The organism is Fibrobacter sp. UWCM, from assembly GCF_900129735.1.
GTDB lineage: Bacteria > Fibrobacterota > Fibrobacteria > Fibrobacterales > Fibrobacteraceae > Fibrobacter.
In genome coordinates, this window is sequence record NZ_FQWR01000002.1 from 230,687 (window position 1) to 288,357 (window position 57,671).

Sequence of the window (57,671 nt, forward strand, 5' to 3'; positions counted from 1 at the left end):
GCGGAGCAGCGGGTCCTTGAGTTCGTCGTTTGCGTAGAGTGCCCCGAACTTCGCGTCAAAGCGGCGTACCGGAGCCCACTTGATGAATCCTCCGTAGGCGAGGCGCTGGGCCTGGAGTTCGCCATCGTCAATGTAGTCGTTATAAAGGTAGGGGTGGCGTGCGCCTTCTACAAGGCTGCGCTGTGCTTCGCCGAAGAACCCGCCTAGCTGGAACAGGGGCTGGTCGGCATTGTTCTTCAAAAGCGAAAGTGTGTAGTCGATACCGAATATCGGCAAGCCAGCCATGTAGGTGTCGCCGCCCATGAGCTGGAAGTCACCGAGGGTCGCCCTGTTGTAGGCGTCGGTATAGGTGAGGGAGACTGGGTTCGGGGAGAACTTGTTCCACGAATCAATGGAGAGGTCTGTGTTGAATTCAATTGTTTTGCCATCAATAGACTGCATAAACATGTAGACACTGGCGCGTGAGGCGAGGCCCGGAACTTGGAAATTGTTGCTGAACTTATCGCCCGGTGCAATGGTGTCCGTGTCAATTTCGATTGTTTCGTCGCTGTCGTTCTTGCTCGTGTTCACGAAGTGGTATCCGGTTCCGAGCATTACGTTTCCGATAACGCTCCAGCGGGCAACCGTGGAGTCGCTCCTGGTTTCGGCTTCAAGCCTTTGCGCCACGATGTCGCCAATCTTGTCGGAAGCGCGGAGCGGCCTTTGCTCGATGCCCGGAATTTCGGGTGCGGGCGGGAGTGTGGATACTGTTGCTTCGGCCTGGTTGTCGAGATCGAGCGTATTGCCCTTGACGCGCTCGATGATTTCGGGCGCGAGAACTTCGGCAGAAGATACACCCTGCCCGTTCTTCGTGATTTCGGTGTTGTTGAACGTGATGAGGCTGTTCGCCATGTTGAGCAAGCCGACTTCGTTATCCTCGATCTTGGAGGAAGAAACGTGCGCTTCGGCGAGTTCGGAATTCATGATGGCGACCTTGTTCTTTTCGAAGGTGGCTCGGTCGATAATTGCGTTTGCGTAATTTGCAACCTGCAATGCGACAGGGTTGTTCCTGAATTCAACGTCGCTCACCGCGATGGATGCGTTGCGCGCATAGACACCGCGAACCGAAGTGTTCTCGATTTTTGCATCCTTTATGTCCATCGAGCCGTTTTCGACGGCAATGCCGACGGCCGCGTCGCTAATCTGCACGTTGCGGATTTCTGCACGCTGGTCGCCCGTGATGGTTACGCCAAGCCAGTCGCCTGCCTTGGGGCGGTCGTAGGCCGAACGGAACGTGACCGGGGAAACTGCGGAACCGGCGATGACCAGCTGGCCCTTGTTCACCTGCAGGCCGGTGCCGGGCTTGAAGTAGATGATTACGCCCGGTTCAACGACGAGGCTCATGTTGGGAGAAACGATAAGCATGTCGGTCGCGAGATAGGGCGACTTGTCAAGTTTCAGGAACCCATGAATGTCTCCGGCAATCTCGGTACCTTCAAGAAGTGTGGGCGGGGGAGTTGTCGTGTCGGCGACGAATCCGCCTGTTGCAGAATCTGCGGGTGCCACGGCGGCGACGGTGCTGTCCGGAGCCTTTTGCGCCGTATCGGCGGGCACGGTCGCTGCGGTTTGTTCTGCGGCTGCAGGGGCTGCGGCAACGGAATCGGGCTTGGCGGTGGTTTCGGGGGCTGCTTCTGCGGTTGTTGCAGGAGCGGTTTCTGCTGCGGGAGCAGCCGGCGCGTTAGTCGCCGGTGCGTTTGCCGCGGGAGCGGCCTCGGCGGCCGGTGCAGCTTCTGCGGGTGCCTGTTCTGCGGCTGCAGGGGCTGCAGCTTGTTCCGCCGTTGCAGGGGCCGCTGCTTGTACAGCAGGTGTGGCCTGCGCGGTAGCCTCGGGTGCTGCCGGTGCCTGTGCGAAGATTACTGCCGAACCGAGGGCGATGGTCGAAAGGAGAGTCTTGTATGCGTACTTCATTAGTTGGCCTTGTAAGTCTTGCCGGAGTTATACTTTTTGCCGTTCATCATTTCGACATAAATTTTGACAAAGGACGTTGTTCCGCGGGAAAGCGTTACCGGCACATCGTAGTCGAGTTCGGTAATCTGGTCTCCGGTCAGGTCCAGGAGTGTCTTGTTTTCGTGCGTAACCCTGATGTGCTTGATGTGTGCGGGGTCTTGCTGCAACACTCCAATCAACCTGAAGCGCATTGTTTTGCGGATTTCGTCGGATGTCCTCGGCGGCGGAGGAGGCAAAGGGATGTACTCGTAAGTGCCGCCAACCACTTCGATCGTAGCAGAGTGCGGTGGGAAGCATCCGAGTTTCCTGGAAATTTGCGTGGAGTTCCCTGCCTGGTCGGTCGCCTTGAGTGTGTACTTGTGAATGCCCGGGGTTAGCTTGATGGCGAGGTTCGAATTCTGCCTGTACGTTGTCTCGCCGTATGCGTTGCCGTCGATTTCCTTGGAAACGATGACGATGTCGTCTGTCGCTTCGGCAAGCGCGAACCTGGCATCGCAGCGGATGGGACTCGTGCTTGCGAAGGTGAGGGCCGGACGCTTCATGTTGACCTGCTTGCAGGTCTTGTTTACGTTCAGGAGGACTGTCGCTTTGTGGTTTCCGCTTGCGCCGCTATATTCAACCGTTACCTTCGTTTCGTTCCAGTTGCCGGCCATGTCGCTGATGTTTATCGTGTGTGCGAATTCGCCGTTTGCGCTCAGGGGCACGAGGTTCCTGGACTTGTATTTGCCCATCTTTACGTAGAGGGTTCCCTTGGGGTCAGTCTGGTCAAACGTGCCTTCGATGGTCACGGAACCGGGTTCGCAGACGGTTACCGGCGATGGGGTCTTTACGGAGAATTTCTTTACGCTGGAAGAATCGACTGCAGCGCTATCCGTTTTCGCTGTGTCGGCCTTGACCGTGTCGGCGGGATTCTTGTAGAATGTCGTGAGCGTCCCGCATTCAAAGGAAACTTCCTTCTTGCAAAGGGGCTGCTTGCCTTTCTTTCCCTTTTGCTGTTTGCAGGGGACTTCTAGACTGCCGGTGCAGGTCGCATTGAATTTCTTGGGGCCATTGGCGTCCGCTTTCCAATCCAGCGTGATATCGTACGTATTGTTATTGTTTTTGAAAGTCGCTCCCGATATGGACAGTTGCACTCCCTCAGGGCAGGTGGCCTTGGTGCTTACCTTGTTCACGGTGATGGTGTCTTCGAGCGGCTCGAACTTGCAGGAGATGGATTCGAAGGCCTTGCTTATCCGCTCCTGGAGGTCGGCGTCAAGCTTGCCGAGGGTTTCCTTGAGCTTTTCTTCGGTGATGGTTTCGTTGTCGAGCAGGGTGTCGAGTGCGTTTACCAATTCCTTGTTACCCGAGTTCTTTATGTCGAGAACCAGGCAGCTGCCCTTTTCGCCCCGGAATATTGCCGTTTGGCCTCCGTTGACCTCGCATTCCTGTCCAGTGGTGTTGTGGCGCAAGATTGCGTTGCCTCGCCCGAGCGAAAGGTATGTAGCCTTGTCCTTGATTGTCTTTCCGAAGGTACCGTCCGTACCGCGGATGGCAGCAGTCGCCGTTGCGGTCTTGAACTTGAAACTTCCGCCGGAGTGCTGCTTTTGCGCGTCAAACCTGACTTTACCGGTCTTGATGTCGGTGAGGGCGGTCTGGATGCCGTCTTCGGCCTGGAGCGTGGTGAATTCCACGAGTGAGTTTTCCTGGACCACGATGGAACTACCGTCAGAAAGCGTAATAGCCACGTGGGATTCTATCCCGGTGCGAATCTGGTCCTTTTCCCTGACCCTGTTTCCGACGTTTATTTCGTCCCAGACGCCTATCTTGGTCGATTTTTGGAGTTTGGCGTCGCCTAGTTTGTCAATAACCTTGCCGGAAGTTCCCTTGGCGGCGAAGGCGACCGACGAAACTGCCAGAAGCAGAACCATGGAAGCCTTGATTTTTCCAGAAAAAGACATATTGCCTCACTTGCAAGATGTAAACCTGATACAAATATATCTTAATAATGTTCTTTTGCGTACAATAATTGTATCTTTGGTATAAGAATTTTTGTGTTTTTTAAAGAGGTTGCTCATGAGCATGGAAACTGAAGAACCCACCGTCGAAATGGTCGATACCGAAACGGGCGAACAGGTCATCAAGGAACTGGACAAGGCTGTCCTTACCAAGGGTGCCTGGCAGACCATGATGTTCCTTTGTCAGGAAAAAAACGCTAAAACGGGCGAATTTGGCGAACCGAAGGTGTACCTGCGCCGTTACCAGAAGGCCGGCGGGGCGTTCAAGGCCCGTAGCAAGTTCAATATCAGTGGCAAGGCCCAGGCCGAAGCCATTATCGAGAATTTAAAGAAGTGGTACAACATTTAATGGCAGACCCTGCTAGTAGTAAAAAGAAAAAATACAAGATAGATTTCCTTTGTGAAGGAAACATCGAGTCTTTCCCGTGGAAGGATCGGCTCGAATCCGTTGCCCGTAAGCTCTTGCACGAGGAGGGCACGGAAAACAATGTTAACGTGGTCCTCTGTACAGACGAATTTGTCCGCGAGATGAACAAGAACTATCGCGGTCTGGACAAGGTAACAGACGTGCTTTCTTATGAATGGCACGAAGAGGACTTTCTGGGCGAAATCTACATCGCCCGCGACCAGGTGAAGCGCCAGGCTCCGGAGTACGGTAACACGTTCTATGCCGAACTCAAGCGCGTGCTCGTGCACGGGCTCCTGCATCTTTCGGGCTACGACCACATCAAGGCCGCCGACCGCAAGGTAATGCGCAAGCGCGAATGCGAATTCCTCGGGCTCGACCTGTACAAGGAAGGTGAGTAATGGATAATTCCGAAATACTTGCCATCGTATTCCTTTGCGTGTTCATCCTTACCTCGGCAATGTTCTCTGCGACCAAGTGCGCGTTCAGCCTGATTTTCGCGAAGCGTGACCCCAAGGAACGCAACGAGCGCGAAGAAAAGATTGCAGAAATCGTGAAATGGAACGGCTTCAACGAGTGCGTGTCCATAGGGCGCATTTTTGGCAACGTGAGCGCGGGCGTGCTCGGGTTCTTCGTGCTGGGCAATTCCAACATCGCGCTGGTCGAGACGTACCCCTATATCTCGGTGGCGGCGTACCTGATTATCGCCTGCGCCGTGCTGTACGTGCTTACGGTGTTTATCCCGTATTTGCTGGCGAGTCTCAAGCCCGATACGTTGTCTATAGTTCTTGTGCCTCTGTTTAGGCTGGTAAGGCTCCCGTTTGTGCCCGCGGCAAAGTTCTGCCACGTGGTTTTCGTGAAGTTGCTTGACCTCTTCGGGTACGATTCCAAGCTGAGCTTCTTGCCCGAAGAAATGCGCGATGCGGTCCAGGCGGACCTCTCCGACGTGACCGATGGTGAAGACGAAGGCCTCGAGAAAGAAGAACAGCAGATGATCCTCAACATCTTCGACTTCGTGGAAACTCCGGTACGCGAAATCATGACCCCGCGTGTGGACATGTGCGCTATCGACGTGGATACGCCGCTCGAGGATTTGGTGAAGGTGCTGAACAGCGAGCGCCATTCCCGCCTGCCCGTGTACAAGGACACGATGGATAACATCGTGGGTATCCTTTCGAACCGCGACTTCCTGGAGTGGTACACCGAGCATGGGGAAGAACCGTTCGACATCATGAAGATTGTAATGCCGCCGGTGTTCGTGCCCTACCACAAGAAGATAGACGACCTGCTTACCGAACTGCGCAAGACGGGTAACCAGCTGGCCATTGTTATCGACGAATACGGTGGAACGGCGGGCCTCGTGACGCTCGAGGATATCCTGGAAGAAATCGTCGGCGAAATCCGCGACGAGGATGACGTGGACGAAGAAGACGACGTGCAGAAGTTGAAGGATGGCCGCTACATTCTCGACCCGCTCATGAGGCTTTCGGAACTCGAGGACGAATTCGGCGTGGAACTTGTCCCGCCCGAAGGTTCGCATGTCGAGACTCTTTCGGGCCTAATCCAGGCGACTCTTGGCGTGATTCCCTCCCCGGGTGCAGAAGTCAAGCTCAAGGGCTATACCTTCCGCGTGCTCAAGATGGACGGTACCCGCATGGAGAAGGTCATGATGATTCTCCCTCCGGGTGAAGTTTCGCCGACCGGCAAATTCAAGGCCGTCGGGAAGTAATTCCCTGCATTCTGCCAACTAAGTTCTAGAGATACATAGCCTCAATCTGCTGGGAATAGACTTCCTCGGCAACCTTGCGGCGTATCTTTAGCGTGGGTGTAAGCAGCCCGGATTCTACGGTGAGTTCGTCACCGACGAGGGTCCACTTGCGGATTTGTTCCCAGTGGTTCAGCTTCTTGTTGACGCGGGTGATGTGCCTGTTGATGGCCTCGCGCACGCGTTCCGACTGCATTGCGCGTTCTACGCTGAATTCCTCTTTCTGGAATTTCAGGAGCCTGCGGGCGCCTTCGGGGTTGAGCCACACGATCGCGGAGGCGAACTTGCGGTTGTTCGCAATCACGAGCGCCTGCTCGATTACGGGGTGCCGGCTGATTTCGAGCTCGATGGGGCTCGGGCACACGTACTTTCCGGTGCTCGTTTTCAGGAGTTCCTTTATGCGGCCGGTGAAGTTAAGGAAGTCATCGCTGTCGAAGAATCCCTGGTCGCCTGTCTTGAAGAAACCGTCCTCGGTAAAGACTCTCTTGTTGGTTACGGGGTCGTTGTGGTAGCCGACAAACACGCTGTCGCCTTTCACCCAGATTTCGCTGTTGTCTCCAATCTTTACTTCGAGCAGCGAGAGGGGTTTCCCGATGGTGCCCGCCTTCGAGACCTTCGGGCAGTTCGCAGAAACGACCGGGCTACATTCCGTCATCCCGTAGCCTTCGTACACGGGGAGCCCGATGTTCAGGAGGAACCTGAGGATGGACTTGTTGAGTGCGCAGCTTCCGCTCACGATAAGCTTGAACTTTCCACCGAGGGCATCGCGCATCTTGCGGTACACGAGCCTGTCGTAAATGCGCTGCATTAAGGACCTGCCCTTCCCGGGTTCGCTGATTTTTGCGAGCTTGACCGCATTCTGGATAACGAGACGCTTGATTCCCTTCGCCTTGTCGCCAATCATGGTCATGCTTTCGTACAGGCGTTCCAGTATGCGCGGCACCACGATCATCACGGTGGGGTGGACCTCAGTAAGCATCGTGGCCACGTTTTTCGGTGTGTCGCCGAAGTAGATGCGCACTCCGTTCAGCATGTAGAAGTAGACCGCCATGCGTTCGAGAATGTGGGCGACCGGCAAAATCGTGAGGCAGACGTCTTCTTCGCTATTTAGCGGGAAGAGTTCCACCAGGTTCTGGATTTGTGCCAGCATGTTGCGCTGCGAGAGGTCAACACCTTTCGGGGAACCCAGGGAACCGCTCGTGTAGATGATGCTGAAGAGGTCGTCGGGGTGAATGGACTGAATCTGGTCATCGACCCAGCTGAAGTAGCGGTTGCTTTCGGCGAGTTCCTTGCCCTCGTCGATAAGGTTGTTCCAGTAGATGCCGTTTTCGGGCAGTTCCGATGCCGGATTGATGCAGATGATAAGCTTGAACCGGGGTAGGAACTTGTGTAGAGGCTCGTCCAGTTCGGCGATGGTGTTCACGAAGAGAATCTGTGCGCCCGAATCGTCGCACTGGAACGTGAAATTCTCGGAAGAAATGTTCGGGAATAGCGGGGCCACCTGCGCGTGGTTGATTTGCGTCGCGATATCCGCGATGAACCATTCCGGAGAGCTCGGGGCGATAATGCTCACGCTGTCGTGCGGTTTTAGCCCGCGGTTGTTGAGCGCTATGGAAAGGTAGATGGCGCTATCCCTCAAGAAATCGCGCGAGTAGTGGAGCCACTGGCCGTCGGTGCGCTTGTACCACCCGCCAAAGTCGTCGCGGGAACATGTTGCAAAGAACATTGAGACAAGCGATGTGTACTGTAGCGGCTCCATACCCAAAAAATACTATTCTATTTTTGGAACGTACATAAAAAATCGTTATTTTTTACTTTAATTTGTAACGGAAGGGTTGAATATGCTGAAAAAATTGCGGGATTACGAGCAAAGTTTGCAAAAAAGGCTTGAGGAAGGCTCCCCGGTGAGCGATGCCGAACTGCTTTCGGTGCGGACCCGCATCGCCTTTTTCCAGCATGAACGGCTCGCGCACGAGTTCGTGATGATCCTGTTTGCGCTTTTGAGTGTGGGCGGGGTGTTCTTCTTCGTGGCGTTCCCCGAAATCCCGATTTTCTGCCTGGACGTGCTGTTCTTTGCGCTCCTCGTGCCCTACATAAAGCACTATTACGGGCTCGAGAACGGCGTGCAGCGCCTGTACGACCTGTACGCAGAACTCGAAAACCTATAAAAAAAACGCGCCCTTTCAGGCGCGTTCTTCACTTATACTCGTGTATGTGCGAGCGGTCTCTTAGTCTTCCTCGCATCCGCTGGCGGAACACTTGTACGTTTCCCCATCGTCGGTGCAGTAGTACGTGGTGTACGAACCCGAAACAGATACCTTTTCGTAGAAATGGCAGTAGCTGTCGATGGTTGTGCCCATGCGGGGGCTCGTGATGGTGCTGTTGTCTGCGGCGGAACAGGCAGAGAGTGCGGCTATCGCCATGGAGCCGAGTAATGTTGCAATCGCTTTTTTCATGATTTATCCTCCTGCCTAGAAGTAGATGAATGCGCCGAAGTTAGCGATGAAGTCGTTGTTCGTGTCGCTAAACCCGGTGAACGGGTTGGAGTAGAAGTTGTCCTCGATGGAGGCTTCCACGGCGAAACTTGCATACTGGAAACGTGCACCGAGGCTAGCCGTCGCGACTCCGGTACGGGAAGACATCCTGGTGATGCTGCTCTTCACGATATCGAGTTCGTCGTTGTAGTCGGTAATGAACTCTTCCGATTCCATGGAGAACACGGCCCAGGTGTAGTTTGCTCCGCCAAAGACGCGCCAGCAGTTGCCGAGCTTGAGTTCGGCAAAGATGTTCGGTGTGGCGTAAACGCCCATCGTGAAGTAGCTGTCCTTGTTGTGGTTGCTTTCGTCCTTGAACTCGTCGTAGAATATAAAGGGCGCGCGGCTGTTCACGCCGAGCAACACGCGGGCGAATTCGTTACGGAGAATCGTGCCACCGATGTTGAAGGAGGGCTGGATGTAGATGTGTGCGTCCTTGCCCGTGGTTTCGGTCTTGGTGGAAGACGAACCGGACTTTGTTTCGCGGTAGTAGGAATTCTCGTGACGGGTGAAGTTCACGCCCGCATTCCAGAAGATGTTCTTTGCGGAGGGGTCGTTACTGATGGCGACCGTTGCACCGAGATCCCAGTAGTCGTATTCGGTTTCGGTGGTTGACTTGCTGTCGGCGTCCTTCTGTTCGGTATCGGTCGAGGTTTCGTTCTGGTAGGTGAGCCAGAATGCGGAAGCATTGAAGTCAAAGGCTCCGAGGGGGAGGGCTAAACGCAGGCGCAGAATGTCGTTCGCGCCAACGGTGTAGGTGTCCTCGTCTTCTTTCTCGTAGGGGTCCTTCGTCTCGGTGAAGGTAAGTTCCTTGGCGAGCGCGTAGCTAAGAGAAATACCCAGGCCCCTGCTGGCAAGACCGACGGTAGCCATGGCGAGGTTGTTGTAGTTCTCGAAGGAAATGAACTTCGTGTTGCCCGAACCGAATGCCACCGCGCTGAATTCGCTCGTGGGTTCCATGTACACGAGGTTGATGCCTGCCATCTTGTAGGGCTTGTCGAGGTTGTCGCGGATGGTGGGGCTTGCCGCGGGGTTACCCACGTTGTTGTAGGCGATGCCGTGCGGTTTTGCTGGCGCCTTGGCCGTGGTCGCTGTGTCCACTGCAGGTGCAGGCTTTGCTGCGGGGGCAGGAGCGGGAGCCGCCTTTGCGGTAGCTGCGGTTGTCTGGCTTGTCGAAACTTCGGCGGCAGGAGCGGAATTCTGTTCCGGTGCTGCCTGTGCCGTATCGCCTTCTTGGGCCATGGCGCTCGCGATGGCGAATGCCGCAGTCAAGGTAATCAGTTTGATATCCATTGTTTTTCCTTTTGTTATTGTTTTAAACTTCACTGCTGGAGGATTCTGCGAGATCTTCGCTGCTCGAAGAACTTTCTGCATCCTCGCTGCTGGACGATTCAAATGTATCGCTCGAGGAACTGTCTATCTCGAACGAAGAACTGGATTCCTCTTCGCTGGACGAGCTTTCGATAGCGTCGCTGCTGGAGGATTCCGCGAAGTCGCTCGAGGAACTTTCCGTAACATCGCTGCTGGAAGATTCTGCGATATCGCTCGAGGAACTTTCCGCAACTTCGGAGGAACTGGATTCCGGAGCGCTGCTCGAACTACTCACGGAACTTGAAGAGGCGATGCTGCTCGAGCTGCTGACCGAACTCGAGGATGCCGTGCTCGATGAACTTTCTTCCTCGTCGGAACTGGAAGAACTCGAGTAACTGCTGCTCGAAGACTTTGCCGAAGAACTCGAACTTTCTGCGCTGCTCGACGAACTCTTTTTCGAGGAACTGCTCCGGAGGCTCGTGTCCCCCTGCGGGGTCTTGCTGTTGTGCGGCCCCGTGATGGTGGAATCCGTGGAGCATGCGATTACGAAGGCGAAAACCAGGCTAATAACGAGAATGACTGCTTTTTTCATGGCTATCCTCCCGGCTAGAATGTTACGGTCCCGCTGAAGTCCATAAGCATGGAACCTCCGTCGAAACCTCTAAAGGGGTTGCGGTACAGCGCAGACTGGATGCTCGCCTCAAGTATCAGTTTCTTGTACTTGAAAAGCAGGCCCGTGCTCAAACCGAGCGTGTTTGTCTTTGTCGAAATCTGCGTAAGGTAGTTCTTTACCGTGAAGTCCTTGTCCTCGTCTTCGACTACGTATGCCTCCTGGTATTCTTCGCGGTTGAAGGAATTGCTCCAGGTGTAGTAGGAACCGCCCCAAATCATCCAGTTCTCGTTGAAGGCGTATTCTGCAAGGATGTGGGGAGTGAGGTAGAGGTTGCTCTGTATGTAGAAGTCCTTGCGGCGGTTATCATTGTCCTTGACGCGGTCGTAGATGTATGCGTTTACGGAAGTGTTGTTGCCTACGTGGACGCGTGCGTTTGCGGATCGCAGGACGATGTAGCCGAAGTTGTAGAAAAAGGATGCGTAGATGTAGTTCGAGGTTCCTTGGCGCGTCTCCTTGTAGTTGTCGTCGGGGTCGATGGAGCTTTTCAAGGAGGTTTTTACGGTTTCGATATTGCGGGCGGCGGTTCCTCCGGTGCTCCAGGAGAAGTCCTTGGCGGAAGGCTTGTTTGTGAAGGTGACTGACCCGGAAATATAGTGGTCGTGGCTATGGTAATCCTTCTTTATTTTGCCCTCGCTGTCGGTGTACTCGACCTTGGCGAGGGAATCGTTGTACTGGCTGTACCGCAGGGTGGCCAGGAAGTCGGTGGTCTGGAAGGGGAGAGAAAAGCGGAAGGTAAATTCGTTGCCGTGACCGCTGACGGAAGTCCTTTCGTCCTTGTGATAGGCGTCCTTTTCGTCAAAAAATTCCACTTTTTCGTCGAGATCGAGCGAAAAACTGAAACCGAATGACTTAGTGGCGATGCCGAGCATGGCGCGGCTGTTCAGGTAGGCGAAAAACGACGTGTGCTCGCCAGACGCGTAACTGGCAACGGCCTGGTTGTCCGATGGAGCGAGATATACCAGGCTGTTTCCGTACATGAGGTATGGGGTGTAGAGGTTCCTCAATACGGAGGGCGCTTCGCCCGGCGTTCTCGCTGTGGTGTAGTATGCGTTTCCGTGAAGAACGTTGAAATTTGCGGTATCTGACGGAGTTTCCGCAATTGCGGCTGCGACAATCGTTGCTAACGCGAAAAGGTGCAGTTTTAATCTCATAATTTGTCCGAAATGTTTTCTCCAGCAACAAAGATAACTTAACGAAGGGAGTTTGCGGGGATTATAATGAAATTAAAAATGTTATGTTTTACAACAATTTTGTAAATTTTGAGAACAATTCGTTCTTAAAAACCTTGTTTTTGTAAAAATTTAAGAAAAATTGTTGCTTTTTGCTTGAATTGTGATTATATTTAGTGAGAACAATAAAAAGGGATGTGATTATGAAATCTTGTACGACAGTTCTCGCTTGCCTCGGTTTGGTGACCGTGGCGGGTGCCCAGGTGACCCTCGGCGATGCCGGTGGCTGGCTCGAATCTGCCTATGCCCAGTGGGCCTCGGACGGCTCCGACAGTTACAACGTGTATTACTCGGGTAATGGCAAGAGCAATGTTAAGGTCGATGCGGAACTTGTCCGCAAGTACGGCTCTACCTGGCGCGTAGACGTTCCGGGGCTCAAGGCGGGCGACTACACGCTCAAGATTGTGGGCGTGAAGGGCGGCAAGGAAGGCGCTTCTGCCACTACAAAGACGCTTTCGGTAAAGGCGCACGACCGCAGCGGTTTTGCTTTTGCTAACGGGCGCGTTCCCGGTGCGTACAAGGCCGACGGCACGCTCAAGGATGGCGCCGTGGTACTCTACATTACCGAAAGCACCAAGAATACCGTGACGATGGACGTGGCTACAAGTTCAAAGGGTACAAAGACAACTTGCAAGAGCTTCCAGGGCATATTGAACTGCTTCAAGAAGGGCTACGAGACGACTCCGCTCGACCTGCGCTTTGTCGGCAACGTGACGGATTCGGATTCGCTTGTGCAGGGCGACATGGTGATTGACCTCGGCAAGTCCGAAAACTCCTACGTAACGGTGGAGGGCATCGGGCCCGATGCGACAGTGAACGGCTGGGGAATTCGCGTTAAGAACGCGCAGAATGTGGAAATCCGTAATCTCGGAATCATGAACGTGAACAGCGATGAAGGCGACAACGTTGGCCTGCAGCAGAACAACCAGTACGTGTGGGTGCACAACTGCGACTTCTTCTACGGCGATGCGGGCAGCGACAAGGACCAGGTGAAGGGTGATGGCGCGCTTGACTGCAAACTTTCCACGTACATTACGTTCAGCTATAACCATTTCTGGGACAACGGCAAGTCGAACCTGCTCGGGCTTAAGGAAGGTACGAACGATGGCTACTACATCACGTATCACCACAACTGGTACGACCATTCCGACAGCCGCCACCCGCGCGTGCGCTACTACAGCGCCCACGTGTACAACAACTACTACGACGGCAATGCGAAGTATGGCGCGGGCTCTACGCTCGGCTCCTCGGTATTCATGGAAAACAACTACTTCCGTAACTGCAAGTACCCGATGCTCACGTCGATGCAGGGGACTGACGTGTATGCGAGCGGCACCAAGCGCGACCCGACGAACAACGGCACGTTCAGCAAGGAAGCGGGCGGTACCATCAAGGCTTACGGCAACCATTTTGAAGGTTCCTACACGTTCATTCCGTATGGCGCGACCTCGTACAAGGTAAAGGGTGTGGAAACGACGGCGGCAAGCCAGGGAATCAATACCTCCGAGGATTTCGATGCGTACGTTGTGGATAGCCGCGACACGAAGGTTCCCTCTACGGTCAAGTCGTACGATGGTGGAAATACCTACAACAACTTCGATACCGACAATTCCGTGATGTACAGCTACAAGGCGGACGATGCCGCGACGGCTAGGGACAACGTTGTCCGGTATGCGGGCCGCGTGCAGGGCGGCGATTTTAAGTGGACTTTCGACAATTCTGTTGATGATGCTTCTTCTGATGTGAACCAGCCGCTCAAGGATGCGCTCGTAGCGTACAAGGGCTGGAACGGGAATGTTGTGCCGGTTTCTTCGTCATCCTCGACTCTCGCTTCTTCGTCATCCTCGGCACCGGTCGAGGATCTGTCCAGCAGCAGTTCTTCTAGCGTCACACCGCAGTCGAGCGATAGCGAGACAAGCGTGCCCAGCAGCAGTTCTTCTAGCGTCACACCGCAGTCAAGCGACAGCGAGACAAGTGTGTCCATTGCAGAATCCTTGCGCGCCCCCGCAATGCGCTACATCGCCGCTGACCGCCGTCTTGAAATCGGCGTTGCAGGCTCGTTTCGTGTGGATGTCGTGCGAATGGACGGAACCAGGGTTCTTGCGAGTTCTGCCCGCGTTGTCGACCTCTCGGGCCTGCGTGCGGGAGTGTATGTTGTCCGCCTGGTGTCGGCGGGCTCTGCGCTCCAGTTAAAAATCCTGAAGTCCGCGCCATAGAATTCCGCACCGAAGGTGCGCATGCTAAGGTCGCTTCGGCGGCCTTTTCCTGTATATCCGGGTAAGGACAGCGATGGCCATGACAAAAATTGCTATATTACCTCGCATGAACATAAGACTTTCCGTGGCCGCTACGGCTCTTGCGCTTGCATTTTCGTTTGGTACTTCCTTCGCTGCCGACCCCCGCATAGAACAGGGGGCGATTTTCGAGGCCAAGGGCGAATACGAAATGGCCCTCGGTGAATACAGGGCTATCCTTGCGGAACAGCCGCAGAATTCCGAGGCGTATTTCCTTGCTGCGGAAGTCTACCTCAAGATGCCCAAGCAGGACTTGGCTCGCGCCCTTGCCAACTACCGCCTGGCGTACAAGTTTACCCCGACGATGAGCAAGGCGTACGAGGGTGCCGCGAGGGTCTACGAACTGATGGGCAAGAAGGCGAAGGCCGAAGAGGAACGCGCGAAGGACCCGAAGAACAAGCCTACGGAAGAGGTTACCGCCCCTGCGGTGGAACTTTCGGAAGCTCCGTCTGCGGAATCCAAGGCCGCTGAACCTGCGAAGCCTGCCGAGACGAAGATTGCCGAACCTGCAAAGCCGGAAAGTGCGCCGGCAGCGGTCGAAACGAAGGCCGCGGAAAAGGCTCCGGAACCCGCGAAGGTTGCCGAACCCGCAAAGCCCGCCGCAGAACCGGCAAAGACTGCAGAACCTGCGAAGGCAGAAACTGTGGTGCCGACAGACCCGTTTGAAAAGGGCAAGATGCTGCTTGCCGAGGGCAAGTACAAGGATGCCGCCCCGCTCTGGCGCGAGGTGCTCGCCAAGAAGCCCGGCGACAAGGGTGCCTATTTTTATGCCGGTGTCACGCGCTACTACATGGGCGAGTACGACAAGGCGGAATTCAACCTGAAGAAGGGCCTTGAATACAAGGAAGAGGGCAACGATGCCAACTACTACCTTGCGTTAATTTATCAGAAAGGCAAGAAGAACGACCTTGAAAAGAAGGCCCTGGCCGCCTACCTGAAGAAGGCCGCTCCGGATGCCAAGTTCCGCAAGCCCGCGGAAGATCGCCTTGCCGAGATGAAGGCTGCCGCCGATTCTGCGAAGGTGGCGAGTGCTGCCCCTGCAACAGAAGCTGCTGCGCCCGCTAAGGAATCTGCTCCTGTTGCCGAGAAGGCTGCTCCGGTGGAAACGGCCCCTGCCGCGCCTGTGGCGAGCGAAGCGAAGGGACCGTCCGATACGCCGACGATTGCGAACGCGAACCTGCTTTTCAAGGCGGGGAGTTACGAGGCCGCGCTCCAGATGTACAAGGCTCTCCTCGAAACGGAAATTTCGCCTGACGAACGTTACTTTGCCACGCTCCAGATGGGCAACATCTACCGCGAACTGCGCGACTTCCATAGCGCTGTGACCCGCTACCGCACTGTGGTGCAGCAGTACCCGGAATCGGACTGGGCGACCGAGGCGGAACGCGCCCTCGAAGATGCCGTGTGGCTCGAGAAGCATGCGTCCGAGCTCCCGCGCCGCACGCGATAAACGTTTATAAAATTTTTCTAGAAAATGCCCCGAAATCGGGGCGTTTTTGCGTTTGTGCGGGTGCTCTCTATTGCGTTTTGGAATGGAAAAACGTAAATTATGACAAAGTATCCTTAGTCGGTCCGCTGCGTGAAGGAATGATTTAATAAAAATGGAAACAAAAACAATGAACAATAAATTGACTCTTGGAAAGATTGCCTTAGGGCTCTTGTTTGCCTCTTTCTATACAGCCTGTGATGAAAGTACTACAGAAAACATCACGCAGGTCAATCAGGTTGGCATGGACGTCGTTTCTGCGGAAAAGGATTTGCCGGAATGTACTGCTGAAAACGAGGGTGCTCAGGCTTTTGTGAAGGGTGAATCTTCTGCGCGCGTATGTGTCGATGAAGACTGGGTCCCGATGACTTCTTCTGTGAAGGATACGGTCGTCCTCTCGGGTGACACGGTGTACCTTGCAGGTGGCAAGGATACGGTTTATGTGAAGGACTCGGATCTTTCGTGCAAGACGGAACCGCTGGCAGACTCTAGTGGACTCAAGATTATCTGTAATGGTGACAGCATCGGTGTGGTGTTGAACGGCGCGAAGGGTGATAAGGGGGACACTGGCGAAAAAGGCGAGAAAGGGGATATTGGCGAGAAGGGCGATGAAAGCAGAGGGTGCTCCATTATTGATCTTACGGATTCCGCGTATACGCTAATTTGTGGGGAAGTTTCCTTAACGGTTCCGCTGAAAGGTGCAGAAAAACCGGATACACTTTCTCAAGACGCGGTGGCTGATTTCTTGGGAAAGGGATTTTTCCTGAAGGGCTCAGAAGTTTTGTTGCTTGAACTTAGTGATGGTAAAACCTTGAAGACGACTGGTGTTGTCCAGATGGCAGAGGTAACTCGTGATAGCGGCTTTTACAAATTCGCGGCAAGAGACTTGGTTTCTCAATATGCAAAAATTCGTTTTAGAGGTTTCTATAGAAATCCTGTGTCAGGACATATTTCGGATGGACAAATTAATTTATCTGGGGTGACGGATATGCGTAAGCGTTCCGAGGTGAATATGAACGTTTTGACGCACTTGGAATATGAACGTACTTATTATCTTGTTACAAGAGAAAGTGAAACCGTTAAGCATGCTAAACGTGCGGCAGTTCGTGAGATTTTAAACCAGTTTCACATCGATACGACCGGCATAGATGATGCTGAAGATATAAATATATTTGGGAAAAGTGAAAGTGGTGCCAAACTACTTGCTCTTACTATTCTACTTCAGGGAGATAGGAACGAGGCTGAGTTCGTGGATCTTTTGACAGAAATATCGATTGATATGGCTGAAGATGGAGTATGGGACGATTCTGAAAAGATAAAGGAAATCGCTGAATGGGCAAGAGGCGTTGACAAATCGGGTCGTCTTGACAAGATTCGGGATAATATTACGAAGGGCGATAACACTGCCATCCCCGACTTTATAAAGTATATACGTAAATTCTGGCAAGATGAAGTGGGCTAATCAGTGAGAGAATATTAATTTCCTTGTTTGGATGAGGTTGGATTAGGATATGAAAAGAAAATTCTTGGTTCTCGCGGGTGCGGTTGCAGCAACGCTAGCTTTTGCAGACCCGCCGGCGAATTTCAGTGGCTGGGAGAAGGTGTTCGAGGACAACTTCGACGGTACTTCTCTTGACAAGAAGAAATGGAACCCCACGTACAACTGGGGCCCAACGCACAACCATCGCGCCTACTGTGCCGAGGAGAACGTGATTGTCTCTGACGGTACGCTCAAGCTGAAGGGCGAAAAGAAGGTGCACCCGGATGCCAACGGGCGCAAGGCAAAGTTCAACAACAAGGAAATCCCGGTCGACTATACGAGCGGCGCGATTGACACGAAGGGTCATTTCGAGGTGAAGTACGGCTACATCGAGGGCCGCTTCAAGGCCCCGTGGCAGAAGGGAACCTGGCCTGCGTTCTGGACCCTGCAGGACGGCTGGCCTCCGGAAATCGACATTCTCGAAATCCCTGCGTCGCGCAAGCAGCACCATTACTACCTGCATTACACCGACCCGAGCTGGTATAGCAGTCACGGCTCTGCATGGGATCACGAGGCGTCCTTCGGCGGACACAAGGACGATGACGTGGACCGTTCCGCGGGTTTCCACAACTACGGCGTGGAATGGGACGAGTCGACCCTCAGTTTTTACTTTGACGACAAGCGGTTTGCAAGCTACACGCGCCCGACAGAAATCAAGCAGCTTGCGGCTCAGTACATCATCGTGAACCTCGCCATCGGTGGCTGGGCGGGCGATGATATCGAGATTACCTCCGACAAGCCGGCGTATTTCGAGGCGGACTGGGTGCGCGTGTGGCAGGCCAAGCCCGCGAAACCCGATACGGTGCGCATCATGTCGATGAATTTCGGTACCTGCATGGTCCGCACATCCGAAGACAAGCTTGCTCTCGGCGATTGCAATGGCGATAATGCGATTGCGACGGTTACGCCGCTATCTTCGACGACGTTCCGCATCAACTTCGGCGACATTTCTCTCGATACCCCGAACGAATCTACGGATGCGGGCATCACGATGGGCCTTTACAAGTGGAATGGAGGCGCTCACCAGAAGGTGGTAATGGAAAAACAGTCCGGGTACGAGGGCTCCGTGGTGCGCATGAAGATGCAGCACAGCAACATGTACCTGCGTGCGACAACAGACGGCGAACGCGTGGTGCAGAGCTGGGCCGACGACTGGGAATGGAACCAGATGTGGCGCCTGGTGGGCAAGGACGATGTTGTTCCCTCGAAGGATACGACGAAGAAGGATACGGCAAAAACCGACACGGGTACGACTACGCTGGGTAATTTCGCAAGCGTGTACGGGACTTCGGTCCATTATGCTGGCAACCATCTGTTTGTAGAACTCGGAAGCACGTTTATTGATGGTGCGACGGTGCGCATTCTTGACCTGCAGGGGCGCGAAGTCATGCGCAAGCAGGCGGTGCGTTCTGCTGCATTCGACGTGCAGGCCTTGCCCGCGGGCGTTTACCACGTTGCTGTGCAAAGCAAGAACCGCACGGAAATCCGACTGTTCAAGAAATAGGAAGCAACTTTCGCGAGCCCGCTGTCGTGCTCGCTCAAACGTTGTCATGCCCGATCAAGTCGGGCATCTTCTGTTTTAAGAGAATGGTTAAACGACCTGTACGAGCAAACCTTTGAGGTACTGACCTTCGGGGAAGGCCGTATTTACGGGATGGTCGGCGGGCTGGCCGAAGCGTTCAATGATTTGAACGCGCCGATGTGCATCGGCGGCGGCATCCGCGATAATCTTCTGGAACAGGTCCATTTCCATGAGCCCGGAGCAACTGAAGGTCGCGAGCATGCCGCCCTCGGCCAACAGCTTCATTGCAAGTAGATTGATGTCCTTGTACCCGCGGGCGCCCTTCTGCAGGTTATCCTTGCTTTCCACGAACTTGGGCGGGTCGAGCACGATGAGGTCGAACGTTTCCGCCTTGTCGCGGCACTTGCGCAGGTACTGGAATACATCCGCTTCTACGTGCGTGGCATGTGCGGTGCTGAGCTTGTTCCGCATGATGCCTTCCTTCGCGAGCTTGAGGGCGTCCTTCGAGACGTCCACCTGGTAAACCTTCTCGCAACCGCCACGGAGGGCGTATAGCCCGAACCCGCCGGTATAGCAGAAGCAGTTCAAAACCTTCTTTCCTTTGGAAAGTTCGCCAATGCGGCGGCGGGCGTCGCGCTGGTCGAGGTAGTAACCCGTCTTGTGGCCGTTCTTCACGTCGATGGGGAAGAGGATGCCGTTCTCGTTGATGATTACGGGCTCGTCGCTCACTTCGCCATAAACGACACCCGTGCGCAGTTGCAGGCCTTCCTTGCGGCGCACCTCGGAATCGCAGCGCTCGTAGATGCCCTTGCAGTGCGTCTTTTCGGCAAGCAACTCGTAAATCGTTTCGCGGTGGACTTCCGCACCGGCTGCAAGGATTTCGACAGAATAGATGTCGGCGTACTTGTCGATGATGCAGCCCGGAATGCCGTCGTTCTCGGCGTTAATCAGGCGGAAAGCGGATTCCTTGTCCTCGATGTCGAAGCCGCGGCTCTTGCGGGCGGCAATCGCACGGTCCAGAATGTCGCTGAAGAATTCGCGGTCGATGTTCGCCTTCTCGCCGAACGTCCAGAAGCGCCCGCGAATCTGGGACTTGGGCGAGTACGCCGCAAGACCCAGAAAATCGCTCCGGTAGCTGTACACCTCGACGGTATCGCCGAGTTCCGGGTCGCCGACAACTTCGTCGACGGCCCCGCTAAAAATCCACGGGTGGTAACGCAATGCGGACTTCTCGCGTCCGGCCTTCAGGGTAATCGCTTTCATGCATACAAATGTAGAAAAATGGCAGTTTGGGCGGGGCGTTTTTTTATATTTGGCGTCAAGATGTTTGAAAGCCTTTTTGACAAGTACCCGTTTTTCCGTGCCGTTCCCGCTGTTCTCTGCATGGCGATAATCTTCAAGATATCTTCGCTCACAAACGAGCAACTGGAAGATTTCCCGCAGGTCTGGGACAAGCTGGCGCATTTCTGCGAATACGCGACTCTTGCCGGTTGCTATGCCATGCTCTGGTCCCGCGCCGAGTGGTCCAAGCGGCAGTGGCTGCGCGTACTTGTTGTGGGCGTACTCGCACTTGCATACGGTTGCACGGATGAATTCCACCAGAGTTTCGTGGATGGTCGCGAAAGCAGCGTGTTCGACCTCGTGGCCGACCTTACCGGTGGCTTGATTGGCGGAATTGTCTATGCGGTTGTTGTCCGCATCCTGAACCGCTTTGATCCGGTCCTACCTCCGCCCGAAGAAAAGTAGCCCGAACAAGGCGACTTTACAAAGTAGCCCGAACAACGTTACTTTATATATTGCTCTAGAATGTACGAGAGAATCATTGCCGGTACGGCAAAGAGCGTTGCCGCCTTTGAGCATTTCTCGTATTCTTCTGCACTGTAGTCCGGAGCGAGCCTTTTCATGATGAATGCTGAAGTATAGCCGCAGAGCAAAAGATAGACAAGCGCTTGCCCGAGTGTCGTAAAGGCCTGGAGAACGCTTGCCGAGTTCCCGTGCAGGGGAAGTTTTGCGATGAGCTTCTTGAGGTCGAGTATGTTCATGAGGATGGTGAATGCTGCCATCGAGGATACGTACGCTCCGATGAATTTCAGCATGGAACTTTTTTTCAGGATTTCTTTCCGGTGGAAGAAAGCTACGTAGAAAGGCACGAGGAATATGGCGTAGGCGCCCGCTCCGAGAATGGCTGCGCACCACATGAAGTTTCCTGCGGGGTGTTTGGCGACTTTTGCTTCGCCTTCTTCGTCTAGTTCCCTGTGTTCCTCGGGTATCCTGCTGAGGATGATGTTGTCTACGTGCTGCTGCACATCAAGAACTTCGGAGATGTCGACCGTTTCGGGAACTTCGGGCGGAACATGGTGTTCGTTGGGCGCGTCACACCAGAGGCAATTGAACATGTCGTCAGCGTATTCCCTGCCGCATTTTTTGCAGATCATTTAAAGCCTCTTTTCTCCTTGCCTGGTGCGCTCGATAAAGTCGTGTTTTGCACGCGTGCATTATTGTGTGACGTACGTTACAAAAATATGAAAACTGCGTCCGTCGGTTTGTAAATAATTCCTGCTCCTGCGTAAAAATACGCTTCTTGGGCCTTTTATCAATATTGGAATATAGGAATAACTTTCTAAATTTGGCGATGAATTTTTAATCGAAATATTATGAAAATACGTTTTTTTACTTTTATTCTTTTAATGGCCGCGGGCTTAGCCTTTGCTCAAAGTGGCCTTATGGGCGGAACCGACGGTATCCACCAGATCAATTCGAAAACGCTGGGCAAGTACAGGTTCTCGCTCGGAACCGGCGGTAACGTGACTATCGACCCGTGGGCGCTTACCCGCGGTGGCGTTTTTTATGATGATGGTGTCGAGCAGCACTTGCAGGATTTCAAGATCTCTGCGACGGGTAACTTCTACATCGGGTTTGGCTTGGCCGATAATATCGATGTGGCGGTTGCGCTCCCTATCAACTACGACCGCTCCTATGCGGAAGACTACCTGGAAGCGACCGGCAACATACGTCCGGGTGACATTGACTTGTTCATGAAGGTGTCTGCTCCGTTCCTGGCCGAAGACAACATTCTCGGGCTTGCGATGCAGTTGCACATGATGCTGCCGACGGGCTCGAAGGAAATTGGCCTGCGTCCGCGCCATGCCTGGATGCTTAAGGATAAAGGATATACCAATCCCTATACCGCCGACGAAGTCGTGGTGGGGGCTCACGCCATCATGACTCTTGACTTTACCAAGCGCGACGTTCCCTTGCGGTTTAACTTGGAGGGCGGGTTCATGTACGCGAACCTGGGCTCGAACACTGTTGTCTACTCGACGGGCCTTAACTGGTTCATGACCGACTGGATTATCCCGTTTATCGAATTTTCCGGCGAGTTCCGCGTAGAAGGCGAAAAGTACCCGATAGATTTCTTCGAGGACCCGATGACGCTTACGCCGGGTATCCGCCTGCACACTCCGTTCGGTGTGGATATTGCTGGCGGTTTCGACCTGTCTGTGCGCTCCATGCGTAACTTTGGCCGCAGCAAGTCGACGGAAATGCGCGGGACCGAGGACTACACGATTACTTACAAGGACGAGAAGGGTTACGTGAAGACTTACGGCTACGTGCCTACCGCGACCTATGCGTTCACCGGGTTGCTCACGTGGTACTTTGGCGGGGCGGAGAAGGCACCGGAACGCGAATGCCCGCAGGGGCTGCCGCCGCAGGATACGGTCGCGAAGACGGATACCCTGTTCAAGGTCGATACGCTTGTGCATGTGGATACTCTCGTGAAGGTCGATACGGTCGAGAAGACGGAATCGTTCGTGAAGGTTCTGCCGATGTCCGATACGGATGAAGATGGCGTCTCGGACGACCTGGACAAGTGCCCGGATTCCCCGAAGGGTATTACCGTGGATACTACGGGTTGCCCGCGTGACTTTGACGTGGATGGCGTGCCCGACTACCAGGATATGTGCCCCAACACGCTCCCGAACATCGGCGTGGATTCGACCGGATGCGCGAAGGACGAGGACCGCGACGGCGTTGCCGACGATAACGACAAGTGCCCGGCGACAGGGAAGGGAATCCCCGTGGATACGACCGGCTGCCCGATGGATACCGACAAGGACGGCGTGCCCGATTACCAGGACAAGTGCCCCAACACGCTCCGCGGCGTGAAGATAGACAAGAAGGGCTGCCCTGTGAATAAGCGCGAAGACCTGGAACGCCTCAAGAAGGGAATCAACTTCAAGAGCGGGTCGACCGTGCTCACCAAGCCGAGTTTCAAGACCCTGGACGACATTGTTTCGCTGTTGAACAAGTTCCCCGAGGTGAACCTCGAGATTCAGGGCCACACGGACAACGTGGGCGACGAAGAGTACAACATGAACCTCTCGCAGGGCCGTGCCCAGTCGGCGGTAGATTACCTTATCCGTAAGGGAATTTCTGTGGAACGCCTGCGTGCGAAGGGATTCGGCCCCACGAAGCCCATTGCCGACAACAAGAAAAAGGCCGGCCGTGCGAAGAACCGCCGCGTGGAACTCGTGCCGTTCTACAACGACGAACAGTAGTACTCTGTAAAAGATACAAGTGAAAACCCCCGCGATTAGCGGGGGTTTCCATATTGAGTAGTTATAAGCCGGGTTCTGTACCCCTTGCGGGGCGATGACCATCTCTCTGGGCCAGTCGTTACCGACCGCCTCAAGCGACCTACCCGGATATCCAACAGCCGCGAGCCGCAGCCGGTCCTTGCGGACGGATTCCTGCTTGGTCTTGCACCGGATGAGGTTTACCGTGCCATCCCTGTCACCAGGAATGCGGTGAGCTCTTACCTCGCCGTTTCACCCTTACCTTGCCCGGGCTTGCGCCCGAACCTGGCGGTTTGCTTTCTGTTGCACTGTCTGTCGCGTTTCCGCGCCTGGACGTTATCCAGCATCCTGCCCTGTGGTGCCCGGACTTTCCTCCAGCATTGCTGCCGGCGGCCATCCGCTACCCGCAGGCAAATTTAAAAACAATCGCTCCGGCCGGCAAGTGCGAAGTGGTCTGTATGGAATACGGTTTTGCGCGTTTTTGCGCTTCTTCGCGCTTTTTTCGGCCTGCCTTTTTTGCTTTCTTTCTATATTAGACCTGCCTTTGGGGATTTCACTGTGCATAAACTTGTTTGTTCTCTGTTTCTTGCTTTTTTTGCGGCGGTCGCCTTTGCCGAGTCCGTTTCCTCTGTTGCGGATTCCTCTGCTGTAGATTCCGCTGCGGTCGATTCTTTTGTCGCGGCTTCTCTTGACCCGTCGGTAACAAGTCCGTCTCGCGATTCATCCGCACTTTTTCGCGTCGATAGCATTGTCTACGATATCGGCGATGCCTTTGACGATTCGAAGGTGCATACCAAGTACGATAAACTGGTTTACGACATCCTGAACATTGTGCATATCGAGACCCGCGAGCACACCGTCCGCAAGTTGCTCCTCTTCAATACGGGCGACATGGTGAATCTCGACCTGATGCTCGAATCGGAGCGGTTCCTGCGCGAACAGCGCTTCTTGAGCGATGCCACCATCACGGTGGAACAGGATAGCGGGAAGAATGTGGTGAACGTGCACACGAGCGACAATTGGACGTTGAACGTGCTGACAAGTTTCGGGTTCGGTGGCCGCGAATGGAAGTACAAGAACCTGGTGTGGGGTGTCGGCGTGCAAGAAAGCAACTTCCTCGGGCTCGGACAACTGCTCGGGTTCTATTTCGGGCACAACGAGTTCCGCGACATGTGGCAGGTGGAATACGGTGCACCGCACTTTATATTCCGCTACAACCATTTGGATTTCCTCTACAGTTACAATACCGACGGTTACCTCGCCAGCTGGACAATGTACGTCCCGTTCCTCAGCAGGAGCGTGAACCAGTGGGCCTACACGCTTGCGGGCCTCAAGAACGAGAGTTACTATTACGTTTATGGCAGTGGCGATTTGCCCGCGGGTACGGTTCTTTCGCCGACCGATTTGCCGCTCGATTCGCTCCAGCAGTATAACGGCGACGAGACTGTGGAACTCATGAAGGTGAAGGGATTCATCAGTGACTCGCTCAGTTTTCGCGTGAGTCGCTCCTTCGGGGGCACGCAGCGCAAGTTCTATCTCGGGGCGACATACGACTACCGCAGGCTCACTGCAAGCAAGGGCGAACTGTTGCGCTACAGGTTTACCGACGGCGAAAATTCGTACGCGATTGATTCCGCGTCTGCCTGGAACGAGTGGCTCCCGGAACGCAAGGATTCCCGCCTGGGCGCCTATATCATGTATTCGGATTTGCGCTACGAGAAACTCCGCAACTTCCATAACGTGAAGTGGAACGAGGATGTGGACAAGGGCTGGACCGCGAAGGTGCAACTTTCGAAAAACTACGAACAGATAGGCGCGCACGACAACGATATACGGCTCGACTTCTGGCTGAACCTTTACCTGGGCGCGGGAATGCACTACTTGACGCTGCTTTCGTACAGCAACTTCTACCTGGACCACGGCGAAATGCGCGACATGTACACCCGCGTGAAGGGCGAATATATTTTCCACCCGAACAACAGGTTCTCTACGGCGCTTACCGGGCTTGTCGACTTTTATGACGAGGCGCGTTACGGTTACCAGCTTTCTCTCGGCGGTACGGATGGCTTTGTCGGGTTCCCGACCGGGTTCTACACGGGGCAGGCCCGCGTCTACGGAAGCCTGGAACAGCGCTGGTTCCCGGATTTCGAAATCGCGACACTCGTTCCCGTGTTCGTGGGCTATGCGAGCGTGGGCGAGACCGCGTGGGAAATTGGCGATATCCGACGCAAGGACCTGATTTACGTGCTTGGCTTTGGCGCACGTTTTGTACAGACAAAGTCAATAAGCAAGTTGATAAACAAACTCGATGTGAGCATTCCGCTGAATGGTTCGCGCAAGGGAGACCCGCATTTCTCCATCACGACTGCGTACTCGCTATAGGGATTGTTAAAACAGGATAAGCACCTTTTATATATTTGAGAATATGGAAGAACAGCAAAATACGACCCGTGCCAAGTTGCGCCAGATAAAGAATATGATTCTGCGCGTCGAACTCATCATCGGGTTCTTTGCAATAGTGGCGGGCGTCATCGTTACCGTGATGGTCTGGAGCGAGGGCTATTTTGCGGGGGCGCTCATGATGGTGCTTACCGGCGCACTCAACATTTACCTCGCGTTCAAGGAACTGGTTGCCCCGACCGACCACCTGCTCCATTGGCAGGCGGTGTTCTTCATGATTGTGCGCAGGGCGATGTTCTTCCTGAATATTGCGCTTTTGGCGCTCGTGCTCGGTACGTTTACGAATTTAATCTAGTTGCGGAATTATCGCGCGGTTTAAATCGCGTATAGAATTGCGCGGGCCTAGTGCACGCCGTCTTCGTTCGCGAAATCCCTTTCGCTGTACCACGCCTGTATCTGCTCGCGGGCGGTGTCGTCGAAGGATTCTTTGTCGTGCAATATGTGCTCGGCGGTCTCGAGCGTCTGGCTGATGAGTTCCTGGTCGGCTATCCAGTCGAACCAGCGGAACACCCACGCGCCGCTCTGTTCGTTGCCTTCGAGGTTGCCTGCGCCACGCGTCTGCAGGTCGAGTTCCGCAATCTCGAAGCCGTCCTCGGTCTGCGAGAATTGGGAGAGCCGCTCCATGCTGGTATCGGCGGTGTCGCCCTCGGGCATCATCAGGAAACACCACGCTTCTCGATCGCCGCGGCCAACGCGGCCGCGCAACTGGTGCAGTTGCGCGAGCCCGAACCTGTCGGGCTGATCGATGACCATCAGGTTTGCCGCGGGCACGTTCACGCCCACCTCTATTACGGTCGTTGCCACAAGGATGTGTATCTTTCCGGCGGCGAACTGCGCGATAATCGCATCCCGCTCGTTATCGTCCATCTGGCCGTGTACGCCCGCGACCTTCAGCGTGTCGCCGTTTAAAGCCGGCCCTAAAACGGCGCGGCCCGGCCCTGCGACATACGCCCGGAGTTCCTCGACAATCTCGTCAACGGTTCTTGCGCTGTTATCGCCGGTTGCTGAGCTTGCCGAAGCATCGTCACTCCCGACGCGGCTTGCAATCCAGTAGCACAGGTTTCCGGTGGCGGCTTCCTTGCATATAAACTTCTTCATGTCCTCGCGCTTGCTTGCGTTCACGAGGCGCGTCTTGATGGGCTTGCGGCCCGCGGGCTTTTCCTTGATGCTGATGACCTTCAGGTCGCCGTAGAGCGTCATCGCGAGGCTTCGCGGGATAGGTGTCGCGCTCATCACGAGCATGTCGGGGTAGTCTCCCTTCGCGAGCAGGGCCTCGCGCTGGCCCACGCCAAAGCGGTGCTGTTCGTCGATGACAACGAACCCGAGCCGCGAGAAAATCACGTCCTTGCTGAACAGGGCGTGCGTGCCTATCACGATGTCGGCGAGCCCCATCTGGATTTCCCCGAGTATTACCTTCTTCTCGGCGGCGGGTGTGGCGCCGACTAGCAGGCGTACGTTCAGGCCTGCGGCATCGAAGAACGGCTTGAGACTCTTGTAGTGTTGCCGCGCGAGGATGTCTGTCGGCACCATCAGCGCGCACTGTTCGCGCATCCCGTTACCGGCGGGCATATCAGAACCGGCGACAAGCCTTCCGCCGCCGCAAACGGCCATCATCGCAAGCATCGCGACCACGGTCTTTCCGCAACCGACATCGCCCTGCAAAAGCGCGTGGAACTGCTTCTTGCCGTTAAGGCCTGCTACAATCGTGTCGAGAGCTTCCTCTTGCCCGTGGGTCAGCGCGAACGGCAACTGCGCCTTCGTGGCCATCACCGTCCCGAGGTCAATCTGCCGCTCGTGCCCGCGCAACTTCTGGTTCTCGCGCCGCTTCACCATGCGCAGGCAGAACGGCAGCAGTTCAAGGACCTTCAGTTCGCGCTTCGCCTTGTATATCGCGGGGAATTCCTTGGGCAGGTGGAGCGTGCGCAGGTTCTGCATGACCGGCGCAAAACGGAGGTAGTCCGTGAGCGCCTTCGGGCATAGCCCGGGTAGCGTGAGTCCCGGGAACCCGAAAATGGTCTTGTACAGCTTGCGGAAGAACTTCTGCTCCATGCGGGCTTCGCGGCAAGCCTCGCTGATGGGGTAAACCGGGAGAATCGCTCCGGTAAATTCCTCGTCGTCATCGAACGGCTGCATGTCGGGGTGTGTCATCTGGAGGCCGCGGTATTCACCGACCGCACCCGAGACGCACCAGCGCGTATCGTTCTTTATGCGCCTGGCCCAGTAGCTCGTGCCCTGGAAAAACAGCAGCTGGATTTCGCCCGTGCCGTCGGTGAGCGTCGCCATGAATCGGGAACGTCTCCCGCGCACCACGCCCGCCCGCTTTATTGTGCCGATAAGCACCACCTTGTCGCCGGCGCGGCACTGCCCGATGGGGGTGACCTTCGTGTGGTCGAGGTAGGTGCGCGGAATGTTGTACAGCAGGTCGGCAACAGAGCCGAGCCCCGCCTTGCGGAGCGCTTCTGCGCGTTTGGGCCCGAGCCCCGGTAGTTGCGAAATTTCCATCTGGGTGCGCTTCCGTTGGTTTGCGCTTTCGGGCTATTCGCCCTCGACCTCTTCCGAACCCGGCAGTGCTTCGCCCTTCTCGGCGCGGAGTTTCGCCTTCTCGCGGGCAGTCTTGCCGATAAGGTTCGTGTTCTTCCAGGTAAAGAGCTTCACTTCCTTGCCCTGGTCGTCGTACATCTTGATGCCCTTCGTGTCGATGGCCGCGATGAGTTCGTTCATCTTCTTGGTGAGGTCGGCGACCTTGTCCACGATTTCGGTGGAATTCATGAGCTTGTTCATGGCGGGGGAGTTCTCGATGTCGGTAATCATCTTCTCGGCCTTTTCCGTACCCTCGGCGATGGACTTGATGACGTTCTCGGCTTCGCCTATCTTGGCGTTCAGGGCGTCAGTCGTCGTCTTCACCGTGGTATCGACCTGGTCTGCCATGGTTGCTACCGTGTTGCCCGCCTCGTTTATCTGCTTCACGAGGCCGTTTATGGCGGGGTTCAGCTTGTCGATGGTCTTGTCGGCGTTCTCGAGGATTCCCTCGATGGTGCCCATCACGTTCTCGTAGAGTTCCTGCGCGGACTGGTGGGTGGAATCCCCGTTCGCGATAAGCATTATCACCTCGCGGACGCGGGTAATCTGCGCGTTCACGTCTTCCATGTAGCGGAGCGCCTCGGCAATTCCCGGCTCAAACGTTCCCTGGTGGATAAAGTCCTGCGGGAGCACCTTGCCGTGCTTGTTCGGCACAATCTCGAGCCTGCGCTGGCCCATGATGGCGTAGTTCACGTTGTTGAACTGCGTTCCCTCGCGGATGGTGCGGGGCTCGTCGAACTTGATTTCCACGCGGGCGCGGTCGCCCAGCCATGTTACCTTGCCGATAGTGCCCACGTTGTAGCCGCGGATGACCACCGGGTCTTCGGGCTGTAGCGAGCCCAGTTCGTCAAAATCGACGTATGCCTTGTAGGTCACGTGCTCGTGCGCCTCGAACATGCCATAGGCGATGCCTGCAAAAAGGGCGATAAGCGCGAGGAGCGAAATGTAGCCAATAACCCTGTCGGACTTGTTCATGTGCGGAAAAATAGTTTTTTTCGCATGGATTTCTTTGTTGAATGGCAAAATAACGTAGAAAACGAAAAAAATAGAGAAAATTTGATTTTGTTTCTGAAATTATATATATTTGTATAACGACGGAAATAAAATGAATTTTTTGCAGTTTAAAGAAGCTTTTTTCCCGTTGGTTTGCTTTACGACGAACCAGGTGCTTGCGAAGTATCCTGATTTCAGTCAGATGAACTTGACGCACTGGCTAAAGCAGGGATATATCGTGCGCCTGCGTCGGGGGTGGTTTTCTTTTCCGGAGTTCGGCAAAAATCCTGACTTTGTGAGGCTTGCCGCTAACAAGATTTACAAGCCTTCTTACATTTCGCTCCAGTATGCGCTTGCGTTCTACGGGATGATTCCCGAAACGGTGGTGCAACTGACCTGCGTGGCGTCGCTAAAGACAGCCTCGTTCGAAAATGGCTGGGGGCAGTTCGTTTACCAGAACCTAAAGCCGTCGTTGTTTTTTGGCTATGCGCCGTACCCTATAGAGCATCCGTCGGCAAATGGCCAGTATTTCTTGATGGCGACGCCCGAAAAGGCGCTGCTGGATTTCTTGTACTTGAACCCGTTTTACAAGACACAAGATGATTTCGAGGCGCTCCGCCTGGACGAAGATTTTATGACGGATTCGCTGGACCGCGATAGAATGGATGCCTATTTGAGGAAATTTGCTAATAAGGCGTTGGACAAGCGCGTCGCAAGTTTGTTGAGGTTGTATGATTGATTTGAACTACATCAAGAATTTCTTTCCGCCACAAATTGCGAACAATCCTCTGTTTGCAAAGCAGATGCTCAAGGAGTATCTGTTGCTGATGATTCTTGACTACATTTCTAGTTCGGAATATGTGAGTCGTCTCTCCTTTATTGGCGGAACAAATCTCCGGCTAATCAAGAAGATAGACAGGTTCTCCGAAGACCTGGATTTTGACTGCAAGGATCTTTCCAAGGAAGACTTTATTTTACTTACAGACAACATAATTCGATACCTGCAGGGGAATGGGTTGAATGCAGTCGTCAAGCAAAAGGAAAGTGAACGGATAACCGCATTCCGGCGAAGCATCTATTTCCCGGAACTGCTCTTTACACTGAAGTTGAGCGGCCATAGGGAAGAACGTTTGCTGGTAAAGATTGAAGCCGAAGATCAGGGTGTTGGATACAAGCCTCAGATAGTAAACGTGAGCGGATGCGGGTTCTTTTTCCCGTTGCAGGTTCCTCCTGATGACATTCTTTGCGCAATGAAAATTTCAGCGCTTTTGTCCCGTGGCAAGGGGCGGGATTTTTACGATTGTATGTTCCTTTTGCCTCAAGTTAGCCCGAATATGGATTTCTTGCAAAAGAGAAACGGCATCAAGGATTTGCGTAGTCTAAAAAAAGAACTCCTGAAAGTCGCCGATACCGTTGACCTAAACATGAAAAAGCGGGATTTCGAACATCTGCTGTTCGATGTCCACTCTAGCGAAAAAATCCTGCAGTTCAAGGAATTCGTAGAAAACTGGTTGTAACTCTTGCGATTGACTCCTGTAATTATGAAAAAGATGCAGTTGTTGGTGAAAGTTTTTTGCTGAAAAAAGGAAAAAATGCTTGAATTTTGAAATAAAGAGGTCTCCTTCTTATCTGTATGATCTTGATTGATTATTTTAAACGATGATTAAAATTTCATAATGACGAATGCCTTGACCGCTTTCAGCAGGCTTGTCAAATCAAATTTTTTTATAAAAAAACATTATTGTTTCCATTTAGCTAGAAAAAACATATATTCCTCGTAAAGGAGTGTTTAAGGTATGGTGTTTGCTGGAAAGAAATCTTTTCTGTTTACGGTAGGCCTTCTAGGCCAACTCGCTTTCGCGGTTACCCTCTACGACGAGGTTCCGCAGGATACCTTCGGTATCGAGAAGTTCTACCCCACGAAGGAGGGCTCGGTCGAGTGGAATTCTGCCCACTGGAACAACGGGCATGCCCGCGGCATTGACTGGGACGGCGACCCTGATGATGCGCTGGAATGGACGGACAACCGTAGCGCTGGCGATGCGTCTCCCTTTTTTAAGATAGACGGCAACGGCGTGATGCAGATGATGAGCTCCGGCCCGCGCTTCCATATCAATAGCCAGACGGAATGGGCGGCAAAGAAGCAGTTCTATCGCGATGTGGAATTTACCGCCTACTACCGCAGGGGCGAGGCTTCGGCAAACGGCCCCGACTACGGCGGCATGGTGATGGGCGTACGGAGCGGTGCGCTCGGGCATGCGTCGGGCGGGGGCAACAACTGCGATGCGAGTACGTATTACGCGCGCTTCAGGCACGACGGCAAGTGGGATTTCGAGAAGGAGTGGAAACACCCCGGCAGCTACTACCAGAGCGAGGGCGTGGTGGGCCGGCAGGCCCCGCTGTGGGGTGGCGCCAAGCTCCCGTTCGGCCGCTGGATCGGCATGAAGTTTATAGTGTACAATAGTGCATACCCGGATAATGGTGGTCCCGACGAATCTAGGACATCTGTCCGTCTGGAACTCTACATCGACTCGACCTCGAACGGCGAGCCCGCAAGCGCCAAGTGGGAGAAGGTAGGCGAGGCGCTCGACGGGGGGAAGGACTGGTCGGGGGCCTCGGGCGGGGCTGCGACCATCGATGGCTGCAAGGACTACAACGGGCTCGAGGATGCCTTCGCGCCTATCCTCAAGGGCGGGGGAATTGCCCTGATGCGTACCGACGGCAGCACGAACAACGTGGTCCAAGGCGAATACAAGTATGTAAGTATCCGCGAAATCGACCCGTATGGCTCGTTTGCGGGCGGTACGACCGGCATCCGCCGTTCCCCCTACACGTACAGGGGCGTTTTCCCCTCGAAACCGGCAAAGTTCGACCTCAATGGGCGGTCCGTGCCCCAAAATGCCGCTCCCGGCATGTATCTTTTCCGCAGGAATTGACAAAAAAGCCCCTTTTTCTATATTTGGCACACCGATTTTATAATCGGAACCCTCCCGGAGCCAATGTCGGTACCCGGGCGATAGACCAAAGGGACTCATTATGAGACAATACGAAACGATGGTGATCATCGACGCTATGATCTCTGACGACGCTATCAATGCCGAAGTCGAGACGATTGGCAAGAGCATCACCGACGGCAACGGCGAAATTCTCCGCCGTGACGACTGGGGCAAGCGCAAGCTCGCTTACACCATCAACAAGCGCCAGCACGGTTACTACGTGATCTTCTACTACAAGGCAGAAGCCGCTGTGGTCGCCGCTATGGAAGCCGCTCTCAAGCTTAACGAAAACGTCCTCCGCTGGATGACTCTCGCTGATTATCCGATGAGCGAAATCGTCTACAACAAGGACATGGCTCAGTCTACCGAGGAAATCATCCCGGTTGACGCAGAAGAAGGGGAGGCTGAATAATGGCTTTTGAAGATAAGAAGCAGGCTACCCGTGTCCGCCGCAAGAAGACTTGCTGGTTCACGGAAAACAACGTCAAGTTCATTGACTACAAGGACGAGAAGACTCTCCGTCGCTTCATCTCTGAACGTGGCAAGATCATCCCGCGCCGCATCTCCGGCACCTCTGCCAAGTACCAGCGTATGCTGAACGAGGCTATCAAGCGTGCCCGTCAGATGGCCATTCTCCCGTTCGTTTCGGACAGTCTGCGCTAAGGAGGAACTAGACTATGGAAATTATTCTTAAGGCCAACGTTCCCCACTTGGGCAAGATGCTCGACGTCGTGAAGGTTAAGGATGGTTACGCTCGTAACTACCTCTTCCCGCGCAAGCTCGCTGTCCGTGCAACCAAGGAAGCCAAGCTCCAGATTGAAACCAACCGCGCTGCTCTCGAAGCTCAGTTCCAGAAGGAACTCGCCGCCGCTGGTGACGTCGCTGCCAAGCTTTCTCAGATTTCTGTCAACCTCGAACGCCGCGTTGTCGAAGGCGATCGTCTCTACGGTTCTGTGACCGCTGGTGACATTGCCGACGCCATCACTAAGGCCGGTGTCAAGGTTACCCGTGCTCAGGTCGAACTTGCTGAACCTATCAAGCAGGTCGGCGTGTTCACCGTCACCATCAAGGTGTTCGGCGATGTCGAAGCACAGGTCAAGGTTTGGGTGGTCGCCGCGAAGTAATTCCGGCTACAACTGAACTTTAGAAAGTCGCCCCCTCTGCGGGGGCGATTTTTGCTATTTTAATAACCGTATGCATAAGTTTCATTTAGTGGCATGTTTTGCCGGTCTTCTGGCGGTGCAGTCCTTTGCGCAGCCGCGTGACCTTTTTGCGGAGTTCGAGGCGGAAGCCGAGGCTGCCCAGTCGAGCGAGACGGTTGTTTCGTCCAGTTCGGCGGCTGTCTCCAGCAGTAGCGTCGCACCTGTTTCTAGTGCAGCGCTGTCATCGAGTTCTGTGGCACCCTCCAGTTCGAGCGTGGCGAGCAGTTCTTCTGTAGAGACTTCTTCAAGTTCTGTGGCTCCGGCTGATACTGCCGCCCCTGCCGTCGCGGATACGACTGCTCCGGCCGACACCACTGTTGCAGATTCCGCTGCCGGCGATTCTGCGAAGCCGATGACCCCCGAAGAGGCCTATGCAGCAGAGATGAGGAGACTTTCGGAAGAAAACCGTATCCGCGATTCGCTTGCGGCCCTCAGTTCCAGCAACGTCACACCGCAGTCGAGCGATAGCGAGACAAGTGTGTCCAGTACTGCGGATATCTCGTCCAGTTCTATGAGTCGCCGTGACCTGCTTGGCCCGGTGAAGGTTTCGAAGGTCTATGGCATTGACGATATGAAGGGCCGTTACAAGAGCCCGCGCAAGGCGCTGTTCATGTCGCTCGTGGTGCCGGGTTCCGGCCAGCTCTATGTGGGCGGTTCGACGTTCACGTATGTGCGCGGTGGTGCCTACCTTGCGCTCGAAGCGGCCCTGTGGGGCAGTTGGGCCTATTTCTCGGTGTACAAGTACAACGACCAGGTCAAGAAGTACAAGAAGTTTGCCAGGGAACACTATTCCATTGGCCGTTACGAGGCGGGCATGCGTGAACTTGTGGGCCAGCTTTCTGACGAGACGGAAGAATCCCGCTTCGAGACCCGCTACATGAATAGTCGTGAAAGTTTCTGCGAGGCCATCTACGGCAACGCGTCTTCGGCGGGTTGTTATACGGCGAACAGGCTTTTCTACAACGACAAGAGCCATTACGACCGCTTCTCTGTGGGCAACCCCACGTCGCTCGAGAACGAAATCGAGTCGGTCGGTTCGTTCTATGATGGTTCTGCGGTCTACCAGCAGATTGCGGACAGGGCTTATGTGCTCGGTTGGGACGATGTGGAAGAACCGGCGGTTGCCATGAACCTCGAACTCGAGGACGACGAGCCTTCCGACGGAATTGTGCCGCTCGCGAAATCCTCGAACATGGACGAGTACCGCTCCATGCGCAGCAAGGCGAATGACTACGCCGATTTGCAGGTGTGGTTCTTCGGCGGGCTTATCCTTAACCACATTGTTTCGGCCATCGATGCCGCGTTTACGGCGAACGCTCACAACAAGACGCTCTACTCCGAGGAACTTTCGTGGTATGACCGCCTTCACTTCGATAGCTACGTGAGCATCTTTAACGGGCTCGATGTGGGCGTGCAGGCTAGTTGGGGATTCTAGATGCGCCTTTTGATGGTCATTCTTCTGGTTGCGGTCTCAGCCTTTTCGCAGGTAGTTATTACCGTCGACGAGAACGTAAGCAAGAACCAGGACAAGAGCCTCTGGCTTGCGCTCGGGGCGTCGGCCTTGCTACCCGGTATGGGCGAACTTTACTTGGACGAGCGCTCGCTGGTCAAGCCGTTCGTGTGGACGGATGCCGCCCTCTGGCTTACGGCAATCGGGTCGTATTTTATTGGTGAACGCTACATCACCTCGGCGCACGGCTACGCGGTGCGCCATGCGGGGCTCACTACGGATAGCAAGGATGTATCTCTCCTCAATACGGTGGGCGACTACCGCAGCCGCGGGGGAGTCGCCGGCCAGAATTCCTCTCCCGATATGGACGAGGACTACAACCAGGCGATGATCCGTGCGGGCAAGGCGATTGACGACGAATACAGCGAGAGCATCCAGTGGGACTGGGGCTCGAGCGATAATCCCGAATCGACCGAGCGTATCGAGGAGTACAAGAGCCGCCTGCGCCATTTCCGCGTGAGTCGTATCGTGTTCCAGGTTTCTGTCGGCGCGCTGGTGCTCAATCGCGTGGTCTCGATTCTTGACGTGATGCGCGTCTACCGGGCGACATCGTCCAGGTCCTTTTCGCAGCGGATGGAATTTGCGCCCGAGTTCCTGGAAGACGGCGGCGGAATCCTGATGAACGTGAAGTTCTAGGCTGTGGTTGCGGGGTATCGCGGTGAAGAATATTCTCGTCATGGCGTTGCTCTGTTCCCTTTGCCTAGCTTCTTGCAGCAACAGTGTTTCCTATTCAGAAGATTCTACCGATGTTCCCGTGCTGGAATGGACTTGGGTCCCTTATGATTCGGACGTATTGCAGATTTCCGGGCGCACCAATTACGAAAAAGGCAACTTCCTGATTCTTTCGTGGTCGGCGTCTTCCGTTACGATTGCCTTTCGCGGAACCGCCCTGGAGATGAAGGGCTGGACAAACAATATCGTCTATCTTGATGTCTTTGTGGATGGGGAAGAAGACCCTTCCTCCCTGATAAAGCTTACCTATTCCGAGGAAGATTCGCTGAACGAGCCTGTATCTGTACCTGTAGTTTCGGACCTGCCCTATGGCGAACATGTTGTTACTTTGTATAAAAGGACTGGCAGCAACTTTGGTGACTGGCGCGTGTATGGAATGCGGGTGCTGGGCCGTGCGGAGAAGGATTTGTTGCCCGCTAGGCCGGAGCGCCGGATTGAGTTTGTCGGGAATTCTATTGCCTGCGGTTGCGATGTGCTGATGCCTGTGCCGGGGCAGGAATTTGACCTGTATTTTGAAAGCTCATACTACAGTTATGCGGGGCAGACGGCAAAGATGCTACATGCGGAGGAACATAACATCTGTAGCGGCGGTCACGGGGTCTATCTCAATTACGATGGTTCTACGGCCCTTGCTCTTCCGGTTGTGTATAACAGGACGGCGACGCTGTCGCTCGATGCGGTTGCATGGGACCATAGCAAGTGGCATCCCGATATTGTCGTGGTAAACCTGGGCACGAACGATTTTGCAAGCAGGATGATTGATTCTACCCGATTTGTGAACGCGACCGTAAACTTTATCCGAAAGATACGTTCTTACCATCCGGAGGCAAGGATTGTCTTGCTGGATGGCCCGATGCTTACCGGGGATTACATGGTGAAATGCCGCCAGTACCTGGACACCGCGAAGGCGATTCTCGAAGGCGAGGGTGTTGATGAATTGTACAGGTTCTCGTTTGACCCGCATGGAGAGTCTGCGTATAACGTTTACTACCACCCGACAAGGGAAGAGGCCGCTGCGGATGCCCAAAGCCTGACCGCATGGATACGCTCGGAATTCGGGTGGAATTAGGGGCGAGGTTTTGTTTTTTTCTAGATTTTGCAACCAATTGATACCCTCTATGCATCTAAATAGCGTGAAAAAGTTTACTGTATTCGTTTTTGTAGCCCTTTTCCTTGCCGCCTGCGGTGGCGAAGATTCCGCTGCGAGCGGTGCGAAGGGCGCCGGTGCTCCGGGCAAGGGTGGCCCGAGCGGGAAAGGCGGACCGGGAGGCAGGCCTGCACGCGAGATTGCTGTGGAAGGCTATATTGCCGAAGCCCACGAGGGCGGCAAGACGTTCTCTGCGATGGCGACGCTCGAACCCCTCAACAGTGTGGAACTGACCGCGGCAACATCCGGCAGGCTCATGAACCTTTATGCGAAGGACGGCGCCCAGGTGCAGAAGGGCACGCTCCTTGCAAAGATTGACGATTCCGAACTCAGGGCGCAGCTCAAGCAGGCGGAATCGAACAAGCAGCTCGCCCAGCAGAAGTACGACCGCGCGAAGGGGCTCTACGAGAAGGATGGTGCGACGAAGGTCGACATGGAAGCGGCGGAAGCGTCGCTCAAGTCTGCGGAAGCGTCGGTGGAACTCATCAGGGCGCAGATTGCAAAGACCGAAGTTCGTGCCCCGTTCGCGGGCAAGCTCGGCTTTGTGAACGTTTCGGTGGGCGCGTGGCTCATGACCGGGACCTCGGTCGCAACTCTCAGCGAAGTGAGGAAGTTGAAGGCGAAATTCGCCCTCCCGCAGCGCTATGCATCGGCCCTCAAGCCGGGCGATGCCGTGGAACTCAAGGACGAGGAACGCAATATTTCTGCAAGCGGCAAGGTGAAGGCCCTGGAAGCGGGACTTTCGGAAAGTAGCCGTACCCGCCAGGTGCTGGTGGAAGTCAATAACGCAGGGGGCGAACTCCTTGCGGGTTCTTACGCGAAGGTGAACGTGACTATGCAGGCGGGAGTCGCAAAGAGCATCCCGATTCCGGCCGAGGCGTTCACGCTGGACAAGGATGGCGCCTACGTGTTCGTGGCTACGGGCGGGAAGGCGAAAATCAAGCACGTACAGACCGGGCTCCGCACGCCGATTACGGTCGATGTGACCGGAGGGCTCGACGAGGGCGATACCGTGATTACTTCGGGCCTCATTAGCCTGCGCGAAGGCATTTCTGTGCGCATCCGTGAAATCCGCCACAACGCCGATTACGAAGTGGAGTAAACGCGGATGAGTGTCGCGAACCTTTCCGTACGTCGTCCGGTGCTCATGACGGTGATGGCGCTTGTCATCATCCTGCTCGGTGCGTTTGGCGCAAGCAATCTGGGTGTGCGCGAATACCCGAACGTCGACTATCCCTTGATTCAGGTGCGTACCTCGTACCCGGGCGCGAACGCCGCGGTGGTGGAGGCCGAAGTCACCGAAATCTTGGAAGCATCCGTCAACAGTGCGTCGGGCATCAAGGCGCTTACCTCCACGAGCCGAGACGGCTTTTCTTTCATCAACATCGAGTTTGAAACGGGAATGGACTTGGAGGCGGCCGCGAACGAAATCCGCGACCGCGTGAGCCGCGTGCGCCGCAGACTCCCCGACGATGTGGACGAGCCGACGGTCTACAAGTCTGATAGCGATAACGACCCGATATTGATGGTGAGCCTCGTGAGCGACAAACTCGACCCGATGGAAGTTTCCGAAATCGCGAACAACTTTGTGAAGGAGCGCCTGCAGACCATCAACGGTGTGTCTGAAGTCGCCATCTGGGGCGAAAAGCGCCCGACGGTGCGCCTGTGGATTGATCCGGTGCGCCTGCAGGCACTTGGCGTTTCGGGAGCCGAGATGTCGGCGGCGCTCAAACGCGGCAACCTGGAACTGCCCTCCGGTTCTATCGAGGGTAGCGAGACGACGCTTTCTATCCGCACGCTGGGCCGCATTCTGGACCCGAAAGCGTTCGAGAATATCGCGGTAAAGACGGCTGCCGACGGGACCGTCATCCGCATTTCCGATGTGGCGGATATCCATTACGAACCGAAGGACTCGCGTACCGGGTTCCGCCGTAACGGCAAGAACTCCATCACTCTCGCCCTGATGGCGCAGCCGGGTAGTAACCACGTGGAAATCGCGAACGAGTTCTACAGGCGCGTGGAGGATATCCGCCGCGAGATTCCCGAGGGCGTGCAGGTGCTTTACGGGCGTGATACCTCCATCAACATCCGCGCTTCCATCAAGGAGGTGGTGGAGACCATCTTCATCGCGTTCCTCTTGGTGATTGCGATTATCTTTGCCTTCCTGCGGCAGGCCCGCACGACGCTCATCCCGATGGTGGTGGTGCCGGTGGCCGTTATCGGAAGCTTCTTCGTGCTGTACCTGTGCGGGTTCAGTATCAACGTGCTGACCCTGCTTGCGATGGTCTTGGCGATTGGCCTCGTGGTGGACGATGCCATCGTGATTGTGGAAAACATCTACCACAAGATTGAACGCGGAATGACGCCCAAGCAGGCGGCGGTCGCGGGTACAAACGAAATCTTCTTCGCGGTAATTGCGACCTCGGTCGTTTTGATGGCGGTGTTCGTGCCGGTGCTTGCGCTGGGCGGTACTACGGGCTTACTTTTCCGCGAGTTTGTGGCGGTGATGATCGGTACGGTGTTCCTCTCAACGCTCTGTGCGCTTACGCTCTCGCCGATGCTCTGTTCCAAGTTCCTGAGCCGCCAAAAACAGGGCTGGTTCTTCCGCGTTACCGAGCCGTTCTTTGACTGGCTCAACCGCATTTACGCTGTGCTTCTCGGTGGGTTCCTCAAGTTGCGATTCTTGCTTTTCCCGGTAGTGGCGGGCCTCCTGGCTATTGCGTACCTCTGCTTCAACAACATGAGTAGCGAGATGGCCCCGACGGAAGACTCCAACGCGGTCATGGTGAACCTGAACATGCCCGAAGGCGTGACGCTCACTCGCACCAAGCGCATGGCCGATGCCTTTGCCGAAGAAGTCATCGCGCTCATGGATACCAACGAGTATACCGAAATTCAGGCGGGCGCTTGGAACGCGGGCAACTCCAGAATGCGCATATTCCTGAACGCTGACAAGAAGGCGCGCCGCCCGCAGAGCGAAATCGCCCGCAGCATCCAAGTGCTCGGTAATGAGTACCCCGATTTGCGCGTGATGGTTTTTGAACCGCAGAGCATCAGCACGCAGCGCGGTGGACTTCCGGTGCAGTTCGTGTTGCAGGCCCCGAATATTGAAATCTTGCGCACGCTCGTGCCCAAATTCGAGGAAGAGGCGAGCAAGAGCCCGGTGTTCAGCGTGGTGAATACGAACCTGAGATTCACGAAGCCCGAATTGCATATCGAGATTCTGCGCGACAAGGCGAACGAGGAAGGCGTTTCGGTGAACGACATCGCGCAGGCGGTGCAACTTGCGATAAGCGACCAGAGCTATGGCGAATTTTACAAGGACGGACGCCAGTACGATATCATCGGTGCGGTGGGTTACCAGTACAGGAGCATGCCCGAGAACATCGCGATGCTCACGGTCAAGAATGCGAAGGGCGAACTTGTGAGTCTCGATAACTTCATTACGTTCAGCGAGCAGTCCGCATCGCCGTCGCTCCCGCGATTCAACCGATTCTCTGCGGCCACCATCCAGGCGGGCCTTGTTCCCGGGAAGACGATTGGCGACGGCGTGGAGGAGATGCGCCGGATTGCGAAGCACCTCCTGAAGGATTACCCGAGCGTGAGTACCGCATTGAGCGGGTCGTCGAAGGAGTTCGAGGAAAGTTCCAGCGGGCTCTACATCGTGTTCCTGCTGGCGCTTGCGCTTGTGTTCCTCGTACTTGCGGGGCAATTCGAAAGTTTCCGCGCTCCCTTCGTGATTTTCTTTACGGTGCCTCTCGCACTTGCGGGCGCGCTCGCCTGCCTGTTCTTTACCGGCCAGACGCTCAATATCTTTAGCGAGATTGCGCTCATCTTGCTTATCGCGCTCGTGACGAAGAACGGCATATTGATTGTGGAATTTGCAAACCAGATTGCGGCGAATACCGGGTGCTCTAAGCTCGAGGCGGCTAGGCTAGCGGCGGAACGCCGCTTCCGCCCAATCCTCATGACGAGCCTTTCCACAGTGTTGGGCGCGGTGCCGCTCATCATGACCGGCACCCCGAGCCGCATCGCGATGGGCATCGCCATTGCGGGTGGCCTCACGTTTGCCACGTTCCTCTCGCTGTTTATTGTGCCTGCGGCCTATAGCTTCTTTGCGGGCAAGGTCGATGCAACGACCGCTACCGACGCGTCGAAAATGGCATAGTCGCTCACGGTGGCGTAGCCGTTTACTTTACCATCTGGAAAACTTTCTCGCCTTCGCGGCTCATGCCGTACTTGGTGCGGAGTATTTCTTCCTTGTAGAGCGAGTCGTTCTGGAGGCGTTCAATTTCGGACTTGTAGTCATCGATGATGCCCTTGAGCGAATCTACCTTGTACTCGTATTCCGTTATCAGGTGCTCGATCTTTTTTTGCTCGAAGAGGTTGCCCTTGCTGAAGAACAACTGCAGCACAAGAACGCCTATGAAGAACAGGAAGGCGAGTATAAAGATGTAGATTCTCTTGTGCATCAGGTGGCTCCGTTGAAATGGAAATTGAAGTTGTCTTCGGTGTAGGCAAGTCCAGCCATTTCTAGTTCCGTCAATATAGTTAAAAGTTGATTCACGTCAAGGCTAGATTCCGATTGAAGTTCAGAAAATGTTTTGCGGAATCCGTTAACTTTCAAAAAGAACTTTTTGGTGTCGTCGCTCAGGTTGCAGCCTGCAAGCGAGAGTTCCTCGAAACTGATGCCCCCGCTCTTGGGAAGCCCGAGTGCGGTACATAAACTTTCGGGCCGGAATATCGGCTTGGCGATGCCCCTGTCGAGCAAGTCGTTCGCGCCGCTCGCCACTTCGCTGTCGAAATCTCCGGGAACGGCGAACAGTTCCCGCGAATCCTTGCGCGCGAATTCCGCAGTAAGCAGAGCCCCTCCTTTTTTCTTGCTCTGGACGATGACTGTTGCCCTGCTGAGGCCCGCAATAATCCTGTTCCTTGCAGGGAAATTGCTCTTGTATGCGACTACGTCGGGTTCGAACTGGCTTACGAGTGCTCCGCCTGCATCCAAGATGCGCTTGGCGAGGTCCCCGCGGCTTCCCTCGATCCTCGTGCCCAGTCCCTGCGCGAGGACTGCGATTGTCGGGATGCCTGCTTCGAGTGCCGCCTCGTGGCACAGGCTGTCGATGCCCTGCGCGAGTCCCGAGATGACGATGGCATGCGTCCCCTTGAGCGAGAATACGAGCCGCTTGCAGAGTTCGCGAGCGTTGTTGCCTGGCCTGCGGGTGCCGACCATCGCAATCCCCACGGGAGTCTTGCTGGCGTCACTTTCCGGCGATGTCGGGGGAGGGAGCGTTCCCCTTGCGTAGATGAATTCGGGTTTGTGTGTGGATCTGCCGAGCAGGAGCGGAAAATCCCCTGCTTCGATGCGGTAAATATCAGTGCTGTTCATGGTGAATCCAGTGAAAGCGCTATAAGGAACATGCCGCGCGTTTTTTGATAAACGTTTGTGGCAATCGCCCGGGTCCGGAAAGTCCGGTACCTGTATTTAGTTTAGGCCCGCAAACAATATAGTAATAATGTGAGGTGTGTAATGTGTGATGTGGAAATTATAATTAGTCATTTCACATTCCACATTTCACATGTGATTATCTATCTTTGATATTATGAAATATACCTTTGCCGACTTAGTCGATATTTTAAAGCGTCTCCGTGCCGAAGATGGATGCCCGTGGGACCGCGCTCAGGATACGCACACGCTCTTGCCGTACCTGGTAGAAGAAAGCAGCGAGTTTATCGATGCCGCGATGGAAGGCGACAAGGCTCACATGTGCGAGGAACTGGGCGACGTGCTGCTGCAGGTGGTTTTCCATGCGCAGGTCATGAAGGAGAGTGGCGACTTCAATATCGATGATGTTGTTCAGGGAATCTGCGAGAAGATGATCCGCAGGCATCCGCACGTTTTTGGCGATGCGCAGGTGGATACGGCTGACGAGGTGAGCCGACGCTGGGAAAAGATCAAGGCCCAGGAAGCACTGCACCAGAAGGATGCCGACAAGTCCGTTATGGATAAGGTAAGCAAGAGCATGCCGACGCTCGCCCGCACGCAGGATATCATCCGCAGGGTAGCGAAGGTCGGCTTTGACTGGGGCGAATCCGCTCCCGTATTCGACAAGGCTCAGGAGGAATTCGCGGAATTTCGTGCCGAGATGGAGAAGGTCACTCCCGAAAATGCGAATACCGACCGCCTGGAAGATGAGTTCGGCGATATCATGTTCTGCCTCGTGAACGTGGCGCGCCATAGCGGGTTCAATGCCGACGTGGCACTCCGCCGCGCAAATGCGAAGTTCGAGAAACGTTTCCGCGAGGTGGAACGCCTTGCCCGCGAGCAGGGGAAGGCCCTGCCCGAATTTGGTCTGGAAGGCCTGCAGCAGCTGTGGAAGCAGGCTAAGCAGAAAACCTGATGTAACTTATTCCACGTTGGAATGTTCCTTGCGGGAACTGCTTCTTGTGAAAAACTTTGTTCACAAGGGCGTTTTATGGGGTATATTATGGATGTGCTTCCAGTCAGTCCTGGTTCTAGAGAAGGGATGCCGGATCGAATCGCGGGGTAGGACTCATTGGGTGTACGCTTTCTATTCCAAAAAAGCACTCGGTCTTCGGGCCGGGTGTTTTTTTTTGCGCAAAAAACGCTATTTTTAGGGTGTTTCCAAAAAAAATGTATTTATTTTTAAATTCTTATTGACTTTTTTAAAATTTTATTTATATTTAGGTGTATGAATGATGTTTCCAAAAATAGTGCAAAAATAAAAAACGTGTTTATGTATTTCGATTACCGGGAATACATAAGGGACGTATTGGAAACATTGCAGAAAGATGGTCTTTCTTTGCGCGCCATCCAGGAAAGCGCGGGCCTTTCCGGTTCCGCCTTCTTTACTCGCATCCTTGATGGTAGCCGTCCGCTTTCTACCGCAAACGCCAAGACGCTGGTCACCGCCTGGGGCATGGGAGAAGACGAAGCCGAATACTTCATGGATATGGTGAAGTTTGGTAACGAGCGTGACGTGGACCGCCGTGAAGGCCACCTCAAGAAGCTTCTCGCCGTAAGGAGCCGCAACAGGGAATATGCCCTGCAGGATTCCACGCTCAAGTTTTTCTCGAAATGGTATTATCCCGTGTTGCGCGACCTCCTGCCGCTTGTCCCCGCGGGCACTTCTGCCGAGCGCATTGGCCGCATGTTCACGCCCGCGCTCCGCGCCCCGCAAGTGCAGAGCGGCATTGATTATCTGGTCGAAGCGGGGTTTATCGCCATTGGTGAAGACGGCAAGTACGCAGTTACAAGCCCTATCGTTTCGACCCCGCCGCGCGTGCGTTCTACGATTCTCCGCAAGTACCACCTCAAGAATCTCGAAATCAATGCGGAAGTCTACGATAGCTTTACGAGCGACGACCGCAGCATCACCAGTGTCACCTGTAGCCTTTCCAAGGAGGGCTTCGAGAAGGTCCGTGAAGAAATCGCCGCCCTGCGCGAAAAGATTCTCGCCATCGCGCGCGAAGATAAGTCGCCCGACCGCGTGTGCCATGTAGGGTTCCAGCTGGTGCCCCGCGCCAAGGAGGCCAAGTAATGCAGTTTTTTAGCAAGATATCTCCTAACGCAGCGACTGCCCAGTCTTCAATGAGGAAAATCTGGGATGGTTTGGGACTGGCTCGGGCGGCCGCTTGCGTTTTTGCCGCAATGATTGTTGCGGGCTGTTCCGATAGTGCAAGTGTCGCGAACGGTACCGGCAGCAACGCGGGCGAAACGGAACTGGCGTCCATCACGTTCGTCAAATCTGATGGAACTCCGCTTGCCCGTGGTGTCGCCCATACCTGGTACATGACCGAAAGAGATATGGAGCTGGTTTCCGTCGACACGCTTGATGGCGATGGAAAGATGGAAATTGATGTGACCTTAAGCGGCCTCCACCTGGTCGAGGCCTGCTCGGGAGATTCCCTGTCGGCGATGGACTGGATAAACTTCGGCGATTCAACATTACAAACAACCCTCGTCGCAAGTGCCAGTACATCGCTGAAGGGCGTTGTTACGCAAAATGGGAATGGTGCCAAGGGGGCCGCCGTCAAGATTCTTGACAAGACCGCGACCACCGACGACAACGGCAACTTCGAAGTTTCGGGCATTCCCGAAGGTCAGCATTTCGCCTTCGTTGAAGGTACTATCGGAACCCGCGTATTCCAGGTCCACGCTGTGGCGGGTAGCGCCGTAGAAGCGGTCAACTCCATTGACCTGGACGCAGACCCCTTCATTCTGGCAGAAGATTTCGAACAATGGGAAACCCGACGCTCCCTTCTCGGCCGCACATTCGGAGAAGGTTGGTGGTTTGTCCTTACCGATTCCACGCTAGGTGGCGGAAGCCGGCTCCTCAACGAACCCGGTCTAGAAAACCTTTTCGTGAAGGATTCCGACAAGGGTTATGCAATGCACCTGGTGTACGACCTGGACGAAGAAACCGACGGACGTTTCGGTGTCGCAGGTTTTGCCCTGGGCGATGACTTCGAGAACCACAAGAGTTTCGCGTTCTTTGATCTAAGCGATGCCTCTGCAATATCCTTTGACGCCAAGGGATCCGGCGAACTGTTCCTGCAACTTACCCTACGCGACAGCACCGGCGAAAAGAAGTTCGTCAAGTCTGAACCTATAGAACTGACTGACGGCTGGGCGCGCTACACCGTTGCCACCGAAGAGTTGGCCGAGGACTTGACTGCCGTAAATTCCGTAAACTTTGTAGTTGAAAACGACGCAGAATTTTACTTGGATAACATCAAGATAGAAGGTATTTCGCCCGGCAAGTGGCCGGGACTTGGAAAGAATTTCTAGAGTATTTCAAATAAACTAAAAGGAGTGAATTATGAAATTCCACTTGTGCTCGGCATGGATTGCCGTGGCGGTTTTCTCGGCTACGATTGCGACAAACGCACTCGCTACCATTCAGCCCAAGCGCGTTGGCCCTGTAAGCCAGTACGGCGCACTGCAGGCCGCCAAGAACTCGGCGGGCGAGGGTCGCATCTACGGCAGCGTAGACGGTGCCATCGACGGTAAGGAAGTCCAGCTTCGCGGCATGAGCCTTTCGTGGAGCCAGAACTGGCCCTGGGGCGTAAGCTTTTACGGCAACACCTACATCGACACGCTGGTGGGTGGCTGGAACGTGGAACTCGTGCGTAGCGCCATGGGCACCGTCGCGCCGTGGGGCCAGGGTGTGTACATGACCCGCCCGGAATACTACGAAGCAAAAATGGACACGGTCGTGCAGGCTGCCATCGAAAACGACATCTACGTGCTCATCGACTGGCACAGTGAAGGAGGCTACTACAACTGCATCCACAAGGGTGTCAAGCCCCGTTTTGAATTCAACGACAACAAACTATGCTTTACCGCCAAGGATGCTGCAGATTTCTTTGAACGCATGGCCATTCGCTACGGAAAGTACCCCCATGTAATCTTTGAAATCTACAATGAGCCCGTGAGCGAATCCTGGGACGACCTGAAGGCCTACGCCGACACCGTCACTGCGGCTATCCGCAAGCATTCCGACAACCTGATTGTCGTCGGTACGCCGGTCTGGTCTTCTATGGCGGGCGATGCCGTGAACAATCCGGTGAACGACAAGAATGTCGCCTACACCTACCACTTCTACGCCAACATGCACAAGACATCGGAGCACACGGCAAGTTCCAACAAGGCGATGGCGGCGGGCCTGAGCGTGTTCGTCACCGAATGGGGCGGCATTCAGGATATCTTCAACAAGGCCAACGACAAGACTCAGCTTGAAGCGTTCCTGCAGTGGACCAACGAGAAGAAACTTTCCACCGCAATGTGGAATGTGGAACGTCCCTTCCTCGGTAGCGACGCGGTGGCCGACTACACCCGCGCAAACATCTTGCCGCAAAAGACCACCTACGCCAAGCGCCTGGACTGGGAAACCGAAATTACGGACAACCTCCCGAACCTGGTGACCTACGGCGACCTGAGCGAAATCAAGGGCTCCTGGAAAATATTCGCCGACACGGTCGAGGCTGATGGTGACGGAAACTACGGCACATCCAGCGTCAAGGACAATTCCGCAGATGGCGTTGGCAAGATGGACGATATCGTTCTCGACCCCAGCAGCCCCTTCAGCTATTCCCCCTACGCAAAGGCGGACTACGTTCTGGATGGTGCTGCGGACCTTTCCAAGTGCAAGATGCTCCAGTACACCTATAAGGGCTCTAACCACGAACTCACGCTGTACTACGATTGGAACGAATCAACGGAAAGATTTGGCAGTGGCGCCTGGGACTTCCCGTATATCGCGATGCCGCTCACCATGGATTGGGAAACCGTCAATATCGACATGGGTTGGATGGTCAATAACGGATGGCAAAGCGACATTCCCGGAACACCCGTGCTCGACCTCGTAAGGGCAATCCGTTTCAACGTCATCGATACCGCGTTCAGTCCCTCGTTCTGGATCAAGGATGTCAAGTGCGTCGGCAGCGTCGAGGGCTACACGCCGGTAGAGATACCCGCCGGCACGGACGCCATCGGTACACGTCCCGCCGAAACCGCGAAGACGAACTTCGGCGTCACGGTGCAAGGAAAAAATATTTCCGTTACTGGTATTCCGCAGCATAGCCGTTACGCACTTCTGAACATGCTCGGCCAGGCAATTGCCACGGGTTCCGCAAATGGTCAACTGAACCTTACCATTCCGCAGGCAGGGCGCTACATGCTCCGCATTGGCGCGGTGGGCAGGGTCATTTCCATCAAGTAATTCCTCACACAATCATCCCATAACAAAACCAGAAGGGGGGTGCCCATTACGGGCGCCTCCTTTTGCGTAACGAGAAGTGGCCCTTGCATCAGGAAAAACCGACGGTGCAATGTTGAAACTTGCTCAAATGTTTAGTATATTTGGGGCATGACAAAGTCTATCGAAATCCGCGATGCGCACGAGCACAATTTACGCCATGTAAACCTTTCCATTCCCCGCGATTCCATCGTGGTGGTAACCGGCGTTTCCGGTTCGGGCAAGTCGAGTCTTGCCTTCGATACGGTGTTCCAGGAGGGCCAGCGGCGTTTTGTGGAGTCGCTCTCGGCGTACGCGCGCCAGTTCATTGGCCGCATGAAACACCCCGAGGTGGAGAGCGTGCGCGGCATTTCTCCGACGATTTCGATTGACCAGAAGACGGTGAACCGTAACCCGCGTTCGACGGTGGGTACGGTGGTTGAAATTTTGGACCATTACCGCTTGCTTTTTGCCCGCCTCGGCGTGCCGCATTGCCCCGATTGCGGGCGAGTAATCCAGGCGCAGACGGTGGACCAGATTGTCGATAATTTGTATGTGAGTGACGAAGGTAAGCAGATTACGGTGATGGCGCCGATTGTGCAGGAGCGCAAGGGCGAATACCGCAAGGAACTGGCGGAACTCAAGGAAAACGGATTTGTGCGTGCCCGTGTGGATGGCGCGATTTATCGCCTAGAAGATGTTCCTGCGCTTGTGCGTTACGAGAAGCACACGATTGAGGCGGTGATTGACCGATTGACGCTTGAACGCAAGAACATGAGCCGCCTGCGCGAGGCGCTGGAAGGCGCGCTGAAATTGACCGACGGGAAGCTGGTGAGTTTCTTGCTATCGGCGGGCGGTTCTGGCAAGGATGGCGCCGGAGATGCTGGTGCTGGAACTGTGCCGGGGAAGGAAGAATATCGCTTGCAGGGCACGCTCTTGGCTTGCCCCAAGTGCGGCATCTCCATTCCGGAACTGGAACCGCGGTTCTTCAGCTTTAACGACCCGAAGGGCCGCTGCCCCGCCTGTAAGGGTATGGGCGAAAGCTACAAGTTTGACTTGGACTTGATTATCCCGGACAAGACGAAGTCCATCAAGGAAGGCTGCATTGCGACCATCAAGAAGGACGACGGGACGCTGATTTTTAGCGACTTTGGCCGCCGCAACTTGAGGAACATTGCGAACGAGATGCATTTTTCGCTGGACACGCCGTGGAACAAACTCAAGAAGGCGCAACAGGATGCCGTGCTGTACGGCACGCCGAGCGAATCGGAACGCGGCATCATCCCGATTATGCAGGAACTGTGGGACATGTGGCACATTTACCACTTCCGCAAGTACATGCAGATTGGCGTTTGCCCCGAATGCCACGGCACGCGCATCAACCGTACTGCGAATGCGGTCACGTTCCATGGAGTGAATCTGACCGAGATGACGGAATGGTCCGTCGAGAAGTCGGTGGAGTTTTTCAACAAGATTGACTTGTCCGAAAAGGAAAAGCGAATCGGCAAGGAAATTCTGAAAGAAATCCGCGGGCGACTTTCATTCCTCAATGCGGTGGGGCTGGGTTACCTGACGATTAACCGCAAGGCTTCTACTTTGAGTGGCGGCGAGGCTCAACGCATACGCTTGGCAAGCGCCGTGGGCGCCGGCCTGCAGGGCGTGCTTTACGTACTTGACGAGCCGAGCATCGGGCTCCACCCGCGCGATAACGATAAACTGCTCGGGATGTTGGAACATTTGCGTGCGCAGGGTAACTCCCTGATTATCGTGGAACACGACGAAGACACCATGCGCCATGCGGACTGCGTGATTGACGTGGGGCCGGGTGCCGGCGTGGAAGGCGGTCGCGTGATTGCGGCAGGAACTGTCGAGGAACTCGAAAAGAATAAGGCTTCGCTGACGGGTGCGTACCTGAGCGGCCGTAAGGCAATCGAGATTCCCGAAAAGCGCAAGAAGATTGACAAGAATACGCCGAAACTCAAGATTTGCGGTGCCGCTGAAAACAACCTCAAGAATATCGATGTGGAAATTCCGCTGGACGGCGCGCTCACGGTGGTGACGGGCGTGTCGGGCTCCGGCAAGAGTACGCTGATTAATCAGATTCTGCGCCGCGAATTGGCCCGCGTGTTCTACAATTCCGAAGAACCGGTAGGCAAGTTCGACCATCTGGAAGGCCTCGAAAACATCGACAAGGTGATTGAAATCGACCAGACGCCGATTGGCCGCACGCCGCGAAGCAACCCGGCAACGTACACGAAAATTTGGGACGATATCCGCGACCTTTTCGCCAGCATGGAAGAAAGCAAGATTCGCGGTTACAGCAAGAGCCGATTCAGTTTTAACGTGAAGGGCGGACGCTGCGATGCCTGCGAAGGCGCGGGCGTGAAAATCGTGGACATGCACATTTTGCCGAGTGTGCAGGTGACTTGCGAAGTCTGCGGCGGCAAGCGCTTTAACGATGCCACGCGCGAAGTGTATTTCAAGGGCAAGAACGTCTCCGAAATTCTCGACATGAGCATTGCCGATGCGGCGGAATTCTTCAAGGATATTCCGAAGATTGCAGAACCGCTGAATTTGCTTGTGGAAGTGGGCCTCGGTTATCTCACTCTGGGCCAGCCTTCAACGACGCTCAGTGGTGGTGAAGCGCAGAGAATCAAGATTGCGTCGGAATTGCGTCGCCCGGGTACAGGCAAGACGCTTTACCTGCTCGACGAACCGACGACGGGCTTGCATTTCGAAGATATCCGCAAGCTGATGGATTGCCTGAACCGCCTGCGTAGCCTCGGCAACAGCGTCGTGATTATCGAACATAACCTGGATGTGATCAAGTGCGCCGACTGGATTATCGACTTGGGCCCGGATGCGGGTATCCACGGCGGGCGAGTGATTGCGACAGGTACGCCGGAACAGATTGCGAAGAGCAAGAAGTCCGAGACGGGTAAGTACCTCGCGCCGGTGCTTGCGAAAAAGCACAGCGAAAATCGGCATTTTGACCGCACGCTCAAGGGCGGCGAAGACTTGTCGCTCGATATCGAGGTGCATGGCGCCCGCAAGCATAACCTGAAGAACATCGACGTGACGATTCCACGCCACAAGCTCACGGTGGTCACAGGCGTGTCGGGTTCCGGCAAATCGAGCCTTGCTTTCCATACGCTCTTTAGCGAAGGCCAGCGACGCTTTGTGGAAACCTTGAGCACTTACGCCCGCCGCTTCCTCGGGCGCCCCGACCACGGGAGCATCGATTCCATTTCGGGCTTGGCTCCTGCGATTGCGATTGACCAGAAGAGTGCGAGCAAGAGCCCGCGCAGTACGGTGGCGACCCTCACCGAAATCTATGACTACTTCCGCATTTTCTGGGCGAGGGTCGGCACCCCGCATTGCTTGAAATGCGGGAAACCCGTGTCTTCGTATAGCGCGGGCGACCTGATGCAATACGCCTTCGACCGCGACTTGAACAAGAAAGTCACTGTGCTTGCTCCGTTCGAAATCAAGGATGTGCTGAAGCTTTCCAAGATTCTCACGGAAAAGGGTTACCGCAAGGTTTACCTCGGCGATAAGCTGGTGGAACTCCCGCTGCCGAAGATTCCGACCCGCGAAAAGCAGTTGTTCGCTGTCGTCGATACGGTGGTGGTCAAGGAAGAAAACCGAGCCCGCCTGGTAGAAGCCTTTGAACGCGGCTACCGCGACGGCAACGGAATTCTCTACGTGGAAGACGAGAAGGGCGGTCGCTTGGCCTGCTCCGAAAAGCCGGGCTGCCCCGATTGCGGCTGGTACATGGATTCGGCGCTGAACCCGAAGCACTTCAGTTTCAACACGCACTGGGGCGCTTGCGAAACCTGCCTTGGCCTCGGTCATTTTAAGGACGGCGAAGTCTGCCCCGATTGCCACGGCGAACGTTTGAAACCGGAATATCTGGCGGTCCGCATCGGCGACAAGAATATTATGGACGTGAACCACATGAGTATTGCCCAGGCGCTCGAATGGTTCAGCAACGAAAACTTCAAACGCGACAACTTTAAGGGCGACAAGAATGCCGACGGCAAGATGACGGTTGCCGAACCTTTGCTCCGTGAAATTGTGGGGCGCCTCAACTTCTTGAAGGGCGTGGGCTTAGGCTACATTGGCCTTGACCGCGCGGGCGACACGCTCTCCGGCGGTGAATCGCAGCGCATTCGCCTCGCAAGCCAGATTGGTAGCGGCCTCGAAGGTGTGCTGTACGTGCTCGATGAACCTACGGTGGGTCTGCATGAAAGTGATACCGCCATGCTCCTCGATACGCTTTACCGCCTGCGCGATTTGGGTAACACGCTCGTGGTGGTGGAACACGACATGAAGATGATGCAGGCGGCGGACCACATTATTGACATGGGCCCGGCGGCGGGTGAGTTTGGTGGCGAGGTCGTCGCCGAGGGCTCCCCGGAGCAGCTCTCCAAGCCGTATGCCTTGCAGCAGTTCCCGCGTAGCGAGACTGTCAAGTACCTCACGCATACCATTCCGATGGCGAACGAAATTGCGGCAAAGCCCATTACCGATTCCACGGAATTCTATGAATTCGAAAAGTTGAATCACAACAACCTTAAGAATTTGTCTGTAAAATTCCCGAAGGGCGCCATCAGTGTCGTTTGCGGCGTGTCGGGCTCGGGCAAGAGCTCCATGGTCATGGACGAAATCTACCCGCGCCTCAAGAAGAAATTCCAGGCCCGCGGTCGCAAGAAGCAGAGCGGCGAAGTGTTGCTGGTGGACCAGAGCCCGATTTCAGGGACGCCTCGCAGCACGCCCGCCAGTTTTACGGGCGTGTTTGACGAAATCCGTAGGCTTTTCGCCAAACTGCCGCAAGCCAAGTTGAAGGGCTTCGATTATGGCCGCTTCAGCTACAACTTGGCTCGCGGCCGCTGCGAGGCCTGCGAAGGCCGCGGCGCCATCTCGGTAGAAATGCACTTCCTCTCCGACGTGTGGGAAGTCTGCGACGTCTGCGGCGGCAAGCGCTACAATCAGGAGACTCTCACCGTCACCTTTAAGGGCAAGAATATCGCCGAAGTGCTCGACATGCGCGTGGCCGAAGCTTGCGAGTTCTTCAAGGACCAGCCTAAAATTCTTCCGAAACTGGAATGCCTGCGCGATGTGGGCCTCCCGTATGTGAAACTCGGCCAGTCCGTGACGACCCTCAGCGGCGGCGAATCGCAACGCCTCAAGTTGGCGGCGGAACTTGCCCGCAAGCCTGCCCAAGAGATGGTCTACCTGCTCGACGAGCCGACTACAGGGCTCCACCTCAAGGATATTCAAATCCTCTGGAACATGCTCCGCAAACTTTCTGCCCGCGGCGATACGGTCATCGTTATCGAACACCACCCCGATATCATCCGCCTCGCCGACTGGAAGGTGGAACTCGGGCCTGTCGGTGGCGAAAAGGGCGGATATTTGCTCGAAATGGGCGAAAATGCCCGCTAAATGACCATAATCACGTACAACGTCATTATTAAGATATTATCTTTATGTAACGAACTGGCGCCCGGACTTGTCCGGTGCCTATAGGTTTATCAACAGGAGATGTTATGTCTTTTGCCCGTTTGCTACCTCTTTTGCTGTTGGTCCCGGCCCTCTCTTTTGCCGATGCCGACAAGAATTTCAAGGTTGCACCGAATCAGTTCTCGACCGGAAGCGTGGTCGAACCTGTCGCCAACATGGCCGTCGAGGCCAAGGGCGCCGCGATGGTTTCCCAGAAGCCGGTCTTCCCGCTCAAGAGCAATAACCTCTACTGGCGTCACAAGAAAGGCCCCAAGGAATACCAGTGGGTGCAGGGCCAGATGAACTTCACGAATTTCAAGAAACTCCATGCCTTCAGCCTTGGACAGGCGCACCTGAACTCCTTCGAAGTCGCCCAGATGCGCTTCTACGCCTCTCAGAACAAGAAGGCGTTCCAGGACGAAGACGACCTCTACTTCGACAAGTACTTCATTTACTCCCCGCGTGTGCCCAAGCTGTTCTTTATCAAGAACGGAAAGTGGCAAATCCTGAATGAAACGGATCTTCCGGGCGTAGCCGTCATCAAGAGCGACCGCAAGGATGTCTATGCCGCATTTGAAGATGCTCCGACCAAGAAACTGCCCAAGGCGGTTTACCCCCTGCAGCCCGATACTTACGTGTTTATGTTCTCTGCTCCCGGTACGCTTCCGGTGGCCGATATCGGCGTTGTCAAGTCTGGTGAAGTGTTGGTGATGAAACCCCAGCTGGTGGCTATCGATGCAGATGCCAGCAAGGCTCCTGATCTTTCTGTCGGTATTTCTGACGTGAAGAAGACCAAGAATCTCGAAGAAACCGAAATCCTGTTTGACCAGTTTATTGCCGAACTGCAGAAGGTGGTCGACCTTGTCGACACGAACGAGTTTGTGAAGCTGTATCCGAAGATGAAGTCCGCTGAATCCGTGGGGCTCTACTCCGGCGAACCGAATTACGAAACCTACAGGTCCGCATATGAAGGCACTCGCATGAAGGCCAAGTCCGACTGGCTGAATTCTAACATGAAGGGCGTGCCCGAACTCAATACTGCGTTCAAGAAGAAGCTCGATAGCCTGCAGGCACTCCCGCTGCGCGGTTCTATGGCTCCCACGTCGTTCGAGCCGGTGACCGACAAGGTTGTCGAGGGCGAGGATTCTACAGCCGCGAAGATGAAGGCCGTCAGGTTCAAGTTTGGCAAGGACAAGGAACGTTTCGATGTTGCTTGGGAAGGTACCGCCAAGGGCCTGACCGCCGAAGAACTCTACAAGTTGTTCACCGAACACGCAAGCGAGGTGACCGTCTATATTACCATCAAGCAGAACAAGCCTGTCTGGATTCGTAAGGACGGCGTTATTACGGGCCGTCACCACTACCGCTACACCCGCATCGAGTTTGAATACCAGGGTAATAACATGGTTGGCCTGGGTGACTTCTCTCTCCCCGGCTACATCGTGGACGAACCGGAGGTGCAGGAATGGCTGAATCATTACGATGCCGAAGATATCGCTCTCCAGCAGGGTGCTGCCGCCGAGGCTAAGGCCAAGGCCGCTGCCGCTAAGGAATCCGCGAAGAACGACACCGTGTACGCGAAGGATGCCTACATGCCGGAATTCACCAAGATGAGCATTCCGCGCATTATCCGTGACAACACGTTCGGTGCCGTGGCGCTCATTGACTCGGGCATGTTCCGTTACCGCGGTAGCGTTGTTCGCCTGTCTCCGTTCGCCATCATGACGACCGAAATGACGCAGAAACTCTTTGACCAGACGATGCTCCGCCAGCAGGATTCTACCAAGCGCATCAAGGACCGCTCTACGTTCAAGAATCCGTCCAAGCCGGTCCACAACATCACGTGGGACGATGCTCGCGCTGCCTGTAAGCTTTTGGGCGGCGACCTGCCGACCGAAGCGCAGTGGGAATTTGCCGGCCGCGCCGACAACAACGAAGGCGCCCTCTGGACAATCGACGAAACTGCAGACGTGGGCGACTACGCCATCTATCGCGAGAACTCTTACAAGATGGGCAAGAAGAGCCAGGCCTACGGCCCGCAGATGGTTGCTTCCAAGAAGCCGAATGCCTGGGGCATTTACGACATGTCCGGTAACGTTGCAGAATGGACCCGCGACAAGTACTTCATGTTCTCGTTCTGGGTGGAATCCTCTAACCCGACTGGCGCCATGATGGGCTTCTCGAAGGTGTACAAGGGCGGTTCCTGGAAGGACGGCGAATCTGCGCTCAACCTCACGAAGAGCGATGACGAAGACCCGAGATACTGGTCCGATGCAATTGGATTCCGCTGCGTATTCCCGCGCAAGCTGTTCGAGGGCCGTTAATGCCTGAAAAAACATCCGTATCCGCTACGGAAGAACTCAAGAACGATACGCGATTCAAGTTTTTCCGCCGGATTATTTCTGCCCCGTACTTGCTGGCATTGCTCGGGCTCTTGCTGCCCCTGATGAATGTTTCTTGTGCCGAGAAGGTGATTGCCGAGCCTACGTTCTACGAGATTGCGACAGGTGTAGACCTGCGTGAAGCCTTGCAGGAACCGGCCAAGGGATACCTCCTGAAGATGGAGAAGGATAACCCGAAGGCGCTCGACAAGTTCCGCACCTCGATGCCTAATTTCCCGAAGCTGCAGCCGATGCCGATCCTGTTCGGGATTGTTGCCGCCCTCGTGCTAGCGGCGGTGTTCGCGTGGTTTACTCCGCTCGGGTCGCTTACCCTCGGGATACTTGCCATGTGCGCCCTGTGGGCATTGCTCGCGCAGATGGGCGCGATATGCGCGAATATCGGAATGCAGGTGTTGCAGGCCGAACCCGGCCATGGCATCTATGCGGCGTCCGTGCTGATCCTTATCGGGACGGCGATGAACCTCGCTGCGATAATCCGCCCGATTGTGGTAGAGGTGAAGGCGAAACGCGCGGCGAAGAAGGCCGTTGGTCAATAGTCATTGGTCAATGGTCATTGGTCAATGGTCATTGGTTATTTATAGCCGCTCGGTCATCCTGGACACAACGTGTCACGAGCGGTTCTATACAAGCGCTTGAACTAATGGCCAACAACTAATGACTAACAACTAATTACACGTTAAACAGGAAGTACATGATGTCGCCATCCTGTACCAGGTAGTCCTTGCCTTCGGTGCGGACGAGGCCGGCTTCCTTCGCGGCATTCCAGCTGCCGTGCTTCAGGAAGTCTGCGTAGCTCAGCGTTTCTGCGCGGATGAAGCCGCGTTCGAAGTCTGTGTGGATGACGCCTGCGCACTGCGGTGCCTTGTAGCCCGCGTGGAACGTCCAGGCGCGGCATTCCTTTTCGCCTGCGGTAAAGAACGTGCGGAGCCCGAGAATCTCGTAGCCCTTGCGCACCACGGCGTCAAGCCCCGATTCCTTCATGCCGAGTTCCTTCAGGAATTCAGCCTTGTCGGCAGGTTCCATCGCAGAGAGTTCTTCTTCGATCTTCCCGCTAATCACGATGACTTCGTGGCCGTTCTTGGCGGCGTAATCCTTCAGCTGGTCCACATAGGCGTTGCCGGTGAGGATGTCGTCTTCCTTCACGTTCGCACAGTAGAACAGCGGCTTCGCGGTGAGGAGTGCAAGGTCCTTGACGATGAGCTCCATCTCTTCGCTGTCGTGCATCACGGTGCGGGCGGCTTTGCCCTCTTCCATGGTTTTCTTCAGGAGTTCGCAGGCGGCGAGACGTGCCTTTGCTTCGGCGTTGCCGGTGCGGGCGCTCTTCGCTTCGGTGGAAAGTCGTTTCTCGACGGTGTCGAGGTCCTTTAGGATGAGCTCGGTCTCGATGACTTCCACGTCACGCACCGGGTCCACGGAGCCGCTCACGTGCACGATGTTCTCGTCGTCGAAGCAGCGGATGACTTCCATGATGGCTTCGCACTCGCGGATGTGGGTGAGGAACTGGTTACCGAGGCCTTCGCCCTGGGCGGCGCCCTTCACGAGGCCAGCGATGTCCACGAATTCCGTAACGGCGGGGACGATGGACTTCGGGTTGTAGACCTTCACGAGTTCGTCGAGGCGGCTATCCGGCACGCTCACCATGCCCACGTTCGGCTCGATGGTGCAGAACGGGTAGTTCGCGGCCTCGGCTCCGGCGTTGGTGATTGCGTTAAAGATGGTGGACTTGCCTACGTTCGGGAGGCCTACGATACCGCATTTGAAACCCATGATAATCTCCGGTTTGATTCGCACGGAAAAACCGCGCTCTTTGAACGCGGGTAAATTTAGAAAGAAAACCTATACCAGGGCGATTGATTTGTCGCAAATGCGGGTGTAAAATAAGGCTGCTTTGCGGGCGCTATTCCACGATTAGCGACTTGTCGTAAATGTAGTCGACTTCTTCGGGCGTGATTCCGCCGGGGACGAGGTCGAGTTTGGAATGGTTTACCTTCATGGCGGCGGCAAACTGGTCGCGCATTTCACGCGTAACCTTGCATTTGCCGATGAGCTTGTCGAGTATCGCGGCGAAAT

Annotated in this window: 45 protein-coding genes and 1 other RNA gene (2 of these 46 running past the window's edge); 30 read left to right on the forward strand and 16 right to left on the reverse strand. The window is 55.1% G+C overall.

The window, feature by feature from the left end; translation table 11 throughout:
- A protein-coding gene (locus BUB22_RS02375; RefSeq protein ID WP_073113762.1) for a right-handed parallel beta-helix repeat-containing protein crosses the window boundary here: on the reverse strand, positions 1-1,947 show its 5' portion. The gene continues 1,608 nt to the left of window position 1, outside the view; only the first 1,947 of its 3,555 coding nucleotides appear in the window; its start codon is at positions 1,945-1,947; its stop codon lies off the left edge, out of view.
- Complete coding sequence (locus BUB22_RS02380) at positions 1,947-3,923, reverse strand: FecR family protein (RefSeq protein WP_083535342.1); 1,977 nt, start codon at positions 3,921-3,923, stop codon at positions 1,947-1,949. Before BUB22_RS02380 ends, BUB22_RS02375 begins: the two co-directional genes overlap by 1 nt.
- A gap of 115 nt (positions 3,924-4,038) precedes the next feature.
- Between BUB22_RS02380 and BUB22_RS02385 the strand changes: the two genes are divergently transcribed.
- The 3 genes from BUB22_RS02385 to BUB22_RS02395 are packed head-to-tail and all read left to right on the forward strand — an operon-like array spanning position 4,039 to position 6,115.
- Positions 4,039-4,329 carry a hypothetical protein gene (locus tag BUB22_RS02385; protein ID WP_073113764.1) on the forward strand — a complete coding sequence of 97 codons (291 nt, stop codon included), beginning with the start codon at positions 4,039-4,041 and terminating at the stop codon, positions 4,327-4,329.
- Complete coding sequence (gene ybeY, locus BUB22_RS02390; RefSeq protein WP_083535343.1) at positions 4,329-4,787, forward strand: rRNA maturation RNase YbeY; 459 nt, start codon at positions 4,329-4,331, stop codon at positions 4,785-4,787. Before BUB22_RS02385 ends, ybeY begins: the two co-directional genes overlap by 1 nt.
- Positions 4,787-6,115, forward strand: a complete 1,329-nt coding sequence (locus tag BUB22_RS02395; RefSeq protein WP_073113765.1) for a hemolysin family protein — start codon at positions 4,787-4,789, stop codon at positions 6,113-6,115. The genes ybeY and BUB22_RS02395 overlap by 1 nt, the downstream gene beginning before the upstream one ends.
- A 25-nt stretch (positions 6,116-6,140) precedes the next feature.
- On the opposite strand, the gene BUB22_RS02400 is transcribed toward BUB22_RS02395, so the two are convergent.
- Entirely contained in the window at positions 6,141-7,910 is a 1,770-nt protein-coding gene (locus BUB22_RS02400; RefSeq protein WP_254794600.1) for an AMP-dependent synthetase/ligase, read from the reverse strand.
- 82 nt (positions 7,911-7,992) lie between these two features.
- Here BUB22_RS02400 and BUB22_RS02405 point away from each other — a divergent pair, with 82 nt between their 5' ends.
- Positions 7,993-8,319 carry a hypothetical protein gene (locus tag BUB22_RS02405; protein WP_073113804.1) on the forward strand — a complete coding sequence of 109 codons (327 nt, stop codon included), beginning with the start codon at positions 7,993-7,995 and terminating at the stop codon, positions 8,317-8,319.
- A gap of 60 nt (positions 8,320-8,379) precedes the next feature.
- Here BUB22_RS02405 and BUB22_RS02410 read toward each other — a convergent pair whose 3' ends face one another.
- From BUB22_RS02410 to BUB22_RS02425, 4 genes are read right to left on the reverse strand one after another with little or no spacing between them, the layout of a single operon-like run.
- Positions 8,380-8,607, reverse strand: coding sequence for a hypothetical protein (locus BUB22_RS02410; protein ID WP_139258672.1), 228 nt, complete (start codon positions 8,605-8,607; stop codon positions 8,380-8,382).
- 15 nt (positions 8,608-8,622) lie between these two features.
- On the reverse strand, positions 8,623-9,978 hold the full coding sequence (locus BUB22_RS02415; RefSeq protein ID WP_073113766.1) for a hypothetical protein: 1,356 nt from the start codon (positions 9,976-9,978) through the stop codon (positions 8,623-8,625).
- Positions 9,979-10,000: 22 nt separating this feature from the next.
- Entirely contained in the window at positions 10,001-10,588 is a 588-nt protein-coding gene (locus BUB22_RS02420; RefSeq protein WP_073113767.1) for a hypothetical protein, read from the reverse strand.
- A gap of 14 nt (positions 10,589-10,602) precedes the next feature.
- Complete coding sequence (locus tag BUB22_RS02425) at positions 10,603-11,820, reverse strand: hypothetical protein (protein WP_139258673.1); 1,218 nt, start codon at positions 11,818-11,820, stop codon at positions 10,603-10,605.
- A gap of 221 nt (positions 11,821-12,041) precedes the next feature.
- Here BUB22_RS02425 and BUB22_RS02430 point away from each other — a divergent pair, with 221 nt between their 5' ends.
- The 4 genes from BUB22_RS02430 to BUB22_RS02445 all read left to right on the forward strand — a co-directional run bounded on the left by BUB22_RS02430 (position 12,042) and on the right by BUB22_RS02445 (position 18,722).
- Positions 12,042-14,114: a pectate lyase family protein gene (locus BUB22_RS02430; protein WP_073113769.1), complete on the forward strand. Its 2,073-nt coding sequence runs from the start codon at positions 12,042-12,044 to the stop codon at positions 14,112-14,114.
- Positions 14,115-14,220: 106 nt separating this feature from the next.
- Positions 14,221-15,642 (forward strand): tetratricopeptide repeat protein, encoded by a 1,422-nt coding sequence (locus BUB22_RS02435; protein WP_139258674.1) that lies wholly within the window; start codon positions 14,221-14,223, stop codon positions 15,640-15,642.
- A 166-nt stretch (positions 15,643-15,808) separates the two neighbouring features.
- Entirely contained in the window at positions 15,809-17,140 is a 1,332-nt protein-coding gene (locus BUB22_RS02440) for a hypothetical protein (protein WP_073113771.1), read from the forward strand.
- Positions 17,141-17,189: 49 nt separating this feature from the next.
- Complete coding sequence (locus BUB22_RS02445; RefSeq protein WP_175547216.1) at positions 17,190-18,722, forward strand: family 16 glycosylhydrolase; 1,533 nt, start codon at positions 17,190-17,192, stop codon at positions 18,720-18,722.
- A gap of 87 nt (positions 18,723-18,809) precedes the next feature.
- Here BUB22_RS02445 and BUB22_RS02455 read toward each other — a convergent pair whose 3' ends face one another.
- Complete coding sequence (locus tag BUB22_RS02455) at positions 18,810-20,003, reverse strand: class I SAM-dependent rRNA methyltransferase (RefSeq protein WP_072810033.1); 1,194 nt, start codon at positions 20,001-20,003, stop codon at positions 18,810-18,812.
- 60 nt (positions 20,004-20,063) lie between these two features.
- Between BUB22_RS02455 and BUB22_RS02460 the strand changes: the two genes are divergently transcribed.
- The gene (locus tag BUB22_RS02460; protein WP_073113805.1) at positions 20,064-20,486 is read left to right on the forward strand and encodes a VanZ family protein; all 423 of its coding nucleotides are present in this window, start codon (positions 20,064-20,066) and stop codon (positions 20,484-20,486) included.
- A gap of 38 nt (positions 20,487-20,524) precedes the next feature.
- Here BUB22_RS02460 and BUB22_RS02465 read toward each other — a convergent pair whose 3' ends face one another.
- Positions 20,525-21,175 carry a hypothetical protein gene (locus tag BUB22_RS02465; RefSeq protein ID WP_073113772.1) on the reverse strand — a complete coding sequence of 217 codons (651 nt, stop codon included), beginning with the start codon at positions 21,173-21,175 and terminating at the stop codon, positions 20,525-20,527.
- A gap of 288 nt (positions 21,176-21,463) precedes the next feature.
- Between BUB22_RS02465 and BUB22_RS02470 the strand changes: the two genes are divergently transcribed.
- The gene (locus tag BUB22_RS02470; protein WP_175547217.1) at positions 21,464-23,299 is read left to right on the forward strand and encodes an OmpA family protein; all 1,836 of its coding nucleotides are present in this window, start codon (positions 21,464-21,466) and stop codon (positions 23,297-23,299) included.
- A 50-nt stretch (positions 23,300-23,349) separates the two neighbouring features.
- Here the strand turns inward: BUB22_RS02470 and rnpB are convergent.
- An RNA gene (gene rnpB / locus BUB22_RS02475) (RNase P RNA component class A) lies at positions 23,350-23,726 on the reverse strand.
- Positions 23,727-23,875: 149 nt separating this feature from the next.
- On the opposite strand from rnpB, the gene BUB22_RS02480 reads away from it, so the two are divergent.
- Both BUB22_RS02480 and BUB22_RS02485 read left to right on the forward strand, forming a co-directional pair.
- The gene (locus BUB22_RS02480) at positions 23,876-25,699 is read left to right on the forward strand and encodes a BamA/TamA family outer membrane protein (protein ID WP_175547218.1); all 1,824 of its coding nucleotides are present in this window, start codon (positions 23,876-23,878) and stop codon (positions 25,697-25,699) included.
- A 43-nt stretch (positions 25,700-25,742) separates the two neighbouring features.
- Complete coding sequence (locus tag BUB22_RS02485) at positions 25,743-26,072, forward strand: hypothetical protein (protein ID WP_073113774.1); 330 nt, start codon at positions 25,743-25,745, stop codon at positions 26,070-26,072.
- Between the two features lie 47 nt (positions 26,073-26,119).
- Here the strand turns inward: BUB22_RS02485 and BUB22_RS02490 are convergent, their stop codons facing one another.
- Both BUB22_RS02490 and BUB22_RS02495 read right to left on the reverse strand, forming a co-directional pair.
- A complete protein-coding gene (locus tag BUB22_RS02490; protein WP_073113775.1) occupies positions 26,120-28,279 on the reverse strand; it encodes an ATP-dependent DNA helicase RecG in 2,160 nt (719 codons plus the stop codon).
- Between the two features lie 33 nt (positions 28,280-28,312).
- On the reverse strand, positions 28,313-29,332 hold the full coding sequence (locus BUB22_RS02495; RefSeq protein ID WP_073113776.1) for an MlaD family protein: 1,020 nt from the start codon (positions 29,330-29,332) through the stop codon (positions 28,313-28,315).
- A 130-nt stretch (positions 29,333-29,462) separates the two neighbouring features.
- Between BUB22_RS02495 and BUB22_RS02500 the strand changes: the two genes are divergently transcribed.
- From BUB22_RS02500 to BUB22_RS02550, 11 genes are all read left to right on the forward strand, one after another.
- Positions 29,463-30,089, forward strand: a complete 627-nt coding sequence (locus tag BUB22_RS02500; RefSeq protein ID WP_073113806.1) for a type IV toxin-antitoxin system AbiEi family antitoxin domain-containing protein — start codon at positions 29,463-29,465, stop codon at positions 30,087-30,089.
- Positions 30,082-30,867, forward strand: coding sequence for a nucleotidyl transferase AbiEii/AbiGii toxin family protein (locus BUB22_RS02505; protein WP_073113777.1), 786 nt, complete (start codon positions 30,082-30,084; stop codon positions 30,865-30,867). The genes BUB22_RS02500 and BUB22_RS02505 overlap by 8 nt, the downstream gene beginning before the upstream one ends.
- A gap of 279 nt (positions 30,868-31,146) precedes the next feature.
- Positions 31,147-32,286, forward strand: a complete 1,140-nt coding sequence (locus BUB22_RS02510; RefSeq protein WP_073113778.1) for a hypothetical protein — start codon at positions 31,147-31,149, stop codon at positions 32,284-32,286.
- Between the two features lie 100 nt (positions 32,287-32,386).
- Positions 32,387-32,758 carry a 30S ribosomal protein S6 gene (rpsF, locus tag BUB22_RS02515; RefSeq protein ID WP_072810054.1) on the forward strand — a complete coding sequence of 124 codons (372 nt, stop codon included), beginning with the start codon at positions 32,387-32,389 and terminating at the stop codon, positions 32,756-32,758.
- Positions 32,758-33,009, forward strand: a complete 252-nt coding sequence (gene rpsR / locus BUB22_RS02520; protein ID WP_072810056.1) for a 30S ribosomal protein S18 — start codon at positions 32,758-32,760, stop codon at positions 33,007-33,009. The genes rpsF and rpsR overlap by 1 nt, the downstream gene beginning before the upstream one ends.
- A gap of 14 nt (positions 33,010-33,023) precedes the next feature.
- On the forward strand, positions 33,024-33,470 hold the full coding sequence (rplI, locus tag BUB22_RS02525) for a 50S ribosomal protein L9 (RefSeq protein WP_072810059.1): 447 nt from the start codon (positions 33,024-33,026) through the stop codon (positions 33,468-33,470).
- A gap of 70 nt (positions 33,471-33,540) precedes the next feature.
- Positions 33,541-34,983, forward strand: a complete 1,443-nt coding sequence (locus BUB22_RS02530) for a DUF5683 domain-containing protein (protein ID WP_073113779.1) — start codon at positions 33,541-33,543, stop codon at positions 34,981-34,983.
- Complete coding sequence (locus tag BUB22_RS02535) at positions 34,984-35,694, forward strand: hypothetical protein (RefSeq protein WP_072810064.1); 711 nt, start codon at positions 34,984-34,986, stop codon at positions 35,692-35,694.
- Between the two features lie 22 nt (positions 35,695-35,716).
- The gene (locus tag BUB22_RS02540; protein ID WP_139258676.1) at positions 35,717-36,859 is read left to right on the forward strand and encodes an SGNH/GDSL hydrolase family protein; all 1,143 of its coding nucleotides are present in this window, start codon (positions 35,717-35,719) and stop codon (positions 36,857-36,859) included.
- A gap of 64 nt (positions 36,860-36,923) precedes the next feature.
- Positions 36,924-38,039, forward strand: coding sequence for an efflux RND transporter periplasmic adaptor subunit (locus BUB22_RS02545; RefSeq protein WP_254794601.1), 1,116 nt, complete (start codon positions 36,924-36,926; stop codon positions 38,037-38,039).
- A gap of 6 nt (positions 38,040-38,045) precedes the next feature.
- On the forward strand, positions 38,046-41,105 hold the full coding sequence (locus tag BUB22_RS02550) for an efflux RND transporter permease subunit (protein ID WP_073113782.1): 3,060 nt from the start codon (positions 38,046-38,048) through the stop codon (positions 41,103-41,105).
- Between the two features lie 22 nt (positions 41,106-41,127).
- Here BUB22_RS02550 and BUB22_RS02555 read toward each other — a convergent pair whose 3' ends face one another.
- Complete coding sequence (locus tag BUB22_RS02555; protein ID WP_072810073.1) at positions 41,128-41,409, reverse strand: FtsB family cell division protein; 282 nt, start codon at positions 41,407-41,409, stop codon at positions 41,128-41,130.
- Positions 41,409-42,323, reverse strand: coding sequence for a DNA-processing protein DprA (locus tag BUB22_RS02560; protein WP_073113783.1), 915 nt, complete (start codon positions 42,321-42,323; stop codon positions 41,409-41,411). The genes BUB22_RS02555 and BUB22_RS02560 overlap by 1 nt, the downstream gene beginning before the upstream one ends.
- Before the next feature lie 214 nt (positions 42,324-42,537).
- Here BUB22_RS02560 and mazG point away from each other — a divergent pair, with 214 nt between their 5' ends.
- The 7 genes from mazG (at position 42,538) to BUB22_RS02595 (ending at position 56,137) form a co-directional block, all read left to right on the forward strand.
- The gene (mazG, locus tag BUB22_RS02565) at positions 42,538-43,335 is read left to right on the forward strand and encodes a nucleoside triphosphate pyrophosphohydrolase (protein WP_073113784.1); all 798 of its coding nucleotides are present in this window, start codon (positions 42,538-42,540) and stop codon (positions 43,333-43,335) included.
- Between the two features lie 312 nt (positions 43,336-43,647).
- Entirely contained in the window at positions 43,648-44,496 is an 849-nt protein-coding gene (locus BUB22_RS02570) for a TIGR02147 family protein (RefSeq protein ID WP_073113785.1), read from the forward strand.
- The gene (locus tag BUB22_RS02575) at positions 44,496-45,746 is read left to right on the forward strand and encodes a transthyretin-like family protein (protein WP_139258677.1); all 1,251 of its coding nucleotides are present in this window, start codon (positions 44,496-44,498) and stop codon (positions 45,744-45,746) included. Before BUB22_RS02570 ends, BUB22_RS02575 begins: the two co-directional genes overlap by 1 nt.
- A 31-nt stretch (positions 45,747-45,777) precedes the next feature.
- A complete protein-coding gene (locus BUB22_RS02580) occupies positions 45,778-47,679 on the forward strand; it encodes a glycoside hydrolase family 5 protein (RefSeq protein WP_073113787.1) in 1,902 nt (633 codons plus the stop codon).
- A 147-nt stretch (positions 47,680-47,826) separates the two neighbouring features.
- Positions 47,827-53,142: an excinuclease ABC subunit UvrA gene (gene uvrA / locus BUB22_RS02585; protein ID WP_073113788.1), complete on the forward strand. Its 5,316-nt coding sequence runs from the start codon at positions 47,827-47,829 to the stop codon at positions 53,140-53,142.
- A 104-nt stretch (positions 53,143-53,246) separates the two neighbouring features.
- Positions 53,247-55,523 (forward strand): formylglycine-generating enzyme family protein, encoded by a 2,277-nt coding sequence (locus tag BUB22_RS16975; RefSeq protein WP_073113789.1) that lies wholly within the window; start codon positions 53,247-53,249, stop codon positions 55,521-55,523.
- Entirely contained in the window at positions 55,523-56,137 is a 615-nt protein-coding gene (locus BUB22_RS02595; protein WP_073113790.1) for a hypothetical protein, read from the forward strand. Before BUB22_RS16975 ends, BUB22_RS02595 begins: the two co-directional genes overlap by 1 nt.
- Before the next feature lie 133 nt (positions 56,138-56,270).
- On the opposite strand, the gene ychF is transcribed toward BUB22_RS02595, so the two are convergent.
- Both ychF and BUB22_RS02605 read right to left on the reverse strand, forming a co-directional pair.
- Complete coding sequence (gene ychF, locus BUB22_RS02600) at positions 56,271-57,368, reverse strand: redox-regulated ATPase YchF (protein WP_073113791.1); 1,098 nt, start codon at positions 57,366-57,368, stop codon at positions 56,271-56,273.
- Positions 57,369-57,498: 130 nt separating this feature from the next.
- Positions 57,499-57,671, reverse strand: partial view of an iron-containing alcohol dehydrogenase family protein gene (locus BUB22_RS02605; RefSeq protein ID WP_073113792.1) — the final stretch only. Its footprint extends 934 nt past the window's final position; 173 of the gene's 1,107 nt are visible here — the last part of the coding sequence; its start codon lies beyond the right edge, outside the window; the stop codon is at positions 57,499-57,501.

Bases quoted from the DNA above. Each gene is read 5' to 3' on its own strand.
- BUB22_RS02455 (WP_072810033.1), bottom strand. From the start codon at position 20,003: ATGAAAGCGATTACCCTGAAGGCCGGACGCGAGAAGTCCGCATTGCGT.
- ybeY (WP_083535343.1), top strand. From the start codon at position 4,329: ATGGCAGACCCTGCTAGTAGTAAAAAGAAAAAATACAAGATAGATTTC.
- BUB22_RS02405 (WP_073113804.1), top strand. From the start codon at position 7,993: ATGCTGAAAAAATTGCGGGATTACGAGCAAAGTTTGCAAAAAAGGCTT.
- rpsR (WP_072810056.1), top strand. From the start codon at position 32,758: ATGGCTTTTGAAGATAAGAAGCAGGCTACCCGTGTCCGCCGCAAGAAG.
- BUB22_RS02460 (WP_073113805.1), top strand. From the start codon at position 20,064: ATGTTTGAAAGCCTTTTTGACAAGTACCCGTTTTTCCGTGCCGTTCCC.
- BUB22_RS02435 (WP_139258674.1), top strand. From the start codon at position 14,221: ATGAACATAAGACTTTCCGTGGCCGCTACGGCTCTTGCGCTTGCATTT.
- BUB22_RS02495 (WP_073113776.1), bottom strand. From the start codon at position 29,332: ATGAACAAGTCCGACAGGGTTATTGGCTACATTTCGCTCCTCGCGCTT.
- ychF (WP_073113791.1), bottom strand. From the start codon at position 57,368: ATGGGTTTCAAATGCGGTATCGTAGGCCTCCCGAACGTAGGCAAGTCC.
- BUB22_RS16975 (WP_073113789.1), top strand. From the start codon at position 53,247: ATGTCTTTTGCCCGTTTGCTACCTCTTTTGCTGTTGGTCCCGGCCCTC.
- BUB22_RS02465 (WP_073113772.1), bottom strand. From the start codon at position 21,175: ATGATCTGCAAAAAATGCGGCAGGGAATACGCTGACGACATGTTCAAT.
- BUB22_RS02500 (WP_073113806.1), top strand. From the start codon at position 29,463: ATGAATTTTTTGCAGTTTAAAGAAGCTTTTTTCCCGTTGGTTTGCTTT.
- uvrA (WP_073113788.1), top strand. From the start codon at position 47,827: ATGACAAAGTCTATCGAAATCCGCGATGCGCACGAGCACAATTTACGC.
- BUB22_RS02425 (WP_139258673.1), bottom strand. From the start codon at position 11,820: ATGAGATTAAAACTGCACCTTTTCGCGTTAGCAACGATTGTCGCAGCC.
- BUB22_RS02440 (WP_073113771.1), top strand. From the start codon at position 15,809: ATGAACAATAAATTGACTCTTGGAAAGATTGCCTTAGGGCTCTTGTTT.
- BUB22_RS02430 (WP_073113769.1), top strand. From the start codon at position 12,042: ATGAAATCTTGTACGACAGTTCTCGCTTGCCTCGGTTTGGTGACCGTG.
- BUB22_RS02485 (WP_073113774.1), top strand. From the start codon at position 25,743: ATGGAAGAACAGCAAAATACGACCCGTGCCAAGTTGCGCCAGATAAAG.
- BUB22_RS02580 (WP_073113787.1), top strand. From the start codon at position 45,778: ATGAAATTCCACTTGTGCTCGGCATGGATTGCCGTGGCGGTTTTCTCG.
- BUB22_RS02560 (WP_073113783.1), bottom strand. From the start codon at position 42,323: ATGAACAGCACTGATATTTACCGCATCGAAGCAGGGGATTTTCCGCTC.
- BUB22_RS02415 (WP_073113766.1), bottom strand. From the start codon at position 9,978: ATGGATATCAAACTGATTACCTTGACTGCGGCATTCGCCATCGCGAGC.
- BUB22_RS02490 (WP_073113775.1), bottom strand. From the start codon at position 28,279: ATGGAAATTTCGCAACTACCGGGGCTCGGGCCCAAACGCGCAGAAGCG.
- BUB22_RS02395 (WP_073113765.1), top strand. From the start codon at position 4,787: ATGGATAATTCCGAAATACTTGCCATCGTATTCCTTTGCGTGTTCATC.
- BUB22_RS02445 (WP_175547216.1), top strand. From the start codon at position 17,190: ATGAAAAGAAAATTCTTGGTTCTCGCGGGTGCGGTTGCAGCAACGCTA.
- BUB22_RS02470 (WP_175547217.1), top strand. From the start codon at position 21,464: ATGGGCGGAACCGACGGTATCCACCAGATCAATTCGAAAACGCTGGGC.
- BUB22_RS02575 (WP_139258677.1), top strand. From the start codon at position 44,496: ATGCAGTTTTTTAGCAAGATATCTCCTAACGCAGCGACTGCCCAGTCT.
- mazG (WP_073113784.1), top strand. From the start codon at position 42,538: ATGAAATATACCTTTGCCGACTTAGTCGATATTTTAAAGCGTCTCCGT.
- BUB22_RS02535 (WP_072810064.1), top strand. From the start codon at position 34,984: ATGCGCCTTTTGATGGTCATTCTTCTGGTTGCGGTCTCAGCCTTTTCG.
- BUB22_RS02570 (WP_073113785.1), top strand. From the start codon at position 43,648: ATGAATGATGTTTCCAAAAATAGTGCAAAAATAAAAAACGTGTTTATG.
- BUB22_RS02400 (WP_254794600.1), bottom strand. From the start codon at position 7,910: ATGGAGCCGCTACAGTACACATCGCTTGTCTCAATGTTCTTTGCAACA.
- BUB22_RS02380 (WP_083535342.1), bottom strand. From the start codon at position 3,923: ATGTCTTTTTCTGGAAAAATCAAGGCTTCCATGGTTCTGCTTCTGGCA.
- BUB22_RS02530 (WP_073113779.1), top strand. From the start codon at position 33,541: ATGCATAAGTTTCATTTAGTGGCATGTTTTGCCGGTCTTCTGGCGGTG.
- BUB22_RS02550 (WP_073113782.1), top strand. From the start codon at position 38,046: ATGAGTGTCGCGAACCTTTCCGTACGTCGTCCGGTGCTCATGACGGTG.
- BUB22_RS02410 (WP_139258672.1), bottom strand. From the start codon at position 8,607: ATGAAAAAAGCGATTGCAACATTACTCGGCTCCATGGCGATAGCCGCA.
- BUB22_RS02385 (WP_073113764.1), top strand. From the start codon at position 4,039: ATGAGCATGGAAACTGAAGAACCCACCGTCGAAATGGTCGATACCGAA.
- BUB22_RS02595 (WP_073113790.1), top strand. From the start codon at position 55,523: ATGCCTGAAAAAACATCCGTATCCGCTACGGAAGAACTCAAGAACGAT.
- rpsF (WP_072810054.1), top strand. From the start codon at position 32,387: ATGAGACAATACGAAACGATGGTGATCATCGACGCTATGATCTCTGAC.
- BUB22_RS02420 (WP_073113767.1), bottom strand. From the start codon at position 10,588: ATGAAAAAAGCAGTCATTCTCGTTATTAGCCTGGTTTTCGCCTTCGTA.
- rplI (WP_072810059.1), top strand. From the start codon at position 33,024: ATGGAAATTATTCTTAAGGCCAACGTTCCCCACTTGGGCAAGATGCTC.
- BUB22_RS02510 (WP_073113778.1), top strand. From the start codon at position 31,147: ATGGTGTTTGCTGGAAAGAAATCTTTTCTGTTTACGGTAGGCCTTCTA.
- BUB22_RS02555 (WP_072810073.1), bottom strand. From the start codon at position 41,409: ATGCACAAGAGAATCTACATCTTTATACTCGCCTTCCTGTTCTTCATA.
- BUB22_RS02505 (WP_073113777.1), top strand. From the start codon at position 30,082: ATGATTGATTTGAACTACATCAAGAATTTCTTTCCGCCACAAATTGCG.